The sequence below is a fragment of the Paracoccus niistensis genome, assembly GCF_042432925.1.
In the GTDB taxonomy this organism is placed as follows: domain Bacteria; phylum Pseudomonadota; class Alphaproteobacteria; order Rhodobacterales; family Rhodobacteraceae; genus Paracoccus; species Paracoccus niistensis.
In genome coordinates this window covers 277,317-333,054 of record NZ_JBHLWE010000029.1, presented here as the reverse complement: position 1 = coordinate 333,054, position 55,738 = coordinate 277,317, and the positions used below count along the sequence as shown (strand labels likewise).

At 68.2% G+C, this 55,738-nt stretch carries 53 protein-coding genes and 1 tRNA gene (2 of these 54 only partly in view); 26 read left to right on the top strand and 28 right to left on the bottom strand.

Annotated features, from left to right (window positions below):
* The 3 genes from smc to ACFFII_RS10130 all read left to right on the top strand — a co-directional run.
* Nucleotides 1-473, top strand: the 3' end of a protein-coding gene (smc, locus tag ACFFII_RS10140; protein ID WP_377698755.1) for a chromosome segregation protein SMC. Its footprint begins 2,977 nt before the window's first position; only the last 473 of its 3,450 coding nucleotides appear in the window; the start codon falls outside the window, past its left edge; the stop codon is at nt 471-473.
* Between the two features lie 127 nt (nt 474-600).
* Nucleotides 601-1,059, top strand: a complete 459-nt coding sequence (locus tag ACFFII_RS10135; protein ID WP_377698754.1) for a RidA family protein — start codon at nt 601-603, stop codon at nt 1,057-1,059.
* Nucleotides 1,060-1,147: 88 nt separating this feature from the next.
* Complete coding sequence (locus ACFFII_RS10130) at nt 1,148-1,909, top strand: glycerophosphodiester phosphodiesterase family protein (protein WP_377698753.1); 762 nt, start codon at nt 1,148-1,150, stop codon at nt 1,907-1,909.
* 22 nt (nt 1,910-1,931) lie between these two features.
* On the opposite strand, the gene ACFFII_RS10125 is transcribed toward ACFFII_RS10130, so the two are convergent.
* The 14 genes from ACFFII_RS10125 to ACFFII_RS10060 form a co-directional block, all read right to left on the bottom strand.
* A complete protein-coding gene (locus tag ACFFII_RS10125) occupies nt 1,932-2,396 on the bottom strand; it encodes a PTS sugar transporter subunit IIA (protein ID WP_377698752.1) in 465 nt (154 codons plus the stop codon).
* An 86-nt stretch (nt 2,397-2,482) separates the two neighbouring features.
* Nucleotides 2,483-3,064 carry a ribosome hibernation-promoting factor, HPF/YfiA family gene (gene hpf / locus ACFFII_RS10120; protein WP_090751449.1) on the bottom strand — a complete coding sequence of 194 codons (582 nt, stop codon included), beginning with the start codon at nt 3,062-3,064 and terminating at the stop codon, nt 2,483-2,485.
* Nucleotides 3,065-3,196: 132 nt separating this feature from the next.
* Nucleotides 3,197-3,964 (bottom strand): LPS export ABC transporter ATP-binding protein, encoded by a 768-nt coding sequence (gene lptB / locus ACFFII_RS10115; protein ID WP_377698751.1) that lies wholly within the window; start codon nt 3,962-3,964, stop codon nt 3,197-3,199.
* A complete protein-coding gene (lptA, locus tag ACFFII_RS10110; RefSeq protein WP_377698750.1) occupies nt 3,964-4,449 on the bottom strand; it encodes a lipopolysaccharide transport periplasmic protein LptA in 486 nt (161 codons plus the stop codon). The genes lptB and lptA overlap by 1 nt, the downstream gene beginning before the upstream one ends.
* A 35-nt stretch (nt 4,450-4,484) precedes the next feature.
* Nucleotides 4,485-5,054, bottom strand: coding sequence for a hypothetical protein (locus ACFFII_RS10105; protein WP_377698749.1), 570 nt, complete (start codon nt 5,052-5,054; stop codon nt 4,485-4,487).
* A gap of 1 nt (nt 5,055) precedes the next feature.
* Entirely contained in the window at nt 5,056-6,012 is a 957-nt protein-coding gene (locus ACFFII_RS10100; protein ID WP_377698748.1) for a KpsF/GutQ family sugar-phosphate isomerase, read from the bottom strand.
* 9 nt (nt 6,013-6,021) lie between these two features.
* Nucleotides 6,022-6,636, bottom strand: a complete 615-nt coding sequence (locus ACFFII_RS10095; RefSeq protein ID WP_377698747.1) for a ribonuclease D — start codon at nt 6,634-6,636, stop codon at nt 6,022-6,024.
* A gap of 70 nt (nt 6,637-6,706) precedes the next feature.
* Complete coding sequence (locus ACFFII_RS10090) at nt 6,707-7,630, bottom strand: SDR family oxidoreductase (protein ID WP_377698746.1); 924 nt, start codon at nt 7,628-7,630, stop codon at nt 6,707-6,709.
* Between the two features lie 109 nt (nt 7,631-7,739).
* Nucleotides 7,740-8,816, bottom strand: a complete 1,077-nt coding sequence (locus ACFFII_RS10085) for an AI-2E family transporter (RefSeq protein ID WP_377698745.1) — start codon at nt 8,814-8,816, stop codon at nt 7,740-7,742.
* 250 nt (nt 8,817-9,066) lie between these two features.
* Nucleotides 9,067-13,605, bottom strand: a complete 4,539-nt coding sequence (gene gltB, locus ACFFII_RS10080) for a glutamate synthase large subunit (RefSeq protein ID WP_377698744.1) — start codon at nt 13,603-13,605, stop codon at nt 9,067-9,069.
* A 50-nt stretch (nt 13,606-13,655) separates the two neighbouring features.
* Nucleotides 13,656-14,345, bottom strand: coding sequence for a hypothetical protein (locus ACFFII_RS10075; protein WP_377698743.1), 690 nt, complete (start codon nt 14,343-14,345; stop codon nt 13,656-13,658).
* Between the two features lie 80 nt (nt 14,346-14,425).
* Nucleotides 14,426-16,000 (bottom strand): NAD(P)-dependent oxidoreductase, encoded by a 1,575-nt coding sequence (locus tag ACFFII_RS10070; protein WP_377698742.1) that lies wholly within the window; start codon nt 15,998-16,000, stop codon nt 14,426-14,428.
* 145 nt (nt 16,001-16,145) lie between these two features.
* The gene (locus tag ACFFII_RS10065) at nt 16,146-16,949 is read right to left on the bottom strand and encodes an undecaprenyl-diphosphate phosphatase (RefSeq protein WP_377698741.1); all 804 of its coding nucleotides are present in this window, start codon (nt 16,947-16,949) and stop codon (nt 16,146-16,148) included.
* A complete protein-coding gene (locus ACFFII_RS10060; protein WP_377698740.1) occupies nt 16,949-17,935 on the bottom strand; it encodes a complex I NDUFA9 subunit family protein in 987 nt (328 codons plus the stop codon). The genes ACFFII_RS10065 and ACFFII_RS10060 overlap by 1 nt, the downstream gene beginning before the upstream one ends.
* A 173-nt stretch (nt 17,936-18,108) precedes the next feature.
* On the opposite strand from ACFFII_RS10060, the gene ACFFII_RS10055 reads away from it, so the two are divergent.
* The 6 genes from ACFFII_RS10055 (at nt 18,109) to ACFFII_RS10030 (ending at nt 22,398) form a co-directional block, all read left to right on the top strand.
* Nucleotides 18,109-18,193, top strand: a tRNA-Leu gene (locus ACFFII_RS10055).
* Between the two features lie 114 nt (nt 18,194-18,307).
* Complete coding sequence (locus tag ACFFII_RS10050) at nt 18,308-18,880, top strand: DUF1269 domain-containing protein (protein WP_377698739.1); 573 nt, start codon at nt 18,308-18,310, stop codon at nt 18,878-18,880.
* Nucleotides 18,881-18,928: 48 nt separating this feature from the next.
* The gene (gene mtgA, locus ACFFII_RS10045; protein WP_377698738.1) at nt 18,929-19,651 is read left to right on the top strand and encodes a monofunctional biosynthetic peptidoglycan transglycosylase; all 723 of its coding nucleotides are present in this window, start codon (nt 18,929-18,931) and stop codon (nt 19,649-19,651) included.
* A gap of 83 nt (nt 19,652-19,734) precedes the next feature.
* The gene (gene fzlA, locus ACFFII_RS10040; RefSeq protein WP_377698737.1) at nt 19,735-20,415 is read left to right on the top strand and encodes an FtsZ-binding protein FzlA; all 681 of its coding nucleotides are present in this window, start codon (nt 19,735-19,737) and stop codon (nt 20,413-20,415) included.
* 49 nt (nt 20,416-20,464) lie between these two features.
* A complete protein-coding gene (queG, locus tag ACFFII_RS10035; protein WP_377698808.1) occupies nt 20,465-21,487 on the top strand; it encodes a tRNA epoxyqueuosine(34) reductase QueG in 1,023 nt (340 codons plus the stop codon).
* Nucleotides 21,484-22,398, top strand: a complete 915-nt coding sequence (locus tag ACFFII_RS10030; RefSeq protein ID WP_377698736.1) for a DMT family transporter — start codon at nt 21,484-21,486, stop codon at nt 22,396-22,398. The genes queG and ACFFII_RS10030 overlap by 4 nt, the downstream gene beginning before the upstream one ends.
* Here the strand turns inward: ACFFII_RS10030 and ACFFII_RS10025 are convergent.
* From ACFFII_RS10025 to cysQ, 8 genes are all read right to left on the bottom strand, one after another.
* The gene (locus ACFFII_RS10025; RefSeq protein ID WP_377698735.1) at nt 22,395-23,780 is read right to left on the bottom strand and encodes a hypothetical protein; all 1,386 of its coding nucleotides are present in this window, start codon (nt 23,778-23,780) and stop codon (nt 22,395-22,397) included. The two genes, ACFFII_RS10030 and ACFFII_RS10025, sit on opposite strands and share 4 nt — an antisense overlap.
* A gap of 79 nt (nt 23,781-23,859) precedes the next feature.
* Nucleotides 23,860-25,653: a DUF5927 domain-containing protein gene (locus ACFFII_RS10020; protein ID WP_377698734.1), complete on the bottom strand. Its 1,794-nt coding sequence runs from the start codon at nt 25,651-25,653 to the stop codon at nt 23,860-23,862.
* Entirely contained in the window at nt 25,650-26,645 is a 996-nt protein-coding gene (locus ACFFII_RS10015; protein WP_377698733.1) for a glycosyltransferase family 2 protein, read from the bottom strand. The genes ACFFII_RS10020 and ACFFII_RS10015 overlap by 4 nt, the downstream gene beginning before the upstream one ends.
* Nucleotides 26,646-26,820: 175 nt before the next feature.
* Complete coding sequence (locus ACFFII_RS10010) at nt 26,821-27,861, bottom strand: glycosyltransferase family 2 protein (RefSeq protein WP_377698732.1); 1,041 nt, start codon at nt 27,859-27,861, stop codon at nt 26,821-26,823.
* 2 nt (nt 27,862-27,863) lie between these two features.
* On the bottom strand, nt 27,864-28,865 hold the full coding sequence (gene galE / locus ACFFII_RS10005; protein WP_377698731.1) for a UDP-glucose 4-epimerase GalE: 1,002 nt from the start codon (nt 28,863-28,865) through the stop codon (nt 27,864-27,866).
* Between the two features lie 2 nt (nt 28,866-28,867).
* A complete protein-coding gene (locus ACFFII_RS10000) occupies nt 28,868-29,758 on the bottom strand; it encodes a UTP--glucose-1-phosphate uridylyltransferase (protein WP_090751491.1) in 891 nt (296 codons plus the stop codon).
* A gap of 144 nt (nt 29,759-29,902) precedes the next feature.
* A complete protein-coding gene (locus tag ACFFII_RS09995) occupies nt 29,903-30,703 on the bottom strand; it encodes a 3-deoxy-manno-octulosonate cytidylyltransferase (RefSeq protein ID WP_377698730.1) in 801 nt (266 codons plus the stop codon).
* 3 nt (nt 30,704-30,706) lie between these two features.
* Nucleotides 30,707-31,507, bottom strand: a complete 801-nt coding sequence (cysQ, locus tag ACFFII_RS09990) for a 3'(2'),5'-bisphosphate nucleotidase CysQ (RefSeq protein WP_377698729.1) — start codon at nt 31,505-31,507, stop codon at nt 30,707-30,709.
* Nucleotides 31,508-31,653: 146 nt separating this feature from the next.
* On the opposite strand from cysQ, the gene ACFFII_RS09985 reads away from it, so the two are divergent.
* The 5 genes from ACFFII_RS09985 (at nt 31,654) to ACFFII_RS09965 (ending at nt 38,044) form a co-directional block, all read left to right on the top strand.
* Entirely contained in the window at nt 31,654-32,475 is an 822-nt protein-coding gene (locus tag ACFFII_RS09985; RefSeq protein WP_377698728.1) for an ABC transporter permease, read from the top strand.
* 431 nt (nt 32,476-32,906) lie between these two features.
* Complete coding sequence (dnaK, locus tag ACFFII_RS09980) at nt 32,907-34,820, top strand: molecular chaperone DnaK (RefSeq protein ID WP_377698727.1); 1,914 nt, start codon at nt 32,907-32,909, stop codon at nt 34,818-34,820.
* A 96-nt stretch (nt 34,821-34,916) separates the two neighbouring features.
* Nucleotides 34,917-36,062 carry a molecular chaperone DnaJ gene (dnaJ, locus tag ACFFII_RS09975; RefSeq protein WP_090751501.1) on the top strand — a complete coding sequence of 382 codons (1,146 nt, stop codon included), beginning with the start codon at nt 34,917-34,919 and terminating at the stop codon, nt 36,060-36,062.
* Nucleotides 36,063-36,116: 54 nt separating this feature from the next.
* Nucleotides 36,117-36,908 carry a RadC family protein gene (radC, locus tag ACFFII_RS09970; RefSeq protein ID WP_377698726.1) on the top strand — a complete coding sequence of 264 codons (792 nt, stop codon included), beginning with the start codon at nt 36,117-36,119 and terminating at the stop codon, nt 36,906-36,908.
* Nucleotides 36,909-37,030: 122 nt separating this feature from the next.
* The gene (locus ACFFII_RS09965) at nt 37,031-38,044 is read left to right on the top strand and encodes an NAD(P)H-dependent flavin oxidoreductase (protein ID WP_377698725.1); all 1,014 of its coding nucleotides are present in this window, start codon (nt 37,031-37,033) and stop codon (nt 38,042-38,044) included.
* Nucleotides 38,045-38,150: 106 nt separating this feature from the next.
* Here the strand turns inward: ACFFII_RS09965 and serB are convergent, their stop codons facing one another.
* Complete coding sequence (serB, locus tag ACFFII_RS09960) at nt 38,151-39,041, bottom strand: phosphoserine phosphatase SerB (RefSeq protein ID WP_377698724.1); 891 nt, start codon at nt 39,039-39,041, stop codon at nt 38,151-38,153.
* Between the two features lie 149 nt (nt 39,042-39,190).
* Here serB and ACFFII_RS09955 point away from each other — a divergent pair, with 149 nt between their 5' ends.
* The 5 genes from ACFFII_RS09955 (at nt 39,191) to ACFFII_RS09935 (ending at nt 44,087) form a co-directional block, all read left to right on the top strand.
* Complete coding sequence (locus ACFFII_RS09955) at nt 39,191-40,339, top strand: phosphoserine transaminase (RefSeq protein ID WP_377698723.1); 1,149 nt, start codon at nt 39,191-39,193, stop codon at nt 40,337-40,339.
* Nucleotides 40,340-40,504: 165 nt separating this feature from the next.
* Nucleotides 40,505-42,097, top strand: a complete 1,593-nt coding sequence (gene serA, locus ACFFII_RS09950; protein ID WP_377698722.1) for a phosphoglycerate dehydrogenase — start codon at nt 40,505-40,507, stop codon at nt 42,095-42,097.
* 52 nt (nt 42,098-42,149) lie between these two features.
* Nucleotides 42,150-42,899, top strand: a complete 750-nt coding sequence (locus ACFFII_RS09945) for a metallophosphoesterase family protein (protein WP_377698721.1) — start codon at nt 42,150-42,152, stop codon at nt 42,897-42,899.
* A gap of 110 nt (nt 42,900-43,009) precedes the next feature.
* Complete coding sequence (gene hspQ, locus ACFFII_RS09940) at nt 43,010-43,330, top strand: heat shock protein HspQ (RefSeq protein WP_090751517.1); 321 nt, start codon at nt 43,010-43,012, stop codon at nt 43,328-43,330.
* Between the two features lie 7 nt (nt 43,331-43,337).
* The gene (locus tag ACFFII_RS09935; protein WP_377698720.1) at nt 43,338-44,087 is read left to right on the top strand and encodes a TSUP family transporter; all 750 of its coding nucleotides are present in this window, start codon (nt 43,338-43,340) and stop codon (nt 44,085-44,087) included.
* A 10-nt stretch (nt 44,088-44,097) separates the two neighbouring features.
* Here ACFFII_RS09935 and ACFFII_RS09930 read toward each other — a convergent pair whose 3' ends face one another.
* The gene (locus tag ACFFII_RS09930; protein ID WP_377698807.1) at nt 44,098-45,090 is read right to left on the bottom strand and encodes an asparaginase; all 993 of its coding nucleotides are present in this window, start codon (nt 45,088-45,090) and stop codon (nt 44,098-44,100) included.
* A 140-nt stretch (nt 45,091-45,230) separates the two neighbouring features.
* Between ACFFII_RS09930 and ACFFII_RS09925 the strand changes: the two genes are divergently transcribed.
* Nucleotides 45,231-45,752, top strand: coding sequence for an invasion associated locus B family protein (locus ACFFII_RS09925; RefSeq protein WP_090751523.1), 522 nt, complete (start codon nt 45,231-45,233; stop codon nt 45,750-45,752).
* Between the two features lie 95 nt (nt 45,753-45,847).
* Entirely contained in the window at nt 45,848-47,062 is a 1,215-nt protein-coding gene (gene rlmN, locus ACFFII_RS09920) for a dual-specificity RNA methyltransferase RlmN (RefSeq protein ID WP_377698719.1), read from the top strand.
* Here the strand turns inward: rlmN and ACFFII_RS09915 are convergent.
* A complete protein-coding gene (locus ACFFII_RS09915; RefSeq protein ID WP_377698718.1) occupies nt 47,035-48,159 on the bottom strand; it encodes an NAD(P)/FAD-dependent oxidoreductase in 1,125 nt (374 codons plus the stop codon). The genes rlmN and ACFFII_RS09915 overlap by 28 nt on opposite strands.
* 67 nt (nt 48,160-48,226) lie before the next feature.
* Nucleotides 48,227-48,802, bottom strand: a complete 576-nt coding sequence (gene infC, locus ACFFII_RS09910) for a translation initiation factor IF-3 (protein ID WP_245688618.1) — start codon at nt 48,800-48,802, stop codon at nt 48,227-48,229.
* A 161-nt stretch (nt 48,803-48,963) separates the two neighbouring features.
* Between infC and ACFFII_RS09905 the strand changes: the two genes are divergently transcribed.
* Both ACFFII_RS09905 and ACFFII_RS09900 read left to right on the top strand, forming a co-directional pair.
* Nucleotides 48,964-49,614: a hypothetical protein gene (locus ACFFII_RS09905; RefSeq protein WP_377698717.1), complete on the top strand. Its 651-nt coding sequence runs from the start codon at nt 48,964-48,966 to the stop codon at nt 49,612-49,614.
* 131 nt (nt 49,615-49,745) lie between these two features.
* The gene (locus ACFFII_RS09900; protein ID WP_377698806.1) at nt 49,746-50,606 is read left to right on the top strand and encodes a glycosyltransferase family protein; all 861 of its coding nucleotides are present in this window, start codon (nt 49,746-49,748) and stop codon (nt 50,604-50,606) included.
* Between the two features lie 92 nt (nt 50,607-50,698).
* Here ACFFII_RS09900 and gdhA read toward each other — a convergent pair whose 3' ends face one another.
* A complete protein-coding gene (gene gdhA, locus ACFFII_RS09895) occupies nt 50,699-52,054 on the bottom strand; it encodes an NADP-specific glutamate dehydrogenase (RefSeq protein ID WP_377698716.1) in 1,356 nt (451 codons plus the stop codon).
* Nucleotides 52,055-52,304: 250 nt separating this feature from the next.
* Here gdhA and fabA point away from each other — a divergent pair, with 250 nt between their 5' ends.
* Genes fabA through ACFFII_RS09880 form a run of 3 tightly spaced genes read left to right on the top strand, consistent with a single transcriptional unit; the run spans nt 52,305 to nt 54,874 of the window.
* Nucleotides 52,305-52,814: a bifunctional 3-hydroxydecanoyl-ACP dehydratase/trans-2-decenoyl-ACP isomerase gene (gene fabA, locus ACFFII_RS09890; protein WP_377698715.1), complete on the top strand. Its 510-nt coding sequence runs from the start codon at nt 52,305-52,307 to the stop codon at nt 52,812-52,814.
* 17 nt (nt 52,815-52,831) lie between these two features.
* Nucleotides 52,832-54,061 carry a beta-ketoacyl-ACP synthase I gene (fabB, locus tag ACFFII_RS09885; protein ID WP_377698714.1) on the top strand — a complete coding sequence of 410 codons (1,230 nt, stop codon included), beginning with the start codon at nt 52,832-52,834 and terminating at the stop codon, nt 54,059-54,061.
* A 24-nt stretch (nt 54,062-54,085) separates the two neighbouring features.
* Nucleotides 54,086-54,874 carry an enoyl-ACP reductase FabI gene (locus tag ACFFII_RS09880; protein ID WP_377698713.1) on the top strand — a complete coding sequence of 263 codons (789 nt, stop codon included), beginning with the start codon at nt 54,086-54,088 and terminating at the stop codon, nt 54,872-54,874.
* 21 nt (nt 54,875-54,895) lie between these two features.
* On the opposite strand, the gene ACFFII_RS09875 is transcribed toward ACFFII_RS09880, so the two are convergent.
* A protein-coding gene (locus tag ACFFII_RS09875; protein WP_377698712.1) for an alpha-D-ribose 1-methylphosphonate 5-triphosphate diphosphatase crosses the window boundary here: on the bottom strand, nt 54,896-55,738 show its 3' portion. The gene runs 297 nt beyond the window's last position; 843 of the gene's 1,140 nt are visible here — the last part of the coding sequence; its start codon lies beyond the right edge, outside the window; the stop codon is at nt 54,896-54,898.

The window sequence follows — 55,738 nt, the reverse complement described above, 5'->3', positions numbered from 1 at the left end:
GGCTGCTGGCCGCATTCGACACGGTGAACGCCAGCTTCGGCACGCTGTTCGCGCATCTCTTCGGCGGGGGCGAGGCGCGGCTGGTGCTGGTCGAATCGGACGACCCGCTGGAGGCCGGGGTCGAGATCCTCGCCCAGCCGCCGGGGAAGAAGCTGTCCACGCTCAGCCTTCTGTCGGGGGGCGAGCAGACGCTGACGGCCCTGGCGCTGATCTTTGCGGTCTTTCTGGCCACGCCCGCCCCCATCTGCGTGCTGGACGAGGTGGACGCCCCCCTGGACGACGCCAACGTTGCCCGCTTCTGCGATCTTCTGGACGAGATGACGCGGCGCACCGACACGCGCTTCCTGATCATCACCCACCACGCGGTGACCATGTCGCGCATGGACCGGCTGTTCGGGGTGACGATGGTCGAACAGGGCGTGAGCCAACTGGTCAGCGTGGACCTCAGGCGCGCCGAGGCGATGGTGGCGTGACGGACAATGGGGGCGCTGCCCCGCCTTCGGCTCCCCCGGGATATTTGGGTCCGGCCCGAGGGGCGCGGGGTGGCAAACCGGGCGGGGCGCGGCTAGCGTGGCGCCCGACCACATACCGGAGGAAGCCATGTCCCACGCTGCCCGCCTGCGCGAGCTGAACATCACCCTGCCCGACGCGCCGCTGCCGGCCGCGAACTATGTTCCCGCCGTCCAGGCCGGCGACATGCTGTTCGTGTCGGGACAGATCGCTGCCGGGCCCGAGGGGCTGATCCGGGGCCGGCTGGGCGAGGACATGGACGTGGCCCAGGGCGCGGCCGCCGCGCGGGCCTGCGGCCTGGCGCTGATCGCGCAGGCGCAGGCGGCGCTGGGCTCGCTGGACCGCGTGGTGCGGGTCGTCAAGCTGACGGGCTTCGTGAACTCGACCCCCGGCTTCACCGACCAGCCCGAGGTCATCAACGGCTGCTCGGATCTGATGGTCGAGGTCTTCGGCGATGCCGGCCGCCATGCCCGCGCCGCCGTCAGCGCCCCCGCCCTGCCGCGCGGCGTCGCCGTCGAGATCGAGGCGATTTTCCAGGTGGCCGGCTGAGGGCACCTGCCGGTCTTCTTCTCACAAATATCCCGGCCCGAGCGGGGCAGTGCCCCGGCCCGGCGGTTCCACCATCCGGACATCTGTCATGCTGCATCCTGATTTCCTGACCCGTCCCCTAGCGCATCGCGGCCTGCACGGGCCGGGCGTGCCCGAGAACTCGATGGCGGCCTTCCGCGCCGCCGTCGCGCAGGGCTACGGGATCGAGCTGGACATCCAGCCTGCCGCCGACAGCACGCCCCTGGTGTTTCACGACCATGATCTGCGACGGCTTGCCGGGCGCGAGGCCATGATCTCGGCCTTGTCGCCATCCGACGCCGCGTCGACCCGTCTGCTCGGCACCGACGAGAAGATTCCCACGCTGGAGGCGGTTCTGGACATGGTCGCAGGCCGGGTGCCGGTGCTGATCGAGATCAAGGACCAGGACGGCAGCCTCGGTCCCCGAATGGGCGGACTGCCGGGCCGGGTGGCCGAGGTCGTCGCGCCCCGGCAGGCGGATGGGCATCCGCTCGCCGTGATGTCCTTCAATCCCCATGCCGCGGCCGAGGTGCGCGCGGTTGCCCCCGGCATCACGGTGGGACTGACCAGCTGCCGCTTCGACCGCGACAACTGGCCCAGCGTCCCCGAGGCGCGCCGGGTGGCCCTGTCACGGCTTGAGGATTTCGAGAAGGTCGGCGCGGATTTCATCTCGCACGATCACCGGGACCTCGGAAACCCGGCAGTGGCCGGGCTGGCTGCGCAGGGCGTGCCGGTCCTCTGCTGGACGATCCGCTCGCCCGCCGAGGAAACCGCCGCCCGCCGCATCGCCCGCAACATCACCTTCGAGGGCTACCTGCCCCCGAGGACCTGAGCGCCGGGCGTGCCGCGAAGGATCAGACCGCCGCCGTGTCCTGCGCCGCCGCCAGCACCGCGTGCAGCGCCACCGGGTCGTCGTTGGCCCGCAGCTTTGTGCGCATGTCGCCGTCCCGCAGGGTGCGGCTGACGAGGGCAAGGGCCTTGAGATGCTCGACCCCAGGGCTGTCGGGGGCCAGCAGGGCGAAGACCAGGTCCACCGGCTGGCGGTCCACCGCGTCGAAGTCCATCGGCTTTTCCAGCCGCAGGAACAGGCCCGCCACGCGGTCCAGCCCCGGAATGCGGGCATGGGGCAATGCCACGCCGTGGCCCACGCCCGTCGCGCCGAGGCTTTCGCGTTCCTGCAGCGCGTCCAGCGTCGTGGCCGCGTTCAGGCCATAGGCCTGCGCGGCCATCTCGGCCAGGTCGTGGAAAAGCCGCTTCTTGGAACTGACCTGCGCCTGCGAGCGGACCGCCGCAGGGGAAAGAATATCGCTGATGCGCATGTTCTGCTGTCCTGCCCGTCCTTGACCCGCGGCGTGAAAACCGGACAGGCCGAAACCTGCCCGGCTATCGTGCTAACGCTGCGGCGTCAGCTCAGGTTGCGGGGGTCGATCCAGCCGACATTTCCGTCCTCGCGGCGGTGAACCACGTTGACGCCCCCATGTTTCTCGTTGCGGAACACCAGCATCGGCGCGCCCGCAAGCTCCATCTGCATGACCGCGTCGCCCACCGACAGGGTCGGCACCCGGGTCTCCATCTCGGCGACAATGATGGGCTGCAGGCCGGCTTCGTCCCGGTCTTCCCACTCATCCTCGTCGGCGGCCAGCACATAGCTGGCTGCGGCGCCGTATTCAACAGGCTCGGTGCGGTCCTTGTGATGGTCCTTCAGGCGGCGCTTGTAGCGGCGCAGCTGCTTGTCCATCTTCTCGCGGCATTTCTCGAAGGCCGCATAGATGTTGTCGGGGTCCTGCCCCTTCGCCTGAACCGTCAGCCCGGTGGACAGGTGCACCACCGCGTCGCAGGTCAGGTGATGGGCATCACGCGAAAAGATCACCGTGGAGTCGGTCGGCCGCTGGGCGTATTTCTCGAAGGTCGCGTCCAGCTCGTTCTCGACATGGGTGGACAGCGCCTCGCCGATGTCGATCTGCCGTCCACTGATCTGATAGCGCATGATTCTTTCCTTTCCGAAAGCCGCCCTGACCACCGCGCCCAGCCGGCACGGGATCGGGCCGGGAAGAGAGCCTGAAGCGGCCCCCTGTTCTTCATTTGGGAACAGCCTGCCTCCCGTGTCAATCAGCGGGGCTCAGCCCATCGAGAAGCTTTCGCCCAGGTAGACCTCGCGCACGCGCGGGTCCTGGACGATCTCGCCGGTGGTGCCCGACATCAGCACACGGCCATCATGCAGAATATAGGCGCGGTCCACGATCCCGAGCGTTTCGCGCACATTGTGGTCGGTGATCAGCACGCCGATGCCGCGCGACTTGAGGTCATGGACAAGGCCCCGGATCTCGCCCACGGCGATCGGATCGACCCCCGCGAAGGGTTCGTCCAGCAGAAGAAAGGCCGGGTCCGAGGCCAGGCAGCGCGCGATTTCGACCCGCCGCCGCTCGCCCCCCGAAAGCGCCAGCGCCGGGGCATGGCGCAGGTGGCCGATGGAGAAGTCGCCCAGCAGCTCCTCCAGCCGCTCGCGGCTCTGGTGGCGCTCGCGGCCCGCGACCTCGAGGACGGCCATGATGTTCTGTTCCACCGTCAGCCCGCGGAAGATCGACATCTCCTGCGGCAGGTAGCCGATGCCCATCTGGGCGCGGCGGAACATGGGCAAGGCGCTGACGTCCCGCCCGTCGATGACGATGCGGCCCGCGTCGGGAATGACCAGCCCCGCAATGCAGTAGAAGCAGGTGGTCTTGCCCGAGCCGTTCGGCCCCAGCAGCGCCACGACCTCGCCCCGCGCCAGCCGCAGCGAGACGTCGCGGATCACGGGGCGGTTGCGATAGGACTTGCGCAGCCCCTCGACCACCAGCCCTTCCCGCGCGGCCGCCCGGGGCCGCGCCGCCTCGCGCGTCTCGGCCATCAGTTGGCGCCCGGCTGCAGGACGGTGCGGACGCCCCCCTGGACCGAGGCGGTGCCGTCCGTCAGGTTCACCTCGATCCGGTCGCCCGCCAGCACGCTGCCCTCGCGGGTGACGATGGCATCGCCCGTCAGCACGACCGTGCCCTTTTCCACGTCATAAACGGCCTCGGCCGCCTCGGCCGCGTCGGGGCCGCTGACCAGCGTGACGCCGCCCGTGGCGTTCAGCGAACGGATGCTCTGCGTGCCGCCCTCGGCATAGACGACGGTCACGCTGTCGGCCGACAGCCGCATCTCGCCCTGACCGATCAGGACATTTCCGGTGAAGACCGCCTCGCCCGTGTCCTGGTTCACGCGCAGCGATTCGGCCGTGACCTCGACCGAGGCCGCCGTGTCGGCCTGGATGCCGCCGAAGGCCACGGTCTGGGCCGTTGCGGGCAGCGCCAGGCCCAAGGCCAGAAGGCCGGGCAGGATCGGAAATCGCGGCATGGTCAGGCTCCTCTTCCCTTGGGAAACGGCGGCGCTCAGGGGCGGTATAGCAGCCGCACGCCTCCGTTCAATTCAAGAACCTTGCCCCCGCCCTCTCCGGGGCCGAGGCGCATGGCGCCCGCCTGAAGCTCGCCGAAAGGCGCGGTGACGGCGACGGATCGCGGCGCGGTGGCGACGCCGGCCCTGATCCCGGCCTGCAACTCGGGGGCGGACAGCTCCCATCCCGTGGACAGGGTCATGCGCACGCCGCCGTCTAGGGTCAGGCCGTCGCCCTCCAGCTGCGCGCCGGGGGCCGTGACCAGCATCAGCAGCCCGTCGCGGAAGCGCCAGTCCAGCGTCACGTCTCGCGCGGTGCCGCTGTCGCCCCCGCCCGGAACCGCGCGCGCCGCCCGCAGCGTGACCTGCGCGCCATCCGCGGTGACGGTGGTGAACTCGGGCGTGCCGATGCCGGGGCTGCGCGACAGTTCCTCGATCGCGCCGCGGGCATAGGGGATCGCGGCCTGCGGATCGGGCTTGCGCGCAAGCAGGAACAGGACCGACAGCAGCGCCAGCGCCGCCAGCGGCAGGATCACCCGCAGCAGGCGGACAATGCTCGTGCGCAGCACCTCACACCATCCCGGCCCGCAGGCAGTCGTGGATGTGCAGGATGCCGCGCGGCCTGTCGTCCTGGACGGCGAACAGGCTGGTGATCTTGCGGTCCTGCATCTGCGCCAGCGCGGCCTCGGCCAAGGCATCGGGCGAGATGGTGCGGGGGTTTTTCGTCATCACCTCGCCCGCGCTGTGGTCCAGCAGGCCTTCCATGTGCCGCCGCAGGTCGCCGTCGGTGATGATGCCGACCAAGCGGCCGTTCCCATCCGTGACGCCGGTCACGCCGAAGCCCTTGCGGCTGATCGTCAGCAGCGCCTCGGCCATGGGCGCGTCCACGTCCACCAGCGGCATGTCGTCGTGCATCAGGTCGCCCACGCGGGCCAGCCGCGCGCCCAGCTTGCCGCCCGGATGGAAGGTGCGGAAATGCTCGGGCGTGAAGCGGCGGTGTTCCATCAGCGCGACGGCCAGTGCGTCGCCCAGCGCCAGCGTCATGGTGGTCGAGGTCGTGGGCACGATCCCCGTCCCGCAGGCCTCGGCCGCCTGCGGCAGCAGCAGCGCCACGTCAGACTGGCGCAGCAGGGTCGAGCCCTCGCGCCCCGCCACCCCGATCAGCGGGATGGAAAAGCGCCGGGTATGGGCGACGATGTCCGCGATCTCGGGCGTCTCGCCGCTGTTGGACAAGACCAGCGCCACATCGCCCCGCGTCACCATGCCAAGGTCGCCGTGGCTGGCCTCGGCCGGATGGACGAACTGCGCGGGCGTGCCGGTCGAGGCCAGCGTCGCCGCGATCTTGCGCCCGACATGGCCCGACTTGCCCATACCGGACACAATGACACGGCCCTTGGCTTCAAGGATCAGCCTGACCGCCGCATCGAAAGGCTGGGCCAGGGGGCCGGCCAGCGCGGCCTCGATTTCAGACAACCCTTGTGCCTCGCAGCGGATCACGCGGCGGGCGGTATTGACATATTCGCTCATGAGCCGGACTTAGTGGTGGAAGATGTCGTTGTCATCGCCCCAGCCCATCAGGTCCAGGGTCGCCCGCGCAGGCAGGAAGTCGAAGCAGGCCTGCGCCAGCGCCGTCCGCCCCTCGCGCTCCAGCCGCTTTTCCAGTTCGGCCTTCAGCGCATGGAGGTGCAGCACGTCGGATGCGGCGTATTCCAATTGCGCGGGGGTCAGCTCCGCCGCGCCCCAATCGCTGGTCTGCTGCTGCTTGGACACGTCCACGCCCACAAGGTCGTTCAACAGGTATTTCAGCCCGTGCCGGTCGGTGAAGGTCCGCACCATCTTGGATGCGATCTTGGTGCACCAGACCGGCCGCGTGACGACGCCAAAGGCGTTTTCCAGCGCCGCGATGTCGAAGCGGCCGAAGTGGAACAGCTTCAGCGTGCCCTCGTCGGCCAGCATCCGGGTCAGGTTCGGCGCCTCGCGCTGGCCGCGGGCGATCTGGACCAAGTGGGCGTCGCCGTCGCCCGCGCTCATCTGCACCAGGCACAGCCGGTCGCGGCGGGGGTCGAGGCCCATGGTCTCGGTATCGATGGCCACGACCGGGCCGAGATCCAGCCCGTCCGGAAGGTCGTGGCGGTGAAGATGGATGGTCATGCGCGGATCCCTTCGGCTTTGGGGCGGATGTGCCCGCCCCAAAGGGTCGCGTCAATGAAAAGGCACCGCCTCAGCCGGTGCCCTGCCCGCCGGTCGCGGCATAAACCTCGCCGGTGATGTAGCTCGCCTCGTCGCTGGCCAGCAGCACAAAGATCGGGGCGATCTCGACCGGCTGGCCCGCCCGGCCCAGCACGGTGTCGGCGCCGAACTTGGGCAGGTCCTCCTTGGGCTGGCCGCCCGAGACCTGCAGCGGCGTCCAGAACGGTCCCGGCGCCACCGCGTTCACCCGGATGCCCTTGGACGCGACCTGCTTGGCCAGCGCCTGGGCAAAGACCTTCCCGGCGCCCTTGGTCATCGCATAGTCCAGCATGTCGGGCGAGGGCGAATAGGCGTTGATCGAGGAGGTCACGATGATGGAGGCGCCCTTCTTCAGATGCGGCAGCGCCTGCTGCGCCATCCAGAAGGGGGCATAGATATTGGTCTTCATCGTGGCGTCGAACTGCTCGGTCGTGATGTCGGCGATCGACTTCTGCGCCTGCTGCATCCCGGCGTTCAGGACCAGCACCTCAAGCCCGCCCAGCGCCTTGACGGCGTCGTCCACGACCTGGCGCGCGGCCTTCTCGTCCTTGAGATCAGCAGGCAGCGCCACGGCGCGGCGGCCCTCGGCCTCGATCAGCCTGATCACCGTCTCGGCGTCGCTTTCCTCGCGCGGGTGATAGCAGATCGCCACGTCCGCGCCCTCGCGCGCATAGGCGATGGCGGTGGCGCGGCCGAGGCCGCTGTCGCCGCCCGTGATCAGCGCGCGCTTGCCTGCCAGCCGCCCGTTGCCCTTGTAGCTGGTTTCGCCGTGATCGGGCTGGGGCTCCATCTTCTCGGCCAGCCCCGGCCAGGGCTGCTGGTCGTCGGAATAAGGGTTCAGCGGCAGGTCGGGGTTCTCGATCGAGCCCGCGCGGTGCGGCGGGATGACGGGATCGTTTTCTTCCTTCGAGGACATGGATTCGGCCTTTCACTTGTCGGAAGCTGCCGGGGGCAACGCCGCGCGTCCTGCCCCGTTCCACCCCGGCCCTCCGATATGGACCAACAAAAGCGAAATGCGCCGCCCTTCAGTCCACGCGCGGCCGGTCCGCCGCCCGCGTGCGGCGGCGGCGGATGCTGGCGCGGTATTCCGCGTCGAAATAGCGCACGACGACCCCGATCGCCGCCCCCAGCGGCACCGCCAGCAGCAGGCCCGCAAAGCCGAAGAGCGTCCCCCCCACCGCCAGCGACAGCAGCAGGAAGACCGGGTGCAGCTTGACGGAATCCCCCACGATGCGGGGGGTGACGAAGTTCCCCTCGGCCACCTGTCCGAAGACGAAGACAAAGGCCACCAGCGCCACCATCCACCAGTCGCCCCAGAACTGGACCAGTGCCACTCCCGTCGCCAGGATGAAGCCGGAAAACGACCCCAGGTAGGGGATGAAGTTCAAGAGGCCCGAGGCGATGCCGATCAGCAGGCCATAGTTCAGCCCCAGCGCCATCAGGACCGTGGAATAGAAGGTCGCGAGCAGCGCCCCCACGATCACCTGCCCGCGCACGAAGCCCGTCATCACGTCATCGATGTCGCGGGCCAGCCTGCGGAACAGCGGCGCCTGCTCGGGCGGCAGGCGCTTGTTCACGCCCTGGAGGATCCGGTCCCAGTCATACAGCATGTAGATCGAGACGGTCGCCGTCGCGATGAAGATGAAGATCGTGCCCACCGCGCTGATCACGGTGCTGACCGTGCCGCCCAGCAGCAGCAGCGCCGTCAGGCGGATGCGCTCGAACAGGTCGGTGATGAACTGGCGCAGGAAGCCGCCGTCCTCCATCAGCTCGGGGAAATGCACGGTCAGGAAGTCGAAGCCCGAGCGCACCGCACGCGGCAGCGCCTCGACCGCCTGCCGGACCTGCGCGATCAGCGTGGGCAGCACCCACAGCGCGACCGCGATCATGGCCGACAGGCCGACCAGCGCAATGATCGCCACCGCCCAGGCGCGGCCGATGCCCAGCCGCTCCAGCCGGTCGGCCAAAGGGTCCAGGAAATAGGCCAGCGCCGTGCCTAGGACAAAGGGCGAAAGCACATGGCCGACCTCGCGCACCAACAGGACGAACAGCACGAGCCCCGCCAGCATCCAGATCGTCCGCGGCCGAAGCATCACCAGCATGTCGCGCCCACCGTCCCTGTTTTGACCGCGACTATTGGCGACAAAGCCTGCCTGCGCAACGCCGCTGCGCGCACGACCCCGGCACCCCCCCTTGATGCGGAAAGGGGCGCCCCCGCGCCCCCTTCCTAGTTCTTCTTCGTCCAAATAGCCCGGGCTGCCGAGCGCTCGGGAAACAGTCCGGTGGACTGTTTCCAGCGAGGCAGGGGCCGGGAGGCCCGAGCGGGGCAGAGCCCCGGTCCGGCGTTCCCGCTCACTCGGCCGGGATCGCCGCCAGGTCCCCCGTCTCGGCCAGCGGGTGCTTCAGGTGCGGAAGCATCTCGCGCGGGCAGAGCTGCAGGAAGTTCGCCTGCTCGCGCTCCCAGTCGGCCAGAATGTCCCGGGCGCGGCGGCTGCCGGTCTCGGCGGCATGGCGCTCGATCAGCCCGCGCAGCTCGGCCTCCCAATGGGCGACCGTGACCGGGCAGGTCACCAGCGTCTCGGCGTTGACATAGCGGTGCGCCACGCCCTCGGGGTCGTACAGGTAGGCCATGCCCCCCGTCATGCCCGCGCCGAAGTTCGCGCCGATGGACCCGAGGATCACCGCGACGCCGCCGGTCATGTATTCGCAACCGTTGGTGCCGCAGCCCTCGATCACCACCCTAGCGCCCGAGTTCCGCACCGCGAAGCGCTCACCCGCCCGCCCGGCGGCGAACAGCCAGCCGTCGGTCGCGCCATACAGCACGGTGTTGCCGATGATGACGTTGTCGGCGGCCTCGAGCGGGCTGCCCATGGCGGGCTTGACCACGATGATGCCGCCCGACAGGCCCTTGCCCACATAGTCGTTGGCGTCGCCCGAGACCTCGATCTTCAGCCCCGGCGCCGCAAAGGCCCCCAGGGACTGCCCGGCGGACCCTGTCAGCCGCACCGTCAGGTGGTCGGGCTGCAGCTTGTTGCGCATCCCGTAGCGCTGCACGATCAGCGAGGACGTCCGCGTGCCGACCGTCCGCTGGGTGTTGCGCACCGCGTAGGACAGCTGCATCTTCTCGCCGTCCTCGAAGAAGCGGGCGGCGTCGCGCTGGATTTCCGCATCCAGCGTGTCCATCACCGCGTTCCGGGGCTTCGAGCGGTCATAGACGATCTTCTCGGACCCATCGACGGTGATCAGCAGCGGGTTCAGGTCGAGGTCATCCAGGAAGGCCGAGCCGCGCGACACCTGCGTCAGCAGGTCCGCCCGCCCGATCACCTCGTCCAAGCTGCGCGCGCCGATGGACGCAAGGATCTCGCGCACCTCCTGCGCGTAGAAGGTGATGAGGTTCACGACCTTGTCCGCGCTGCCGGTGAACATCGCCCGCAGGCGCTCGTCCTGGGTGCAGACGCCGACCGGGCAGGTGTTCGACTGGCACTGGCGCACCATGATGCAGCCCATGGCGATCAGCGCGGCGGTGCCGATGCCGTATTCCTCGGCCCCCATCATCGCGGCCATCACCACGTCGCGGCCCGTCCGCAGGCCGCCATCGGTCCGCAGCGTGACGCGGTCGCGCAAGCGGTTCATGGCGAGAACCTGGTGCGCCTCGGTCAGCCCCATCTCCCACGGAAGCCCCGCGAACTTGATGGACGTGGCCGGGGATGCCCCCGTACCACCGTTGTGGCCCGAGATCAGGATGATGTCGGCCTTGGCCTTCGCCACCCCCGCCGCGATGGTGCCGACGCCGCCGCCCGCGACCAGCTTGACGGTGATCTTGGCGCGCGGGTTGATCTGCTTGAGATCATAGATCAGTTGCGCCAGGTCCTCGATCGAGTAGATGTCGTGGTGCGGCGGGGGCGAGATCAGCGTCACGCCCTTGGTCGAATGCCGCAGCCGCGCGATCAGCTCGGTCACCTTCATGCCCGGCAACTGCCCGCCCTCGCCGGGCTTGGCCCCTTGAGCCACCTTGATCTCCAGCTCCTCGCAGGCGTTCAGGTATTCGGCCGTGACGCCGAAGCGGCCCGAGGCCACCTGCTTGATCTTGGCGCAGGGGTTGTCGCCATTCGGCAGCGGGTGGCTGTGCGCCGGGTCCTCGCCGCCCTCGCCCGAATCGGACTTGGCCCCGATCCGGTTCATGGCGATGTTCAGCGTCATGTGAGCCTCGGGGGACAGCGCCCCGAGGCTCATCCCCGGCGTCACGAAGCGCTTGCGGATCGAGGTGATCGACTCGACCTCCTCGATCGGCACGGGCTTGCCCAGCGGCTTGATGTCCAGCAGGTCGCGGATGTGGATCGGCGGGTTCGCCCTCATCTGCGCCGAGAACTGCTTCCAGATTTCATAGGACGCCTTCTCGCAGGCCAGCTGCAGCAGCCGCATGGTGCTGGCTTCCCAGGCGTGCTTCTCGCCCGTCCGCCGCGCCTTGTAGAAGCCGCCGACCGGCAGCAGGTCCGCCGCGGGGGCGTGCCAGCCCTTGGCGTGGATCTCCTCCAGCTTCTGCTGCAGCCCGTGCAGGCCGATGCCGGAAATCCGGCTCTGCATTCCGGGGAAGTATTCCGCCACCATCGCGCGGCTGAGGCCCACGGCCTCGAAGTTCAGCCCGCCCCGATAGGACGACAGGACCGAGATCCCCATCTTCGCCATGATCTTCAGCAGGCCCGCGTCGATGGCGTCGCGGTAGTTGCGCATGACCTCGATCAGGTCGCCCTTGATCAGCCCCCGCTCGATCCGTTCCGCGATGGTGTCCTGCGCCAGATAGGGGTTCACCGTGGTCGCCCCGCAGCCGATCAGCACCGCGAAGTAATGCGGGTCGATGCACTCGGCCGAGCGTACGTTCAGCGAGCAGAAGGTCCGCAGGCCCTTGCGCGTCAGCCAGGAATGCACCGCGCTGGTCGCCAGGATCATCGGCAGCCCGATCCGGTCCGGCCCCTGGTGCTCGTCCGTCAGAACCAACTGCCCCGCGCCAGACCGGACGGCATCCTCGGCCTCGCCCCGGATGCGCGCCAGCGCCTCGGCCATCGCGTGCGGCCCCGCGCCGTCGTCGAAGGTGCAGTCGATGGTGGTGACCGCCTCGCCGAACATGGCGATCACCTCGGCCAGTTCGCCATTCGCGAGGAAGGGCGTTTCCAGCAGCGTGATCTCGGTGTGCTTGGAGGATTCATCCAGCACGTTCTTCAGGTTGCCGAAGCGGGTCTTGAGGCTCATCACCCGCGTCTCGCGCAGGCTGTCGATCGGCGGGTTCGTCACCTGACTGAAGTTCTGCCGGAAGAAGTGCGACAGCGGCCGATACTGCGCCGACAGCACCGCGGGCGGCGTGTCGTCGCCCATCGAGGCCAGCGCCTCCTTGCCGTCCTCGGCCATGGGCGCCAGCACCGCCTCGATCTCCTCGACGGTGTAGCCCGCGGCGATCTGGCGGCGGCGCAGTTCCTCGCCGGTGTAGGTGACGGGCTCGGGCAGGTTCTCCAGCATCGTGCCGGGCTGGACGACCTTTTCCACCCAGTCGCCGAAGGGCTGGCTGGCGGCCAGCTTATCCTTCAGCTCGACATCGTGATAAAGCCGGCCCTCGACGATATCGACGGCGATCATCTGCCCCGGCCCCAGCGCGCCCTTTTCGCGCACGGAAGCCTCATCCACCGGCACCATGCCGACCTCGGAGCCCGCGATCAGCAGGTTGTCGCCCGTCACCACATAGCGCATCGGCCGCAGACCGTTGCGGTCCAGGCCCCCGCAGACCCAGCGCCCGTCGGTCATGGCCAGCGCCGCCGGGCCGTCCCAGGGCTCCATGATGGAATTGCAATAGGCATACATGTCCGCCCAGGGCTTGGGCAGGTCGGTCGTGGCCTTCGACCAGGCCTCGGGCACCATGATCGTCTTGACCATGGGCGCCGAGCGACCCGAGCGCACCATCACCTCGAACACCGCGTCCAGCGCCGCCGAATCCGAGGATCCCCCCGGCACGATCGGCTTGATGTCCTCGGCCATGTCCCCGAAGGTCGAGGACGCCATGCGGATCTCGTGGCTTTTCAGCCAGTTGAGGTTGCCCTTCAGCGTGTTGATCTCGCCGTTGTGCGCCAGCATCCGGAAGGGCTGGGCCAGCCACCACTGCGGAAAGGTGTTGGTGGAATAGCGCTGGTGATAGATGGCGAAGGCGGATTCGAACCGCTCGTCCTGCAGGTCGGGATAGAAGACGGCGACCTGCTCGGCCAGCATCATCCCCTTGTAGATGATCGACCGGCAGGACAGCGTGCAGATGTACATCCCCGCGACCTGGGCCGCGACCGCCGCGCGCTCGATCCGGCGGCGGATGATGTAAAGCTCGCGCTCGAAGGCTTCCTCGTCGATGTCCTTCTCGCAGCGGATCAGGATCTGCTCGATCTCGGGGCGCGTGGCGTTGGCCTTTTCGCCCAGGACCGCCGTGTTCACCGGGACATGCCGCCAGCCGTAGATGTAATGGCCCATCCGCAGGACCTCGGTTTCCACGATGGTCCGGCAGCGTTCCTGCGCGCCGAAGTCGGTGCGCGGCAGGAAGACCTGCCCCACGGCGATCATCTTGGACGCGTCGGGTTCATGCCCGGTGCTGCGCACCTGGTCGTGGAAGAAGGGGACCGGGATCTGCACATGGATGCCCGCGCCGTCGCCGGTCTTGCCGTCCGCGTCCACCGCGCCCCGGTGCCAGACCGCCTTCAGCGCGTCGATGCCGTTTTCCACGACCTTGCGGCTGGGGGTGCCGTCGATGCTGACGACCAGCCCCACCCCGCAGGAGGAATGCTCGTCCTCGTCACGGTAAAGCGAGTTTTCCGCCATCCAGGCGCGGCGGGATTCTTCCTGGGCTTGCCAGTCCTGGGTCATGGTCGGGCTCCTTGGCGGCGCGACGCGGGCGGCGTCGGATGGAATGGGGATCAGGCGGGAATGCGGAAGGTCAGGCCGACCATCTGCATGTTGCAGTCATAGTCGGGCGTGGTGGAGCCGAAGCCCGGCTCGCCGGGGCGGATGAAGCGCATGGGCGAATCGTCGGTTTCCTGCGTCTCGCCCGTCCAGTCGGTCGAGGTCTCGACGCCGCCGAAGAAGCGTCCGAGGCTGCGGCTGACGAATTGCGTGCCGCTGCGCTCGATCAGCAGCTCGCCCGTTTCGGCGAAGGTCCGCAGGGTGAAGCGGGTGGTGTCCAGCGTCTCGCCGTCGATCTCGACCGTGCCGGTCATGTCGTCGCGGCCGATGTGGCGCAGCCGCTCGCCCGTGTCGGACTGCGTCCAGAAGTCGAAGTCGTCGCTGCCGGTCTTCAGCAGCGTGGACAGGCTTGCATGGTCGCGCGCCTCAGGGTCCAGCCGGTCGGTGATCCCGCTGACAAGATCGGTGCTTTCCATCCAGCGCGTCTCGGCGTCGATCCGCGACTGGCTGACCAGCCCGTCCTGCGTGAAATAGGCAACCCACTGGTCGCCCGGCGCATCCGCCTCGCAGCGGTAATGCTGGGCCACGGTGCAGGACCGCTGCTGGACCGTCATCTCAAGCCGGCAGCCCTGCGGCGCTTTCCATTCGGCGGCCACGGCGGGGGCCGCGCCCAGCGCCAGGATAAGGCAAATTCCCTGACCCATGCGCCGCACCGCAGCATTTTCTGCCGCGGTGGCGGTATGCATCCGCTGTGCATCCCCTGTGCATGGCTTGTGCATCACTCTCACTCCGCCGCGATGCTGGTTTCGACGGCCAGTTCGGCGGCAATGGACTCGGCCGCCTCGCGCCCGTCGCGGATCGCCCAGACGACGAGGCTCGCGCCCCGCACGATGTCGCCCACGGCCCAGACGCCGGGCAGGCTGGTGCGGTGCGTCCGGTAATCGGCGCGGATCGTGCCCCAGCGCGTGACCTCCAGCCCCTCGACGCCCCAGAGGCGGGGGATGTCCTCGGGCTCGAAGCCCAGCGCCTTGATGACAAGGTCGGCCGGCTCGTCGTAATCGGCGCCCTCGATGGCTTCCGGCGACTGCCGGCCGGTGACATCGGGCGCGCCCAGCCGCATCCGCGTCACGCGTAGGCCTGCAACGCCCGCAGGCCCGGTCGAGAGGTCGGTTTCCGTGACGACGTGCCGGGGCGACAGCTTGGGATTGTCGCCGATCCCGTCGCCGTCCACGTCGCCGCCTGCATTGTCCACCAGCGCCTCGGTTTCCGCCGCGGCGATCCCTGTGGCATGGCCCGCGAAGGCCGAGGGGGCGGACAGCCAGACGAACTCGACGCCCTCTTCCTCGGCGTTCTGAACTTCGCGCTGGCTTCCGGGCATGTTGGCCCGGTCGCGGCGGTAAAGGCATTTCACGCTGGTGGCGCCCTGCCGGATCGCGGTGCGCACGCAGTCCATGGCCGTGTCGCCGCCGCCGATGACGACGACGCGCTTGCCTTCGGCGTTCAGCTCTCCGTCCGTGAAGTCCGGCACGTCGTCGCCCAGGTCGATGCGGTTCGAGGCGGTCAGATAGTCCAGCGCCGCGACCACGCCGCGTTCGGGCGCGTTGTCGATCCCGAGGTCGCGGGTCTTGTAGACGCCGGTCGCGATCAGCACCGCGTCATGCTTGCCGCGGATCGCGTCAAAGCTGATCGTGCGGCCCACGTCGGCGTTCAGGACGAACTCGACGCCTGCGTCTTCCAGCCAGCGGGTGCGGCGCTCGACCACCGGCTTTTCCAGCTTGAAGCCGGGGATGCCGTAGATCATCAGCCCCCCCGCGCGGTCGTGGCGGTCGTAGATCGTGACCTGGAAGCCCTGCCGCCGCAGGCGTTCCGCCGCCGACAGGCCCGCAGGCCCCGCGCCGATGATGCCGACGCTTTCCGGGCGCTCGGCCAGGGGGCGGATCGGCTCGACCCAGCCCTGCTCCCATGCGGTGTCGTTGATATATTTCTCGATGGCGCCAATGGTGACGGTGCCATGGCCCGACTGCTCGATGACGCAGTTGCCCTCGCACAGGCGGTCCTGCGGGCAGATGCGGCCGCAGATCTCGGGCAGCGCGCTGGTTTCCTGGCTCCGCAGGTAGGCCTCGTGCAAACGCCCCTCGGCCGTCAGGCGCAACCAGTCGGGAATGTTGTTATGAAGGGGGCAGTGCGACTGGCAGTAGGGGACGCCGCATTGCGAACAGCGACTCGCCTGCTCCTTCGCCTTGGCATCCGCGAACTCGCGGTAGATTTCGTGGAAGTCGGTGTTGCGTTCGTCCGCCGCACGCTTCTCGGGCATCTCCCGATCGACGGTCACGAATTTCAGCATTGTCTGCGTGGCCATGCGCTGCGTCCCTCGAATCAATCGAGAACCGCTTTAAAACAGGGCTTGTCAGCCAAAAAGTCAGCAATACTGACCTATATATAATTTTACTCCGGGATGCTTGATAAATCAGAAGATTTTCTGCGCTTATTTAGGTCAGGTTTGCTTACCCAACCACGCTAAGCCCCAGCAGCGCCACGATTCCCACGATGATCCGCCACCAAGCGAACAGCCCGTAGCCCCGGCGCGAGACATAGTTCAGCAGCCACTTCACCACGAAGACCGCCGCCGCGAAGGCGCAGGTGAAACCCACAGCGACATTCACCCAGGCGGCCGCGTCCAGCACCGCGCCGGTCTTGTAGAGATCGTAGGTGAAGGCGCCGGCCATGGTCGGCATGGACAGGAAAAAGCTGAACTCGGCCGCGGCCCGCTTGCTGGCGCCCATCAGCAGCGCACCCACGATGGTCGCACCCGAGCGCGAGACCCCCGGCACCATGGCAAGGCACTGGATCGCCCCGATTCCCGCAGCCACGCGCAGGGGCAGGTCCTCGACCTCGGCATAGCGGGGGCGGGTCGCGATCCGGTCCACGAACAGCAGGACGATCCCGCCCAGGATCAGCATGACGGCGATCAGCGCGGGCGTCTCGAACAGCACGGTCTTTATGATGTCATGCGCCAGCACGCCCACCACCGCCGCCGGCAGGAAGGCCAGACCCACCGCCATGATGAAGCGCCGGGCCTTCGGATCATGCGGCGCACTGGAAAAGATGCGCCAAAGCCGCCCGGCATAGATGCCGAGGATGGCCAGGATCGCGCCCAGCTGGATCAGCACCTCGAAGGCACGGCCGGGGCTGTCGAAACCGAGGAAATGCCCCGCCAGCAGCAGGTGCCCGGTCGAGGAGACGGGGATGAATTCGGTCAGTCCCTCGAGCAGCCCGAGGAACGCCGCGACAATGGTGTCCTGCTGCATCAGTCGGCGCGCAGGTTCTTCGCCGAGTCCTTGATGGCGGTGTATTGCCCCGAGGGCCGGAAGCGCCACAGGTATTGCGGCACCACGGCCGCCGCCGCCGCAGGCTGGATGCCGAGGTCGGCAAAGGTCCTGACCCCCTGCCCCACCCGGTTCGGGTGTCGCAGCAGCCGCGCCTGGTCGCGGGTCATCACGCGGTTGACCAGCAGCCCGCCGCTGAGCGTCTGAAGCGCGTCAAAGGACACGCCCAGCAGGCTGGCCATGAAGCCGGGCAGGCCCAGGATCCACCGGCGGCGATGGGCGACCTGGGCCACCAGCCGCGCGATTTCACGCATGGTCATGACGTCGGGACCGCCGAGTTCATAGATGCCGGGCTCGGCCTCGCCCGTCGCGCCCATCATGGCGGCGCGGGCAACGTCCTCGACGAAGACGGGCTGCAGTTCTGCATTGGCGCCGGGCAGCGGCACGACCGGCCCCAGCCGCATCATGCCGCCGAGCTTGTTGAAGAAATGATCGTCCGGCCCGAAGATCACGGACGGACGCAGGATCACCGCGTCGGGGCGGTGCTGCAGGATCGCCTGCTCGCCCAGGCCCTTGGTCCGGGCATACTGGCTGTCTGAATCGGGATCGGCGCCGATGGCCGACAGGTGGACCAGCCGCCCGACTCCAAGCTCGGCCGAGATGCGGGCGATGCGGCCCGCGGCCTCGTGGTGGATGGCCTCGAAGGTGTTCTTCTTCTGGCCGACCAGGATGCCGACGCAGTTGATGACCGCATCCGCGTCCATCATCGCGGCCCGCACGGACAGGTCGTCGCGCACGTTGCAGGACACCGGCTGGACCTGGCCCACGTCGCCATACATCCGCACGGCGCCCGCCAGATGCGGACGGCGGACGGCCACGCGGACACGCCAGCCCTCGGCCGCCATGATCCGCGCGATCTGCCGCCCGACAAATCCCGAGCCGCCATAGATCGTGACCAGCCTTGCCATGCCTCGCCTCCAGCCGTCGGACGCTGCAGCGCGCCCCTTTCCGCAATAGCGAACCGGCCCCGCATCATCAAGCGCGGGGCCGGAACGCGCCCCGGCAGGGGCGGGCGATTTTTCTTCGAAAGGGGCGTTGACAGTCCCTGCGGCTCCCTCTACATCCCCGCCTCACGACACCGGCCCAGGTGGCGGAATTGGTAGACGCGCACGGTTCAGGTCCGTGTGCCGCAAGGCGTGGAGGTTCGAGTCCTCTTCTGGGCACCAACGTCGCAAGGCCCCCGCAGCACCCGCTGCGGGGGCTTTGCGTTTCGGGGCTGCGTGAACCCGCGCGGGGCTTTGGACGTTGTCGGGCCGACACCGAACGCGAAAGGTCCGGCCATGTCCCAACTGATCGTCATCGGCTTCGATGCCGAAGCCGACGCCTTTGCCCTGCGGCAGGAGCTTGGCGCGGCACAGAAGGAATACCTGCTGCGGCTCGAGGATGCCGTGGTGGTCACCCGCCCGACCGAGGGCGAGTACCAGTTGCACCAGGCACTGAACCTGACCGGCGCGGGGGCGCTGACGGGCACCTTCTGGGGCGGGCTGATCGGGTTGCTGTTCCTGAACCCGCTGGCGGGGGCGGCGATCGGGGCGGCCTCGGGCGCCTTGGCGGGGAACGCCACCGATTACGGCATCAACGACGACTTCATCCGCCAGATCGGCAAGACCGTGCCGGTCGGCAGCGGCGCGGTGTTCATCTTGGCCCGCGACTTCAACCTCGACAAGCTGATGCCCCGTCTTGAAAAATACGAGGGGCGCGCGCGGGTCATCCAGACCTCGCTGTCGAACGCCGACGAGGCGCGGCTGCGCGATGCGCTGGCCGGAACCGGCGGGCGGATGCTGCAAGTCGGGGAAGCCCTGATCTCGGACGCGACGGCAGCGCATCCGCCGGGCGTGCCCGAGCGTTCCTGAGGCCAGCGTTTCCTTGACGCAGGCGCGCCGGGCGTGACACGACGGGCCATGTCCCGCCCGGATGCCTTTGCCGATGCCCTTCCGGCCCTGCCGTCACGCACAGGGTCCAGGCGCGCGCGGCTGTGGCGGATGCTGAAACCCCTGCGATGGCTGGCCCGGCGCTTTCTGGCGCTGATGCTGGCGGCGGTGATCCTCTTCGGCTGGATCCTCAATCCGCCCACCACCTGGACCATCGTGTCCGAGGGCGTCAGCACCCCCCGCAAGTGGACCCGGGCCGCCGACATCGCCCCCGTGATGCTGCGCTCCGTCGTCGCAGCCGAGGACGCCAATTTCTGCCGCCACTGGGGCTTCGACATGGCCGAGATCCGCCGCGTGATCGCGCGGGGCGAAAGCCGGGGCGCATCCACCCTGACGCAGCAGACAGCCAAGAACGTCTATCTGTGGCAGGGGCGCAGCTGGCCCCGCAAGGCGCTGGAGACGATCTACACCCCCATGATCGAGGCGGTCTGGAGCAAGCGGCGCATCCTGGAGGTCTATCTGAACGTGGCCGAGTTCGGCCCCGGCGTCTTCGGCATCCACGCGGCCGCCGCCCATCACTTCGGCACCACGCCCGACAAGCTGAGCGCGCGGCAGGCGGCGGCGCTGGCGGCGGTCCTGCCCGCACCCAAGACGCGGGCGGCGCAGACCCGCTCGGCCCGGGCGCGCGCCATCGCCGACGGAGCCGCCACGATCCAGCGTGATGGACGGGCGGCCTGCTTCCAGGACGGGTGACGGTGGGGCCCTGCGGTTGAACAACCGGCCCCGGAGGCGTATCACCCCTTGGTCCCCTTCCTCGGAACGCCGAAATTCCCCCCATGAACACGCATTCGACCCCGCGTCTTTACCACGTTGCCCTGTCGCCCTTCTGCCGCAAGGTGCGGCTGGTGCTGGCCGAGAAGCGCATCGATGTCGAACTGGTCGAGGAGCGCTGGTGGGAGCCGGGGTCCGAGATCCTGCGCCGCAACCCGGCAGGCAAGATCCCCGTGCTGCGGCTGGACGGGCGGCTTTGGGCGGAAAGCCAGGCGATTGTCGAATACCTGGACGAGGCCTATCCGAATCCGCCCCTGATGCCGCTGACCCCGGCCGAGCGGCACGAGGTGCGCCGCCTCTGCGCCTGGTTCGACGACAAGTTCAACACCGAGGTGACGCGGCCCATCCTGTCCGAACGGGTCTGGAAGAAGGTGATGAACGCGGGCTACCCGGATTCGCGGCTGGTCAAGTCGGGGCTGCGCGCGGTCAAGGACCACATGGACTACCTCGGGCACCTGCTGGAACATCGCAAATGGCTGGCGGGCAACATGCTGACGCTGGCGGACTTCACGGCGGCGGCGCATCTGTCCTGCCTCGACTACATCTCGGACGTGGACTGGGACCGTTCGGCCGCGCTGCGGGACTGGTATGCGACGATCAAGTCGCGCCCGGCCTTCCGCAACCTGCTGGTCGACCAGGTGCCCGGCTTCGCACCGGCGCCGCATTATGCCCAGCTTGATTTCTGAAGACAGGGGGGCCTTGCCCCCCGCCGGCGGGGCCGGCTCCCCCCAGGATATTTGGGCGAAGAAGAAGGAACTGGTCGCGCGCGCATTGGCCGAGGGGTTTTCGGCGGCGCGGGTGACGACGCCCGATGCGATCCCGCAGGCGGCCGGACGGCTGGCGGACTATGTCGCCAAGGGCCGGCACGGGCAAATGGGCTGGATGGCCGAGCGTATGAACTGGCGCGGCGCGCCCGACGCCCTGTGGCCCGAGGCGCGGTCGGTTCTGATGCTGGCCGAGGCCTATACGCCCCCCCATGATCCCCGCGAGGACCTGGCCCGGCCCGATCGCGGCGCGGTCAGCGTCTATGCCCAGGGCAAGGATTACCATGACATCGTCAAGGCGCGGCTGAAGCGGCTTGGCCGCTGGATGATCGAGCGCTGGGGCGGCGAGATCAAGGTCTTCGTGGACACGGCGCCCGTGATGGAGAAGCCGCTGGCGCAGGTAGCGGGCCTCGGCTGGCAAGGCAAGCACACGAACCTGCTGAGCCGGAGCTTGGGCAACTGGTTCTTCCTGGGCGCGATCTTCACCACCCTGCCCCTGCCCCCCGATGCGCCCGAGGCCGAGCATTGCGGGTCCTGCCGCGCCTGTCTGGACGCCTGCCCCACGGGCGCCTTCCCCGCGCCCTTCCAGCTGGATGCGCGGCGCTGCATTTCCTACCTGACCATCGAGCACAAGGGACCGGTGGACCCCGAGCTGCGGCCGATGCTGGGCAACCGCATCTATGGCTGCGACGATTGCCTCGCCGCCTGTCCCTGGAACAAGTTCGCCGTCCAGGCGAACGAGTTGCGCTATCACGGGCCGCATCGCGCGCCTGCGCTGGAAGAACTGGCCAGCCTCGACGACGCGGGCTTCCGGGCGCGCTTCTCGGGCAGCCCGATCAAGCGGATCGGGCGCGACCGGATGGTGCGCAATGCGCTTTACGCCATCGGCAACAGCGGGCGGGCCCGGCTGCGTCCCGTGGCGCAGGGGCTGGTGGACGACCCCGATCCGGCGGTCGCGGATGCGGCGCGCTGGGCGGTGGGGCGGCTGGCTTGAGAAACCCCACCACCGGCATCCTGCTGAAGCTGGGCAGCGTCTTTCTGTTCACCGTCATGGGCGCCATCCTCAAGGCCACCGCCGAGGAGGTGCCGGCGGGCGAGCAGGTGTTCTTCCGCTCGCTTTTCGCCATTCCCGTGATCCTGGTCTGGCTGCTGCTGCGGCGGGAGCTGGCGACCGGGCTGCGGACCGCCAATCCGATGAGCCATGCCTATCGCGGAATCGTCGGCACGATCTCGATGGGCTGCGGCTTCGCCGGGCTGGGGCTGCTTCCCTTCCCCGAGGCGACCGCGCTCAACTATGCGATGCCGCTGATGACGGTGATCTTTGCCGCCATGTTCCTGAACGAGCGTGTCGGCGTCTTCAGGCTGAGCATGGTGGGCCTTGGATTCGCGGGCGTGCTGATCGTGCTGTCGCAGCGGCTGTCGGTCGGCATGAACGGTGTCTCGGCCGCGCAGACGCTGGGCGCGATGCTGACGCTGACCGGCGCAGCCTTTGGTGCACTGGCGCAGATCTTCATCAGCCGGATGGTGGCGACCGAGCGGACCTCGGCCGTGGTCTTCTGGTTCTCGGTCACGGCCACGGTGCTGTCGCTGGTCACGCTGCCCTTCGGCTGGGTGATCCCCCAGGCCGGGACGGCCGCCCTGCTGATCGGCGCGGGGCTGATCGGCGGCGTAGCGCAGATCATGCTGACCTCGTCCTACCGCTTTGCCGACGCCTCGCTGGTGGCGCCCTTCGACTATGCCTCGATGCTGATGGCGATCGCGGTGGGTTGGTTCGTCTTCGGCGAGCCGACCTCGGCCCGGATGCTGGCGGGCGCGGCGGTCATCATCGCGGCAGGGGTGGCCATCATCCTGCGCGAGCGGCACCTTGGCATCCGCCGCGGGCAGCGGGCGGCGACCCCGCGCTAGGGCCTGTCAGGAAAGCCGAACGCCACATAATCGCGCAGGTAAGCGGCCTTGGCGGCCTTGCGCAGCGCGGGATCGTCCAGCGCCGCAGGCGGCGGTTCGGGCTCGGGGCCGTCGCGGTCGAGCCCGGCCGCGCGGGCGAGGAAGCCCAGGTCCTCGGCCATCCGGTCCTCGCGCGCAATCAGGTCAGGGGCCGCTATCCGGGCGAACCCGGCCAGCACCTCGGACTGGGACGCCCAGCCGGGATGAGTGGCAAGCCCGGTCTGGCCAATGAGGTTGCGGCGCAGGAAGTCGAGAAAACCGGCAAACAGCGGCAGCTTGTCCGCATCGGTCAGGGCGTGCAGGTCTTCGTCGGCGGGCAGGTCGATGCGGTGAACCTCGCGCAATACCCGCCGCAGGTCGGGGTTGCGGGCGGCCAGCAGGACGTGGAACGCCTCCCAGGCGCGGGGCAGCGGGTGGCGCAGCACGGTGAAGGCGCGGTGGCCGGGATGGGCGCGCTTCCATTGGCGCAGGGCGTTCTGGGTCAGGTCGCCCTCGACCGGACCCAGGGCGGACAGCCAGGCTTCGATCCGGTCCGAAGGGCCGCCGCGCACCGGCATGAACAGCAGCCCCCGCCCTGCCTCGGCCGTCAGGAACGAGGGCACGGCGGGCCCGCGCTTCGGCTCGAAGCCGGGGATGCGGTGCAACTGGAAGGGGTCGGTGGCGACCAGTTCGGCCTGCATGGCGGCGAAGTTCGTGACCTTCTCGGCCATCTCGCGCGGGTTCTGGGGCACCTGGTCCTGCGCGGGCTCGACGCGGTCCAGGTCGGTGCGGCCCAGCCAGTGCAGAAGGCCCGTCATCACGTCCGCGTCGCGCAGGTCGTCGTAGTTCAGCCAGAAGGCCGTCTGGCCGCGCTGCTGCAACCCGTGGTGGATGCGGTCAAGAAAGGCCTGCGTCGCGCCCAGGCTTTCGCGGAAGCTGGAGGCGTCGAACTCGACCGCCGCCGGGATCGGGGTCTCGGTCGCGTTCAGCTTCCACTGGTTGGTGGCATAGGCGAGTTGCGTCGAAACCCAGCTGTCGATCGGGTTCCGCGTCAGAACGATCTTGGCGCAGGCGGGATCGTCCATGATCGCGTCGAAGACGCGCGGGTCATGGTCGTGGAAATAGCGGAAGCCGGCGAGGTGGTCGGGCTTGTCGAACAGTGCGCGCAGCAGCCGGTGCGGGTCGGCCTCGCGCTCGGCCATGGTGACCCCCCGCAACTCGTCCTTGTCGGGCCAGCCCATCATGTAGGGGTTGAAGGCTTCGCCGAAGCAGGTGACCCGCCTGACCCCGTTCAGCGTCGCTTCCAGCAGGTTCGAGCCGGTGCGCATCCCGGCGAAGATCACGAAGCTGCGAAAGGCGGTCATCGGCTGGTCCTGCGTGTCGTGGCCCAAGGCGGCCGGGCGCAACCTTGGCGGTTGCGCGGGCGGCGTCAACCGGCAGCCGTCAGCCCGTCCGCTGCCGCGGAAGCGCTATTTCCTGGGACGGCGCCTCGGCCTCTGCCGGGCTGTCCGCCACCTCGGGAACGGGAAGTGGCGCCGCCAGCGCCCGCAGCACGCGCGGGTCGCCCATCTTGCGCGGCCTCAGGCCCGCGTTCCGCAGTGCCCGGACCAGCCGCAGGACGCCGGTGATGTCCTGCAGGGGCGGCGCGGGAAGGCTGGCGGCCCCCCCTTCCGGCAGCAGGGTCATGCAGATCTCCGACCAGACCTCGTCGGGCTGGGCCAGCGCCTCGGCCAAGGCCCAGCGGCGCACCCGCGCCTTGACCCAGACCGAATCGAGGGTGTCGAGGAACCGGACCTCGGCCCGCTGCAGCTTGGCCGCGATGCGCCGCACGTCGTCGAACGGCATGTCGGAATGGATCAGCGGCAGGATCCAGGCGCCCGTGACGACCAGAAGCTGCGCGTTCGGATCGGTCGCCATGAACCAGTTGAGATATTGCCGGTCCCGCGGCGAATAAAGAAAGGCGGGCATCGGGTCCGAGGACCGGATCAGCGAGGCGAGGAAACCCTGCGGATCGAGGTTGCGCAGCCCCACATGGGCCGACAGCGCCCCCGGTCCGATGAGGCCGCCATCCGCGAACTCGACCTCCTGCCGGCCGAAGACATGGCCGTGGATCGTTCGGCCCGTGGCCTGGGCCGCAGCCTCGCGCAGGCCCAGGAACAGGTCGCCCGCGCCGTAAAGGACGGCATAGGGCTGGGCCGTCTTGCCGTTCTCGGCGTCCTTCCGGGGAAAGCGGCTTTGCATGTAAAGCCCCGGCCGGCCCAGCCTGCGACGCGCCGCCGCCCGGTCCAGCAGCGCCTCGATCCGCTCGGTGTCGGGCTCCTCGTCGGCGTCCGCAGGATCGGTGCGCCGGGGGAAAGCATCGTAAAGCGCCGAGGCGCCGGGCCAGATCTTGCGCGCGACAAAGATGCGCGAGGTTCCCAGCAGCGCCAGGTGATCGTCGTAGAAGACGTAAGGCTTGCCTTGGGCGTCGAACTTGGCGAGCGTCAGCGACCGGCTTTCGACATGCACCGAATGGCGGCGGACCAGGGTCTGGAAGTAGCTTTCGTCGGGAATCCAGACGCGGCGGAAATAACGGTCGAACTCGGCCCGGCGAGAATCGTTCAGGACCGCTTCCAGCGTCCCGCGCGTGAGGCACCACCATTGCGAGCCGATGTGCGGCTTGACGCCCTGGGGGATGGGACGCGCCACGCCCAGCCGCCGCTGCAACCGCACATAGCGGTCGAAGAGCTTGCGGTGGCGGCGGAAGGAAAACGGGAAATGCAGCGTGAAGCGTTCCTCGTTCAACCCGCCAACGGTCCAGCCCACGTCGCGCACGCTGACGCTTTCGATGAAATCGGACTCGGGATAGCTGGCGAGGAAGCGCCGCAACTCGTCCACCGGGCGCAGGGGCAGGCAGGCCCCCGAGGCGAGAAAGACATGGGTGACGTCGGGATGCGCCTGCAGCAGCTGCGCCGCCGCGTCCAGCGTGGCCGCCACCAGGCTGAAGGTGCCCCAGGTACAGGACCGGCGCGGGGCGTAGATGGTGCCCGTCCCCTCGAGCGCGTCCTTCAGCCCCTCGACGGCCGCCTCGGGGGCCTTGGCATCGACATGCATGATGACGCGCGCGCCGCCATCCGACCAGATGCGGGCCATCCGCGCGGCCAGGCCGAGGTTCTCGTGGCACAGCATGATGACGCCCAGCCGGACGCCTGCGCCTTCCTTGCCGCCGCGGATGAAGGGGATCGGCGCCGCGTTCATGCCCAGTTGCCCCTCGAGATCAGGCCCAGGTCCTCGAGCTGGCGCCAGTCGCGGTAATCGCGCGACTGCTCGCACCAGAAATCGGCCCGTTGCTGAAGCCCCTGCTGGTAGGCGTGGTATTCGCGGCTGTTGGCGTAATGCTGGCGGCGGTCCAGTTCCTCGGCAGACTTGTCGGCGAAGGTGGACAGGAACTTGGCATGCAGCAGCGCCCCCGAGGCCATCTCTCCCCCGTCCTCGTCATAGACGACGTTCAGCGAGCGCGGCAGCAGCATATGGGTCGAGCTGACATAGGCATAGCTGCGCTTCCATCTGACCAGCGGGATCTTGTTCAGCGCCGGCGCATTCTCGGCGTCTTCGGCGAACAGGGCACGGGCGCGCGGGCCGCCCTGGATCCAGAGGTTGCGGTAAAGCGCGTTCTTGCGGATCGAATAGTTGGCCGGATCGAACCACGAGGCGATCTCGAACGGGTCCTGTCCTTCCGCATAGGGCTGCGCCGTGACGGGCCCCTTGGGATACATGTCCAGCAGCATCGCCGAAAAGGACCGCATGCCGGACGACGCCAGCCAGTCCGTCAGGGCCCTCAGCGGGCGGGTGTTGATATGGGGATAGACCAGGAATTCGTCGGGATCGACGGTCAGGCACCAGTGGCCGTCGCCATGCCGGCGCAGCAGCGCGTTGATCCAGTCCATCCCGAAGCGCGAGCCCTTGTAGCTGGCCGTCGTGGTCCAAAGCGACAGGTCGGGCTGGTCCGCCAGGTATTCGCGGCTGCCGTCATTGCTGCCATTGTCCACGATCAGGAAATGCCCGACCCCGATCCGGCGATAATAGTCCAGGAAATAGGGCAGCCGAACCCGTTCATTCCGCAGCGTGACAAAGGCCAGGATATCGCCCGGAGCGATCTGCGCCGTGCGGTCCCTGACCGAATCGAGATGGCGCCCGCGGCGAATCGCTCGGGCAAGAAGATACTGGCGACGTGCCCTCAGTCGGAACATCGTCACCAGACGCTGTTTGAACTTGCGCACACCAAACGCTCTTGAAAGTCACGCGAAACACAGGGCCGTGACGCAGAGTCAGCAAAAAAAAGGCCAAGGCAACCTGCAGACCAGCATAGGCCAAGCAGATGATCACGTCACGCGGTGCTTTGTTACACCTTTCAGCATCGACATGCTAGCGCGGTCCGTTCCAGCCGCCCGCAGACATCAATCCCGCCTCGACAAGGCTTTCCCAGCCCCCAAGCCGCCGCGCCTGCGGTGCCCAGAGATCGGGGTTGTCGATCAGGGCGGCGTAATAGTCCTGGAAGGCCGAGGGATCGTGAAAATGCTGGCGCCGCTCGCGTTCGATCCGCGACTTCTCGACGATCGAGGGCAGGAACTTGGTATGCAGCAGCGCGCCGGAGAGGCGGGGGTCGCCGGGGCCATCCCAGGCGTCGTTCAGCCGCGCGGGCAGGGCCGAATGGGTCGAATTGACGTAAGCGAAACCCCGTCGCCAGCGGACCAGCGGCAGCTTGTTCAGCGTCGGCGCACGGCGCGGGTGGTTTCCGAAGAAAACGCGGTCGCGCACGCCCCCCTGAACCCAGCGGTTCCGCAATGGCGGCTGGATCGCCGTGCGATAGTTGTCCGCATCGAACCACTCCAGCCGGGCAAGCGCTGCGGCATCGTCCAGCGGCTGCGGCGGGCACAGGGGGCCCTTGGGATAAAGCTCGACCATCAGCGCGCCCAAGGCGGTGACGCGGCGGCGGTCGAGTTCGGCGATCAGATCGCGCAGCGTGGCGCGGTCGTGATGGGGAAAGACGAACAGTTCGTCGGCGTCCAGCGTCAGGCACCAGTGCCCCGCGCCATGACGGTTCAGCAGCCAGTTCGTCCAGTCACGGCCGAAGCGCGAGCCGCGATAGCTGGCGCGCGTCGTCCACAGCGTCACGTCGGGCTGGCGGGCCAGCATCTCGGCGCTGCCGTCGTCGCTGCCGTTGTCCACGATCAGGAAGCGACCCACGCCCAGCCGGCGGTGATGGTCCAGCCAGTGCGGCAGGCGCTCCGATTCGTTGCGCACGACGGCAAACGCCAGCACAGCACCTTGCCCGAGCGTCGGCCTGCCCTTGGTCACAAGGGTCAGGTCATGGCGACTGCGGAAGGCGCGCCACAGCAGGCGGCGGCGTTTCCAGTCAAGCGTCAGGCGCTGTCGCAGAGTCGGGACGGGCGCAGTCTCCGCCACCGTCAGCCGGCGTAATGCCCGGTCTGGTGCCATCGCCAGGCGTCCGAGATCATCGTCGGCAAGTTCGAGCGATGCGGCTGCCAGCCCAGCACCCGACCCGCCTTCTCACTGCCCGAGACCAGCTTCACGGCGTCGCCACCACGCCGCGGCCCTTCGACCATCGGCACGGCGCGGTTGGTGACATGGCGCGAATGATCCAGCACCTCGCGGACCGAGAAGCCGTTGCCGGTGCCGAGGCAGAAGACCTCGATTCCGCCCTCGGGCAGTTCGCCCGAGCTTCGCAGCCAGTTCAGGCCCAGGACATGGGCATCCACCAGGTCCATCACGTGGACATAGTCGCGGATGCAGGTGCCGTCCGGGGTCGGGTAATCGGTGCCGTGGATCGTCAGCGCGTCGCGCTTGCCGTCGATGGCATCCAGGATCAGCGGGATCAGATGCGTCTCGGGCTGGTGGAACTCGCCCACCTGCGCCTCGGGGTCGGCGCCCGCAACGTTGAAGTAACGGAAGATGACCGACCGCAGCCCATGCGCGTCGCCGAAGTCGCGCAGCATGTCCTCGATCGCGCGCTTGGAGGCGCCATAGGAGTTCAGCGGTGCCTGGGCGCTGGCCTCGTCCAGCACCACGCCGTCCTGGTCGCCATAGGTGGCGCAGGTCGAGCTGAAGACGAAGTCGCGGACACCTGCCGCCACCGTCGCCTCGATCAGGTTCAGCGAGGCGCAGACATTGCCGCGCCAGTACTTGCCCGGCTCGCGCATCGCCTCGCCCACCTGGCTGAGGGCGGCGAAATGCATCACAGCGACGGGCTTGTGGATGGCGAAGACCTCGTCCAGCCGGGCGCGGTCCATCAGGTCGCCCTGTTCGAAGGGGCCGAACTTCACCGCCTCGCGCCAGCCGGTGCAGAGGTTGTCATAGGTCACGGGCACATAGCCCGCAGCCGCCAGCGCCTTGCAGGCGTGCGAGCCGATATAGCCCGCGCCGCCCGTCACCAGAACCGTGTCGGCCATTCTTATTCCGCGGCTTTCCGCATCGCCATGACGTCGTGCAGGTATTCCGCGAACTCGTCCTTGAGCTCGTCGCGCGCCAGGCCGAAGGCCACCGTCGCCTGCAGGAAGCCCGCCTTGGACCCGCAGTCGTAACGCTGGCCGCGGAAGCGCAGGCCATAGACGTCGCGGCCTTCCTCGATCTCGTCGGCAATGGCGTCGGTCAGCTGGATCTCGCCGCCCGCGCCCTGCTTGAGCTTGTTGAGGTTCTCCATCACCGTCGGCGCAAGGATGTAGCGGCCGATCACGGCCAGGTTGGAGGGCGGGTTCTCCTTGGGCTTTTCCACCATGCCCTTGGCGCGGACGATGGCGCCCATATCCTCGGCCACGTCAAGGACGCCGTAGGATTTCGTTTTCTCCAGCGGCACTTCCATGGTCGCGACCATGCTGCCGCCGGTTTCGGCATGAGCCTCGATCATCTGCTGCAGGCAGGGCGGTTCGCCCATGACCACGTCGTCGGTCAGCACGACCGCGAAGGGCTCGTCATGGATCAGGCGGCGGGCGCACCAGACGGCATGGCCCAGGCCCATGGCCTTGTGCTGGCGGATATAGGCGATCGCGCCGGATTCCATGTTGGTCTGGCGCAGCAGTTCCAGAAGATCATCCTTGCCGGCCTTGCGAAGGGTGTTTTCCAGCTCGTGCGCGTGGTCGAAATAATCCTCGAGCGCGCCCTTGCCGCGCGAGGTGACGAAGATGAACTCCTTGATGCCCGCGGCCCGCGCCTCGTCGATCGCGTACTGGATCAGGGGACGGTCCACGAGGGTCATGATTTCCTTCGGGATCGACTTGGTCGCCGGAAGGAAGCGTGTGCCCAGGCCCGCGACGGGGAAAATGGCCTTTGTAACCTTGCGATTCATCCTGCGCTCCGTCTGCGAACCGGGTTTATTGGACTTATCCTATGGCTGCCGCACTGCGGCAAGATAGCTTGCGGGCAAAATCCACCGAACTGCGGCGAATGCCGCGGATTTTTGCCTAAAAGAACAGCACGGGGCCGGGACGCGTCACGCCATGCCCATGCGCCGCATCATTTCCTCGATCCGGGGAACATCCTCGGGGTTGTTCAGTTCCCAGAACTCGCGGCCCTGCGCCTGCACCTCGACGCAGAGGACCGGGTAGCCGTTTTCCAGGAAGCGCAGCTGCTCGAGCCCTTCCAGCCGCTCCAGCCGCCCCTCGGGCCAGCCGGCATAGGCCGCCAGGGCCGCCGGGCGATAGGCATAGACGCCGACGTGGTGGAACACCGGGCTTGCCGCGCCGGGCGCAACCTCGTGGGGCACAAAGGGGATGACCTCCTTCGAGAAGTAAAGCGCCCGGCCGCCCGTCCCGAAGACGGCGGTGGTGCCGCCGACCCGCCCCGCCGCACGGTCGGCCAGAAGATCGGCGCGCATCGCGCCCGAGCAGTTCAGCACCGGCGTCGCCACCTGGGCCTCGGGCGCGGCACGCAGGCCCGCGACCAGCTCCTCGACGAACCAGGCCGGCGTCAGCGGCGCATCCCCCTGAAGGTTCACGATCATCTCGGGTGTCTCGGGCAGGCCCGCCAGCACCTCGGCGCAGCGTTCCGTCCCGTTGCGGCAGGCGGAGGAGGTCATGGCGACCTCGGCCCCGAAGCCCGCCGCATGATCGGCGATGCGGCTGTCGTCGGTGGCGACGATCACGCGCGCCGCGCCCCGGACGGCCATCGCGGCCTCCCAGCTGCGGCGGATCAGGGTCCTGGGCTGACCGTCCGCACCCCGCAGCTCGACCAGCGGCTTGCCGGGATAGCGGGTCGAGGCGAAGCGGGCGGGGATAACGATGACGACGGACAAGGCTCAGCCCTTCGGGTGCAGCAGGACGCCCGGCGCATAGGCGATGAAGAAGGGGTTCTCGAAGCCCGGCTTGCCGTAGGTGAGCGGTGTGTGGTCGTCGAAGCGCACGACCTCTCCCCCTGCCCCGCGCAGCACCGCGTCGCCCGCCGCCGTATCCCATTCCATCGTGCGGCCGAGACGCGGGTAAAGGTCGGCCTCGCCCGTCGCCACAAGGCAGAACTTGAGCGAGGAGCCCGCCGAGGTCATGTCGCGCACGCCGTATTGGGCGATGTAGTCGTCGGTCGCCTGGTCGCGGTGGGATTTCGAAGCCACCACCATCAGCGCCCGGTTGTCGGGGGTGGCGTTGACGCCGATGGGGCGGATCGCGCCGGGCTGGGGCCCGAAGGGACCGGTCTCCTCGACCGAGCCGCCGTCGGCCGCCGTGTAGAACAGCCGTCCCTTGGCGGGGGCGTAGACCACGCCGCGCACCGGCACGCCGTCCTGCACATAGGCGATGTTGACGGTGAAATCGCCGCGACGCTGCACGAACTCCTTGGTGCCGTCCAAGGGATCGACGATCAGGAAGCTCGACAGCCTCTGGCCGTGGGTGTCGGCCTGTTCCTCGGTCACCAGCGGGATGTCGGGGAAGGCCGCGCGCAGGCCTTCGGCGATCAGCGTGTCGGCGGCCTCGTCGGCCTCGGTCACGGGCGAGGCGTCGGTCTTGGACCGGACCTCGAAATCGGGGCCTTCGTAGATTTCCATGATCCGGGCGCCCGCGGCCAGCGCAAGGCGGCGCATCTCGAACGTCAATCGGTCGAATTGCATGGATGTTTCCTCGTCGGACGCCGGGATCGGCGGGCTTGCACATTGAACGATGCCTTCCGGCGACTTATGATCGGCTCACGGACGATGAGCAAGCGACCCGCGCCCGGGTCCGGCGAGCGACCGCGCAGGCCAAGGGGGGCTTTCCCATGTTCACGCAGCGCAGAACCCGCAGCATGGGCGGGGCCGTCTTCACCACGGCGGCGCTGATCTATCACCAGACGGTCCAGAACCTGCGAAAGACCCACCGGAACGCGGTCGTGGGGCTGGTGCTGACGATGCTGCAGGCCTCGGTCATGATCGGGGCCTTCTTCCTGATGTATGTCATCCTCGGGGTCCGCTCGGCGCCGCTGCGGGGCGACTTCATGCTGTTCATCATGAGCGGGATCTTCCTGTTCATGGCTTTCAACCAGTGCCTCGGCCAGGTCTCGTCGGCCGGCAAGGCCACCAGCGCCATGCTGAAGCACGGGCCGATGAACACCGCCATCTCGATGTGCGGGGCGGCGCTTGCCGCGCTTTACAACAACATGCTGACGGCCCTGGTGCTTCTCGGGCTTTATCACACGCTGTGGCAGCCCATCGATATCGAGAACTGGAAGGCCTCGCTGGGGATGCTGATCTTCGCCTGGTTCACGGGGGGAACGGTCGGGCTGCTTCTGCTGTCCATCACCACCTGGCTGCCCGAGATCGGGCCGATGCTGTCACGCATCATCCGGCGGGTGAACATGATCGCATCCGGCAAGATGTTCGTGGCCAACATGATGCCAACCTATCTGCTGAAGATGTTCGACTGGAACCCGCTGTTCCACCTGATCGACCAGAACCGGGGCTTCGTGTTCATCAACTACACGCCCCACAACTCGAATCTGGCCTATCCCTTCTACTTCACGCTGACGATGCTGATGATCGGGCTGATGGCCGAGTTTGTGACCCGCAACGCCATTTCGCTCAGCTGGAACGCGGCACGCTAGACCGGCGCGGCCACCCGCAGCGTCGGGTTGACGCGCCCGGCACCCTTGACGTCGAGCGGCCGGGCCGGATGCGTCGATGCCATGGTGCCTCGGCCGCGCCCGCCCTATCACTCCCAGAGCGCCCGTAGCAAGGCGCGGGCGTTCGGTCACCCTGCCCTACAAAAGGATGCCGCGGTGGAGCAACCTTTTGTCGCCCGAGCCGACCAAGACGACGGGCCGGTGGAACCTGCTGCCCCAAGGGGCCGCAAACTCTGGCTAATCACCGCGAAAATCCTCTGGCGGCGGCGCTTGCACGCCTTGATTGCCGTCTTATATAGCCATCGAACCACCCAGGGCCCAGGCCCGGGGGCAGAATTCAACCACGGGATAGGGACGCGGGGGCCGCGTACGGACCCGCTTCCCGCACCATCGCCGCAAGAAAGGTTTTACGTATGGCCAAAGTCATCGGGATCGACCTCGGGACCACCAACAGCTGCGTCGCCATCATGGATGGCAGCCAGCCCCGCGTGATCGAGAACGCCGAGGGCGCGCGCACGACCCCCTCGATCGTTGCCTTTACCGAAAGCGAAAGGCTCGTCGGTCAGCCGGCCAAGCGCCAGGCCGTCACCAACCCCGAGAACACCATCTTCGCCGTCAAGCGCCTGATCGGCCGCCGCGTGGGCGATGCGGAAGTCGAGAAGGACAAGAACCTCGTCCCCTACAAGATCGTGGACGGCGGGAACGGCGATGCCTGGGTGCAGGTCCGGGGCGACAAGTACTCCCCCTCGCAGATCAGCGCGATGATCCTTCAGAAGATGAAGGAAACCGCCGAATCCTATCTGGGCGAGAAGGTCGAGCAGGCGGTCATCACCGTTCCGGCCTATTTCAACGACGCCCAGCGCCAGGCGACCAAGGACGCGGGCAAGATCGCGGGCCTTGAAGTCCTGCGCATCATCAACGAGCCGACGGCGGCCGCGCTGGCCTATGGCCTCGACAAGAAGGACAGCAAGACGATCGCGGTCTATGACCTCGGCGGCGGCACCTTCGACATCACCATTCTGGAAATCGACGACGGTCTGTTCGAGGTGAAATCGACCAACGGGGACACGTTCCTCGGTGGCGAGGACTTCGACATGCGGATCGTCAACTACCTGGCCGACGAGTTCAAGAAGGAACACGGCGTCGACCTGACCAAGGACAAGATGGCGCTGCAGCGCCTGAAGGAAGCCGCCGAGAAGGCCAAGATCGAGCTGTCGTCCTCGAGCCAGACCGAGATCAACCAGCCGTTCATCTCGATGGACAAGAACTCGGGCACGCCGCTGCACATGGTCGTCAAGCTGACCCGCGCCAAGCTGGAATCGCTGGTGGGCGACCTGATCAAGGCGACGCTGAAGCCCTGCCAGGCCGCGCTGAAGGACGCGGGACTGGCCAAGGGCGACATCGACGAGGTGGTCTTGGTCGGCGGCATGACCCGCATGCCCAAGGTGATCGAGGAAGTGACCAACTTCTTCGGGAAAGAGCCCCACAAGGGCGTGAACCCCGACGAGGTTGTGGCGCTGGGCGCAGCCATCCAGGCCGGCGTTCTGCAGGGTGACGTCAAGGACGTGGTCCTGCTGGACGTGACGCCCCTGTCGCTGGGCATCGAGACGCTGGGCGGCGTCTTCACCCGCCTGATCGACCGCAACACCACGATCCCGACCAAGAAGTCGCAGACCTTCTCGACGGCCGAGGACAACCAGAATGCGGTGACGATCCGGGTCTTCCAGGGCGAGCGCGAAATGGCTGCGGACAACAAGCTGCTGGGCCAGTTCAACCTCGAGGACATTCCCCCGGCGCCCCGCGGGATGCCGCAGATCGAGGTGACCTTCGACATCGACGCCAACGGCATCGTGTCGGTCAGCGCCAAGGACAAGGGCACCGGCAAGTCGCAGAACATCACGATCCAGGCTTCGGGCGGCCTGTCGGACGCCGACATCGAGAAGATGGTTAAGGACGCCGAGGCGAACGCCGAAGCCGACAAGTCCCGCCGCGAGCTGGTCGAGACGAAGAACCAGGCCGAAAGCCTGCTGCACTCGACCCGCAAGTCGCTGGACGAGCATGGCGACAAGGTGGACAGCTCGACCGTCGAGGCGATCGAACTGGCCGTAGGCGCGCTGGAAGACGCGCTCAAGTCCGAGGACGTGGGCAAGATCAAGGGCGGCATCCAGAACCTGATGGACGCCTCGATGAAGCTGGGCGAAGCCATCTACAAGGCCAGCCAGTCCTCGGACGAGGGCCAGGGCCGGGACGCCGACGCGCCGCGCGACATCGACGACGACATTGTTGACGCCGACTTCGAGGATCTCGGCGAAGACAAGCGCAAGTAAGCGCGGTGAAGCAAGCGACCGGCCCGCGCCACCCCGCGGGCCGGTCTTTTCGTGAAGGGCCGGCGCTCGCCACGGCCCAGGGGCGTACGGACGATCATGGCAAAGCGCGACTATTACGAGATTCTGGGCATCACTCGCGGGGCGTCGGCCGACGAGATCAAGCGGGCCTATCGCAACAAGGCCAAGTCGCTGCATCCCGATCTCAATCCCGACTGCAAGGTTTCCGAATCCGAGTTCAAGGAAGTCAACGAGGCTTACGATTGCCTTAAGGACCCGCAGCGCAAGGCGGCCTATGACCGCTTCGGCCATGCGGCCTTCGACGGAGGCGGATTCGGGGGCGGACGCGCGCCGCAGGGCGATTTCGGCGCGGCCTTCGCCGATGTCTTCGAGGATCTCTTCGGCGAGTTCGTAGGCGCGCGGGCGGGCGGGCGGCCCCGCGCCACGCGCGGGCAGGACCTGCGCTATGACCTGCGCGTGTCGCTGGAGGAAGCCTATCGCGGGATCGAGAAGACCATCACGGTTCCCGGTGCCGTCGCCTGTTCCTCGTGCAACGGCACGGGCGCCGAGGGCGCGGCGGAACCCACCCCCTGCCCCACCTGCTCGGGCATGGGCAAGGTCCGTGCAAGCCAGGGCTTCTTCACCGTCGAACGCACCTGCCCGACCTGCAGCGGCAACGGCCAGATCGTGAAGAACCCCTGCAAGTCCTGCGCGGGCGCGGGACGCGTGGCGCAGGACCGCAGTCTTTCGGTCGTGATCCCGGCGGGCGTCGAATCCGGCACCCGCATCCGCCTGGCCGGCGAGGGCGAAGCGGGCGTGCGCGGCGGCCCGGCTGGCGACCTCTACATCTTTGTCGAGGTCCGCGAGCACCCGATCTTCATCCGCGACGGCCGGACGCTTGCCTGCCAGGTGCCGGTGGGCATGGCGACTGCCGCTCTGGGGGGCGAGGTCGAGGTGCCGACGATCGACGGCGGCCGTTCGCGCGTCAAGGTTCCGGCCGGCAGCCAGACGGGCCGGCAGATGCGCCTGCGCGGCAAGGGGATGCCGCCCCTGCGCCATGGCGCAGGGCTGAACGGCGATCCGGGCGACATGGTGATCGAACTGGTTGTGGAAACCCCGGTGAACCTGACCACGCGGCAGAAGGAGCTGCTGCGCGAGTTCGAGGCGATCGCGGCCGACAACCACCCCCAGACGGCAAGCTTCTTTTCCAAGATCAAGAACTTCTGGGAAGGCCTGGGGGCCTGACGCGGCGGGACGCGCATTAACCGCGTGTTAACTGCGCTGGGGCAGGCTGAAGGCATGACCGCGAATCGTGCATTCCAGGAAGCCTCGCCCTCGCTGTTCGGCTTTGTCCCGGCCGAGGATGACTGCGTCCCTGTCCCGCCGCAGGCTGCGCCTTCGGGCAAGACCGCGCGGCTGCCCAGCTATATCGCCGACCACCGCGCCCGGCTGCGCGACCGCTTCATGCAGGGCGGCGCGGGGGCGATGCCGGATTACGAGCTGCTGGAGCTGATCCTGTTCCGCGCCGTGCCGCGCCAGGACATGAAGCCCATCGCACGCCGGCTTCTGGACCGCTTCGGCGACTTCAACCGCGTGCTGTCGGCCGACCCGACGCAACTGGCGCAGGTGGAAGGCGTCGGCCCGGCGGTCGTGACCGAGCTGAAGATCGTCGAGGCGGCGGCCCAGCGGCTCGCCCGGTCCAGGGTGATCAACCGCCCCGTCCTGACCAGCTGGGACGCGCTGCTGGATTACTGCCACACCACCATGGCCCATGGCGCGGTCGAGCAGTTCCGCGTCCTTTACCTCGACCGCAAGAACGTGCTGATCGCCGACGACGAGCAGGCGCGCGGCACGGTGGACCATGTCCCCGTCTATCCGCGCGAGATCGTGCGCCGCGCGCTGGACCTGAACGCCAGCGCCATGATCCTGGTCCACAACCACCCTTCGGGCGATCCCACGCCCAGCGCCGCCGACATCGACATGACCCGGCAGATCGTGGCGGCGGCAGGAACGATGGGGATCACCGTCCACGACCACCTGATCATCGGGAAAAGCCGCGAACTCAGCTTCCGCAGTTCAGGGCTGCTGTAGTCCCGGCATCCCGGCAACCTTCCGGGCGGGTTGCCCGCCATCGGACGATCCCGGCGGCAGCCCGTGGCTGGACACCTCTGCCCGCACCCGCATGATGTCGCCAGCGGCAGAAGGAAGAAGACATGGAGATCCTGACAAGGCTGGGAATGCGGGTCCCGGTGATCCAGGCGCCGATGGCGGGCGTCTCGACCCCTGCCTTGGCAGCGGCGGTCAGCACTGCAGGCGGCCTGGGCAGCCTCGGCCTTGCCGCGATGACGGGCGCCGAGGCGGCCGAGGCCATTGCCGAAACGCGCCACCTGACGGGCCGCCCCTTTGGCGTGAACCTGTTCTGCCATCAGCCGCAGCCCCGCGACCCCGAAGCGGAGGCGCGGTGGCTGGACCGGCTCGCGCCTTATTTCGCCAAGGTCCGGGCAGAGCCGCCGAGGTCCCTCACCCCGCGCTACCCGAGCGTCCTGGAAAGCGACGAACTGTTGGCCGTCGTCCTTGCCGCCCCTCCGGCACTTGTCACCTTCCACTTCGGCCTGCCGCGCCCCGACCAGATCGCCGCCCTGCGCGAAGGGGGTTGCCTCTTGGGCGCAACCGCCACCAGCGAGTCCGAGGCCCATCGCATCCGCGACGCGGGCCTTGACCTGATCGTGGCGCAGGGCTGGCAGGCCGGAGGCCATCGCGGGATCTTCGACCCGGCTGGCCCGGACGAACGAATGGAAACACTGGATCTTGTCCGGCGCGTCGCACGTTTGGGACTGCCGGTCGCGGCGGCAGGCGAGATCATGGACCGCACCGACAGCCGCCGCGCCATTGAGGCGGGAGCGGTCGCGGCTCAATGCGGCACGGCCTTCCTTCTGGCCCCCGAGGCCGCGACCTCGCCCGCCCACCGGCAGGCACTCGGCCGAGGCGAGACGCGGATGACCAAGGCGATCTCGGGCCGCCCGGCGCGCTGCTGCGCCAATGACTTCACCGCCATCCCGGACAAGGAGGCACCGGGCTATCCCGTCACCTATGCGGCAGGAAAGGCGCTGGATGCGGCCGCACGGGCGCATGGCATTACGAGCTATGGCGCGCATTGGGCCGGCACCGGCTGCGCCCGCGCCGTGGCACGACCGGCAGCGGACACCGTCGCAGCGCTGGCGCCCTAGCGCGGGCGCCTGCCCCCTGTCAGAGCGGCATCATCCGGGACGCGGGATGCCTTGACTGCATCGTGCGCGGCTGACGTCGCCCTTTTGCGGGATCGTCGGGCTGCGCTCAGGCGCCCTGCCCTGCCACGAACTCGTCCCGGCCGTAGCCCTGCAGATACAGCAGCGCCGTCAGGTCGCCGTGGTTGATGCGGATGGGGGCTTGGGCGGCAACGACCGGCTTGGCATGCAGCGCGACGCCCGTTCCGGCCAGCTGCAGCATCCCGAGGTCGTTGGCCCCGTCTCCGACCGCGATCGCGTCCGCTGGCGTCAGGCCGCGGGCGGCGGTGATCTCGTGCAGAGCCTCGACCTTGGCCTCGCGCCCAAGGATCGGCAGGCCGACGCGGCCGCTGAGCCTTCCCCCTCCGTCCGACAGAAGCACGTTGGCGCGCTGTTCGTCAAAGCCGAGGCGATCGGCGACCGGTCCGGTGAAATCCGTGAAGCCACCTGAAACCAGCGCCGTCCAGGCGCCGTTCGCCTTCATCGTCGCGACCAGCGTAGGTCCTCCGGCAGCGAGGGTGATGCGGGTTTCCAGCACTTGCGCGATCACTGTGTCGGGCAGGCCTTCCAGCAGCGCCACGCGGGCGATCAGCGCCTCGTGGAAGTCCAGCTCTCCGTTCATGGCGCGGGCCGTGATCGCGGCCACGCGCGGGCCGACGCCCGCCATGTCGGCCAGTTCGTCGATGCATTCCTGGCCGATCATGGTCGAATCCATGTCCGCCAGCAGCACCGGCTTGCGCCGCCCCGCCGTGGGCTGCACCGCAAGATCGAGGCCGCGCCCGTCAAGCTGTGCCCAGACCTCGTCGAAATCGGCGGGTGGCGATTCTATGGCGAACTCGGCCGCCGTGCCGCGGTCGAGCCAGATCGCCCGGCCGCCGTCCCACCGGCGCTGCAGCGTGGTGATGATGTCGTCGTCGAGATCGGCGCGCGTGGGCGAGGCGAGGATGCTGACGGTATACATGGAGGCCTTTCCGCTGTCGGCCCTCGCCTTAAGGAGAAATTTCACGATCCGCCAGCGTCACGGGTCTTGCGTGAAGGGAGACGCAGGGCGTATGTCCCGCAGTGGGACACCCCTCCCCAACGAGGGGCTTTTTAGCTGGAAGGCTAACCATGTTCGACACCACGACCCCGGCCGCGCGGCCGGCCAATCCGCGCTTTTCGTCCGGCCCCTGCGCCAAGATCCCCGGCTACAACCTGGACCTGCTGCGCGACGCACCCCTGGGCCGCTCGCATCGCGCTGCCATCGGCAAGAACAAGCTGGCGCAGGCGATCGACCTCACCCGCGAGGTGCTGGAGGTTCCGGCCGACTATCGCATCGGCATCGTCCCCGGCTCGGATACCGGCGCGGTCGAGATGGCGATGTGGACCATGCTGGGTGCGCGTCCTGTCGAGATGCTGGCCTGGGAAAGCTTCGGCGAGGGCTGGGTGACGGATGCGGTCAAGCAGCTGAAGCTGGATGCCACCGTCCGCAAGGCCGACTACGGCAAGATCGTGAACTTCGCGGAGGTCCATTTCGACAAGGATGTCGTCTTCACCTGGAACGGCACGACCTCGGGCGTGCGGGTGCCGAGCGGGGACGCGATCCCGGCGGATCGGCAGGGGCTGACCATCTGCGACGCGACCAGCGCGGCTTTCGCCATGGACCTGCCCTGGGACAAGCTGGATGTGGTGACCTTCTCCTGGCAGAAGGTGCTGGGCGGGGAAGGGGCGCATGGCGTCCTGATCCTGTCGCCCCGCGCCGTCGAGCGGCTGGAAAGCTATACCCCCGACCGCCCGCTGCCCAAGATCTTCCGCCTGACCAAGGGCGGGAAGCTGATCGAGGGCATCTTCAAGGGCGAGACGATCAACACGCCCTCGATGCTGTGCGTCGAGGACTACATCGTCGCGCTGAACTGGGCCAAGTCCGTGGGCGGTCTGCGCGGCCTGATCGCGCGGGCCGACGCCAATGCGCAGGTCGTGGCGGATTTCGTAGCCGAGCGCGACTGGATCGCAAACCTGGCCGAGGATCCGGCGACAGCCTCGACCACCTCGGTCTGCCTGCGCTTCACCGATCCCCGGATCAAGGACACGGCGGCTTTCGCGAAGGCGGTGGCCAAGCGGCTGGAGAAGGAAGGCGCGGGCTTCGACCTTGGCGCCTATCGGGACGCGCCGGCGGGCCTGCGGATCTGGTGCGGCTCGACCGTCGAGACGGCGGACGTGCAGGCGCTGATGCCCTGGATCGAATGGGCGTTTCAGGCGGAACTGTCCGCGCAGATGTGATCTGTCGGAGCGGGGGCCAGCCCCCGGTCGGGCCTGCCGGCCCCTGCCTCGCTGAAAAAGGTCCACCGGACCTTTTTCCGGGCGCTCGTCAGCCCCGAGGATATTTCCACGAAGAAGAACAAGGCAGGAGAGCGCCGCTGCGCCCTGCCGTTCAGGAGCAAGCACATGGCACCCAAGGTTCTGGTTTCCGACAAGCTTTCCGAAACCGCCGTTCAGATCTTCCGCGACCGTGGGGTCGAGGTCGACTATCTGCCCGAGGTCGGCAAGGACAAGGAGAAGCTGGCCGAGATCATCGGCGATTATGACGGGCTGGCGATCCGCTCGGCCACCAAGGTCACCGAGAAGCTGCTGGAAAAGGCCACGAAGCTGAAGGTCATCGGCCGCGCCGGCATCGGCGTGGACAACGTAGAGATCCCGGCCGCCTCGAAGAAGGGCGTGATCGTGATGAACACGCCCTTCGGCAACAGCGTCACCACCGCCGAGCACGCCATCGCGCTGATGTTCGCGGTCGCCCGCCAACTGCCCGAGGCGAGCGTCTCGACCCACGCCGGCAAGTGGGAAAAGAACCGCTTCATGGGTGTCGAGCTGTTCAACAAGACGCTGGGCGTGATCGGCGCGGGCAACATCGGCGGCATCGTGATCGACCGCGCCCGGGGCCTGCACATGAAGGTGCTGGCCTATGACCCCTTCCTGTCCGAAGAACGCGCGACCGAGCTGGGCGCGACCAAGGTCGAACTGGACGAACTGCTGGCCAAGGCCGATTTCATCACCCTGCACGTGCCGCTGACCGAGAAGACGCGGAACATCCTGTCGGCCGAGAACCTCGCCAAGACCAAGAAGGGCGTGCGCATCGTCAACGCCGCGCGCGGCGGGCTGATCGACGAGGCGGCGCTGGCCGAGATGCTCAAATCGGGCCATGTCGCAGGCGCGGCTCTGGACGTCTTCGCCACCGAGCCCGCCACGGAAAGCCCTCTGTTCGGGCTGCCGAACGTGGTGGTGACGCCGCACCTCGGCGCCTCGACCACCGAGGCGCAGGAGAACGTGGCCCTGCAGGTGGCCGAGCAGATGGCCGACTACCTGCTGACGGGCGCCGTGCAGAACGCGCTGAACATGCCCTCGGTCACCGCCGAGGAGGCGGCGGTCATGGGGCCGTGGATCAAGCTGGCAGGTCACCTCGGCGCCTTCGTCGGCCAGATGACGGACGAGCCGATCACGGCGGTCAACATCCTGTACGACGGCGTGGCCTCGGGGATGAACCTGAACGCGCTGAACGCCGCCGTGATCGCGGGCGTGATGAAGGCTGCGAACCCGGACGTGAACATGGTCTCGGCCCCCGTCATCGCGAAGGAGCGCGGCATCCACATCGCCACGACGACACAGGACAAGTCGGGCGTCTATGACGGCTACATCAAGGTCACGATGGTCTCGGGCGATCGCGAGCGGTCGATCGCGGGCACCGTCTTCAGCGACGGCAAGCCGCGCTTCATCCAGATCCGCGGCATCAACGTGGACGCCGAGATCGGCGAGCACATGATGTATACCCGCAACAAGGACGTGCCGGGCGTGATCGGGACGCTGGGGATGACGCTGGGGGGCCTGGGCGTCAACATGGCGAACTTCACGCTGGGCCGGGCGGCGAACGGGGGCGATGCCATCGCCATCACCTACCTGGACGAGCCCCTGCGCGACGACGTGCGCCAGGCGCTGCTGGCGACCGGCAAGTTCATCCAGGTCCGCCCGCTGCGCTTCGAGGTGTGACGGAACCCCCTCCCCGGCCGGTCCGTTGGCCGGGGAACCTGAAGGGGGCAGCATGCGCATCTATGCCATCGGCGACATCCACGGCCAGCCGGAACGGCTGCGCGAGGCGCATGCGCGCATCCTGCGTGATGGTGGCGAGGAGGCGCGGGTGGTCCATGTGGGCGACCTGATCGATCGCGGGCCGGACTCGCGCGGGGTGGTCGAATTGCTGATGGAGGGCCAGGCGCGCGGCCGGGACTGGATCGTGCTCAAGGGCAATCACGACCGCGCGCTGCCGAACTTCCTGCGCGATCCCCGCTGGATCGACCCCCGCGCGGCCGAGCGCAAGGACTGGATTGCCCGCGATGTCGGGGCCGAGGTGACGCTGGCTTCCTATGGAGTCCCGGACGCTGCCCGCCGTCCGCTGGATGAGGTCCATGCCGAGGCGGTGGCGAAGGTGCCCCAGGACCACGCGCACTGGCTCTCGGGCCTGCCCGCCTGGTATCTGAGCCCGCTGGCCCTGTTCGTCCATGCGGGCCTGCGTTCCGGCGTGGACCTCTGCGCGCAGATCGAGGATGACCTGCTGTGGATCAGGAAGCCCTTCCATGACGATCGCCGCGATCATGGGGCGCTGGTGGTCCACGGCCACACCCCGGTCCGGCAGCCGACCCATTATGGCAACCGCGTCAATATCGACAGTGGCGCAGGCCACGATGGCCCCCTGACCGCGATCCGACTGGACGCGCAGGGCGTCTGGGTGCTCGGGGATGGACCACCACGCCCGCTGCGGCCGTCACCCTCCCGGGTGCGGAATGCTACGTGAGGTTTTGTGCGGTTTCTGGGACATTTGATGCATCCGTGACCGCCCGCCGATTTACTCGGACGCCTCAACGCGTTAAGACTTGTTCCGGATACCCATAGCCGGAAGACCCGATGCGCACGGCGAAATACAACATCGGCCAGGTGGTTCGCCACCGCGAACACCCGTTTCGCGGGGTGGTGTTCGATGTGGACCCGCAATTCTCCAACACCGAGGAATGGTACCAGTCCATCCCCGAGGATTGCCGTCCGTCCAAGGACCAGCCCTACTATCACCTTTATGCCGAAACCGAGGCAACCTATTACGTCGCCTATGTGTCGGAACAGAACCTCGTCCCCGACGCCTCGGGCGAGCCGCTGGAGCATCCCGACCTGGGCATCCGCTTCGGCGAGTTCCAGAACGGCCGCTATCCGCTGCAATACGGGTTGAACTGAACCCGGGATGGAGCCTTCGCTGATCGCGGCCCTGGTGGCGGCGGCCGCCGCGGCCGGGTTCGTCGATGCCATTGCGGGCGGCGGCGGGCTGATCACCGTTCCGGCGCTGATGCTGGCGGGCCTGTCGCCGGATCAGGCGCTGGCCACCAACAAGGTGCAGGGCAGCTTCGGCGCGGCCACGGCCGCCTTCAGCTATGGGCGCAGCGGGCTTGTCGATCTGCGCCGCCAGTTGCCGACGGCGGCCCTGGCCTTTGCGGCGGGCGGCGCGGGCGCGGGCCTGGTCACGGCCCTGCCGACCGATGTGCTGCGCGTCGCCCTGCCCGTCCTGCTGATCGGCATCGCGCTGTTCTTTGCCTTCAAGCCCGGCCTGAACGATCTGGACCGCGCGGCGCGGCTGCGGCCGGCGCTGTTCGCCCTGACGGCGGTGCCTGTCATCGGCTTCTACGACGGGCTGATCGGGCCGGGGGCCGGAGCCTTCTACATGCTGGCCTTCGTGACGCTGGCGGGCTTCGGCATCCTGAAGGCCACGGCGCATACGAAGCTGCTGAACTTCGCTTCGAACATCGGCGGGTTGACAGTCTTTGCGCTGACCGGCCATCCGCTGTGGATCGCAGGGCTTGCCATGGGCGCGGGCCAGGTGCTGGGCGCGGCGCTGGGTTCGCGGCTGGCGATGCGCGTCGGCGCGCGGGTCATCAAGCCGCTGCTGGTCGTCAGCTCGACCGTGCTGGCGCTGCGGCTCTTGTGGCAGATGATCTGAGGCCGGGCCTTCAGATCTTCAGGAAGCCTTCCGCCAGCCGCCGCTCGGCTACCTCGATCCCGCGCCAGTTCTGCAACGGGCCGGTCAGGTACTTGCCGACGACCGGATGGTTCGCCTCGAGAAATCCGTAATGGACCAGGAGCGCCGTGATCGCGGCCTCGGAGGCGCGGGTGGCGCCGTCCGCGATCTTCAGCGCGATGCCCATGCCGCGCTCGGGCGCGATGGCGATGAAGACCGCCTCGGCCCCCGTCTTGACGGCGACGCGGCCCTTCATGGCGCGCATCAGGTCCGTGCAGGCCCGTCCCTCGCCCGCGACCAGTTCAGGGTGCAGCATCATCGCCTGCACCAGTCGTTGCATGGCCTGGCCGCGCGCGCCCTCTCCGCCGCAGGCGAAGGCCGACATGGCGCGGGCCAGACCCGCGACCGAGGTGGCGAAGTTCGGGGCCGAGCAGCCGTCGATGCCCATGCCCGCGACCGGTTCGCCCGTGACCTCTTCGGATGCGGCGAGGATCGCCTGCTGCAGGGGATGGTCGGGCAGGTGATACTCGGGGTCGGCCCCATGGTGCCGGTTCCAGGTCAGGAAGCCCGCGTGCTTGCCCGAGCAGTTGTTGTGGATCTGGCAGGGCGCCTCGTCCGAGCAGGTGAGCCGCCGGCTTTCGGCCGCGTCCCATGGCAGATGCGTCCCGCAGCGCAGGTCGGACTCGCCCAACCCCAGGGCGCCCAGCCAGGCGCCCACGCGGTCCACGTGGAGGCGCGCACCGCTGTGCGAGGCGCAGGACAGCGCCAGCTGTTCCGTTCCCAGCCATGCCGCATCGGCAGCCCCGCTTTCCATTAGCGGCAGGGCCTGGATCATCTTGCAGGACGACCGGGGGAAGATCACCGCCTGCGGATCGCCCCAGGCGGCGACCATGCCGCCCCGGTCCCAGACCACGGCGTGGCCCCGGTGGATGCTTTCGGGCAGACCGCCCCGCCACAATTCGAACAGGTCGGCCGCCGCCATCATCCAGCCCTTTGACAAATGCGCGATTTCCTGCCCGCAGGGGTTTTGCGGGCCGATGGTTTGCGGTTATTAGTCGCCATCAGGTCGCAAGACCACCGATTTGTGACAACCCGGCCCAACCGGGGCAGCAAGAGGGCACGAGCATGACGAAATCCATCTTCCACCTCGGCCTGGTGGCCGCGGCGCTGACGGCCCTTGCCGCCCCCGCGTTCGCCGCCGAGCCGAAGGTTCTGGGCAGCCAGGGCGACTGGACCGCCTTCGGGGGCGACGACCCCAAGGAATGCTGGGCCGTGTCCCCGCCCAAGTCCATCCGCAACACCGACGCCGAGGGCAACCCGCGCGAGGTGACGCGCAGCGACATCCGGCTGTATATCGCCTATCGCCCCGGCCAGAACGGCGAAGTGTCGTTCCAGGGCGGCTATCCCTTCGCCCCTGATTCCACCGTGGACGTGACCGTCGGCAGCCAGACCTTCAAGCTGTTCACCGAGGGCGAGAACGCCTGGACCGGCTCGCCCGACGAGGATTCGAAGCTGATCAGCGCCCTGCGCGCGGGCTCGGAAGCCGTCGTCAAGGGCCGCTCGACCCGCGGCACCCGGACGACCGACACCTTCTCGCTGTCGGGCATCACCGCCATGACCAACGCGGCGCGCGACGCCTGCCGCTGATCGCGGCTGCGGCGTTTTCGTCCCTTGCGCCAACGCCGGGGCCGCCCCATCTGGGTGCGGCCCCCTTCCTTTTTCCCGCCGCTGGATTTCCGCCGATGACGACGCACGCCGCCCCGACCCTTGAGACGCCGCCCGCCCCGGCTGCGCCGATCGTGCAGGATGTGCGGACGATCCCGCGCAAGCTGGACGCGGGCGCCCGCACGAACATCGTCGGCCTGACGCGCGAGCAGTTGCGCGACGCCCTGATTGCCGCCGGCACGCCCGAGCGGCAGGCGCGGATGCGCGTGGGCCAGATCTGGCAATGGGTCTATCACTGGGGCCTGCGCGACTTCGCGCAGATGACCAACCTCGCCAAGGATTACCGCGCCTTCCTGGCCGACCGCTTCGAGATCGCCCTGCCCGAGGTCGTCACGCGCCAGATCAGCGACGACGGCACCCGCAAATACCTTTTGCGGATCGCGGGCGGGCACGAGGTCGAGACGGTCTACATTCCCGAGGAAGGCCGGGGGACGCTCTGCGTCTCCAGCCAGGTCGGCTGCACCCTGACCTGCACCTTCTGCTACACCGGCACGCAGAAGCTGGTCCGCAACCTGACGGCGGGCGAAATCGTGGGCCAGTTGATGGTCGTTCGCGACGACCTGGGCGAATGGCCCGAGCCCGGCGCGCCCAAGGACGAGACGCGGCTGGTGTCGAACCTTGTCCTGATGGGCATGGGCGAGCCGCTTTACAATTTCGACAACGTGCGCGACGCGATGAAGGTCGTGATGGACAACGAGGGGCTGAGCCTCTCGCGCCGCCGCATCACGCTGTCCACCTCGGGCGTCGTGCCGGAAATCGCCCGAACGGCCGAGGAGATCGGCTGCCAGCTGGCGGTCAGCTTCCATGCCACCACCAACGAGGTGCGCGACAAGCTGGTGCCCATCAACAAGCGCTGGAACATCGACGAATTGCTGGGCGCGCTGCGGGAATACCCCCGCCTGTCGAACAGCGAGCGGATCACCTTCGAATACGTGATGCTCGACGGCGTGAACGACACTGATGATGACGCGCGCCGCCTGATCCGCCTGATCCGGGGCATCCCTGCCAAGATCAACCTGATCCCCTTCAACGAATGGCCGGGCGCGCCCTACAGGCGGTCGTCCTGGGACCGGATCGAGGCCTTCGCCGAAATCATCTACAAGGCAGGTTACGCCAGCCCCATCCGCACCCCGCGGGGCGAGGACATCATGGCCGCCTGCGGTCAGCTGAAATCGGCCACCGAACGCGGCCGCAAGTCGGCGGCTCAGGTCGCGGCCGAGGCGGGGATCTGACCCAGCCGGACCGCGACCTCCTCGGCGATCGCCAGCGATGAGGTCAGGCCGGGGCTTTCGATGCCGAACAGGTTGACGAGGCCGAGGATGCCATGCGTTTCCGGCCCGTCGATGCGGAAGTCGGCGGCAGGCTCGCCCGGCCCGCTGATCTTGGGGCGGATGCCGCAATAGGTGGGAGCCAGCGCGCCTTCCGGCAGGCCGGGCCAGTAGCGGCGGATCTCGGCCTCGAAATGCGCCTGCCGGTCGGGGTTCACACGATAGTCGATGCCGTCGATCCACTCGACATCCGGGCCGAAGCGCATGGAGCCGCCAAGGTCCAGCGTCAGGTGGACCCCCAGCCCGCCCGGCTCGGGGACCGGATAGATGAGGCGCGAAAAGGCGGGCCTGCCCGGCGCAGCGTAATAGCTGCCGCGCGCATAGCGCGTGACGGGCACATGGACGGGGTCCAGCCCCTGCACCGCCTGCGCCACCTGCGAAGCCCAGAGCCCCGCGGCGTTCACCACCTTGCCCGCTGCCAACCGGAAGCGCTCGCCATCCGTTTCCGTGTCCACGACGAAGCCGTCGGCGGTGGGTTCGATGGCGGTGACCTGCGTGCCAAGGGCCAACGAGGCGCCAGCCGCTTCCGCATCCGCCAGCAGCGCCTCCATCAGCGCATGGCTGTCCACGATGCCCGTTTCCGGCGACAGAAGCGCACCGTGGCAGAAGAGCGCGGGTTCCAACTCCATCGCCTGCGCCCTGGTCAGCATGGTCAGTGTCACGCCGTTCGCCGCCGCGTGGCCTGCGATGGTTTCCAGCACCGCCAGTTGCTCGGGCGAGGTCGCCACGATCAGCTTGCCGCAGCGCCGGTGGGGCACGCCGCGCCGGGCGGCATAGTCGTAGAGCATCGCCCGGCCCGCAGTGCAGAGCCGCGCCTTGAGGCTGCCGGGGGCATAATAGATACCCGCGTGGATCACCTCGGAATTGCGGGAACTCGTCTCGGTGCCAATCGCATCGGCCTTCTCGACGACCACTACCTCGACCCCGCGCAGGGCCAAGGTGCGGGCCACGGCCAGTCCCACGACGCCCGCGCCCACGACGATGCAGCCGACCCGATCCATGCCCGAACTCCACCCAAGAAAAAGGCCCGCCCCGAAGGGCGGGCCGTTCATCCATATGACCGGCGCCTCAGCGGGGCGCGATCATCATCACCATCTGCCGGCCTTCCAGCTTGGGCATCGATTCGACCTTGCCCGCCTCGCCCACGTCGTCGCGGACGCGGTTCAGAAGCTCCATCCCCAGGTTCTGGTGGGCCATCTCGCGGCCGCGGAAGCGCAGGGTGATCTTCACCTTGTCGCCGTCCTCCAGGAAGCGCATCACCGACCGCATCTTGACGTCGTAGTCATGGTCATCGGTTCCCGGACGGAACTTGATTTCCTTGATCTCGATCGTCTTCTGCTTCTTGCGGGCCTCGGCCTCGCGCTTCTGCTGTTCATACTTGAACTTGCCGAGGTCCATGATCTTGCAGACCGGCGGCACGGCGTTGGGCGAGATCTCGACCAGATCCAATCCGGCTTCCTGGGCGAGGGCGATGCCCCGGGCAGGAGTAACCACCCCGATGTTTTCCCCGTCGGCGCCGATCAGGCGGATTTCCGGAACCCTGATCCGATCGTTCGTGCGGGGGCCGGTGTCGCGGGTGGGCGGAGCATTGTGCGGTCTGCGGGCTATGGGCGTAGTCCTTGCATGGTTGAAAGAATCGATCACGAGATAATCAAGCGCGCCCCGCGATTCAACAGGCAAGGCGGGCGCTTGGGGCAGCCCGCGCGGGTTTTCCGGCGCGTCGCGCTGTGCGATAGAAGGATTGTCCCCTGTGGCGGCGGCGGATGCGGCGCCACAGGCGGGCGATGGATCATGGGGTTTCGCTGATGACGCGCCTTGGGGCTGTGATTCTCGTTCTGGTCATCCTGCTGGCCGGTGTCTTCGCCTGGCAATGGCAGTCGCGCCAGCCGGCCGAGCCGGTCGCGACCGCCCCTGCCCCCCTGCCGGGCGATCCGGCCGCAGAGGCGGGCGACAGCGCCGCATCGGCCGCAGGCAGCGCCGCCGATGCCGCCGCCGACGCTGCGGACATGGCCGCGGATGCCGCAGCGACCGCGACGCAGGCGGCCGAGGGCACGGCCGCCGTGCCGCTGGACGAGGCCGCCCGCGCGGCGCAGGAAGCCGCCGAGGCCGCCATTCAGGCAGCTGCCGATGCCGCAGACGCGGCGGCGCAGGCGCAGGCCGAAGCCCGGACAGGCGACGCCACAGACGCCGCCGCCGCGACCCAGGCCGCAGGCTCCGCCGCGCGTGAGGCCGGGACTGCCGCAGGAACCGCCACCACCGCCGCGCGCACCGCCGCCGAGATCGACCGGCTGCTGACCCCCGAGGGCTTCAACGCGGGGGAGGTCGCCGCCCTGATCGATTCGAGCAACCTCGAGGCCGCGCAGAAGCAGTCGCTGAAGACCATCGTGACGGCGGCCTCGAGCAGCCCGGCCATGCTGCGATCCGCGCTGGAACAGGTGCGGGCGGTGCTGCGGTGAACGAGGCCAGCCCCCTTGTCCGGCCCGACCCGGCCGACCCGCAGGGCCTGAACGAACCCTCGCGCCCGGCCGTGCCCCCGCTGCCCGCAGCCGCCGAGGGCCAGCCGGCCGCGCCTTTCCGCCCCGTTCCGCTGGACGCCTTCCTGGCAAGCCCCGGCGATCACCTGCGCCGCGGTCCCATCGCCATCATCCTGATCGAGGACATGGTCGAGGTCGCCGCGACCCTGTCCCATCACATCGAGGCGGGCTTCAAGAAGATCCTCGCCCTGTCGCCCGAGCCGCTGCCCCCTGCCGACCTGCCCGACGACCCCAAGGGCCGGGTGCTGAACCTTCTGTTCGACACCCGCGTCTCGGGGGCCCATGTCCGCGCCGTCAATGCCGTGATCGAGGCAGCCCCCGCCGATACCTGGCTTTACTACGGCTACAACGCCGAGTTCCTGTTCTATCCCTTTTCGGAAAGCCGCGGCGTGGGCGAGATGCTGGCCTTCCACGCCGAGGAGCGGCGGCGGGGGATGCTGACCTATGTGATCGACCTTTACGCCCCGGACCTGGCGCGCCATCCCGATGCGGTCAGCATGGACGAGGCCATGTTCGACGGGACGGGCTATTACGCCCTGGGCCGTTCCGATCGCAGCAGCGGCATCCGCGAGCGGCAGCTGGATTTCTTCGGGGGCCTGCGCTGGCGCTTCGAGGAGCACCTGCCCCCCGACCGCCGCCGCATCGACCGCATTTCGCTGTTCCGCACCGAAAAGGGCCTTCGGCTGCTGCCCGACCACCGGCTGTCGATCGAGGAATACAACACCTATTCCTGCCCCTGGCACAACAACCTGACGGCAGCGGTGGCGTCCTTCCGGGTGGCGAAAGCCCTGGTGCGCAACCCCGGCTCGCGCGAGCAGATCAGGGGCTTTACCTGGCGCAACTCGGAACCCTTCCGTTGGTCCTCGCACCAGCTGATGGAGCGCGGGCTGATGGAGCCGGGACAATGGTTCTGACGCGGGGCCAAGGGCCGCGCAGAAAAAAGGGGGCCTTCCGGCCCCCTTCGCGTCTCTGAAGCCAGGGCGCGCAATCCGCGCCCCGGCCTGCGTCAGATGACGCCCAGCGCGCGCATCGCCTCGGCCACGCGGACGAAGCCCGCGATGTTGGCGCCCAGGACATAGTCGCCCGGTGCGCCATATTCCTCGGCGGTCTCGGCGCAGACGTTGTGAATATCGGTCATGATGCCGTCCAGGCGCTCGACCGTTTCCTCGAAGGTCCAGCTGTCGCGCGAAGCGTTCTGCTGCATCTCCAGCGCCGAGGTGGCGACCCCGCCCGCGTTCGCGGCCTTGCCGGGCGCGTACAGCACCTCGCCGTAGCGGAAGGCTTCCACCGCGTCGGGGGTGCAGGGCATGTTGGCGCCCTCGGCCACCACGCGGACGCCGTTCTTGATCAGCGTCTTGGCGTGACGGCCGGTCAGTTCGTTCTGCGTCGCGCAGGGCAGCGCGATGGCGCAGGGCATGTCCCAGATAGAACCCTTGCCGGCCTCGATGAAATAGGTGCCGGTGCCCTTGATGCGGGCATATTCCGAGATGCGGCCGCGGCGCTTTTCCTTGATCTCGCGCACGAGGTCGAGGTCCAGCCCGTTTTCGTCCACGACATAGCCGCCCGAATCCGAGCAGGCGACGACCTTGGCGCCGTATTCCTGCAGCTTCTCAATGGCGAAGGTGGCGACGTTGCCCGACCCCGAGACGATCGCCGTGCGGCCCTCGAAATCCTCGCCCACGGCCTTGAGCATCGAGCGCACGAAGAAGACGGTGCCGTAGCCGGTGGCCTCGGGGCGCGCGCGCGAGCCGCCGTAGGACAGGCCCTTGCCGGTCAGCACGCCCGCCTCGTAGCGGTTGGTCAGCCGCTTGTACTGGCCGAACATGTAGCCGATCTCGCGCCCGCCCACGCCGATGTCACCGGCCGGCACGTCGGTGTATTCGCCCAGGTGCCGATGCAGTTCCAGCATGAAGGACTGGCAGAAGCGCATGATCTCGCGGTCGCTGCGGCCCTTGGGATCGAAGTCCGAGCCGCCCTTGCCGCCGCCGATGGGCATGGTGGTCAGCGCGTTCTTGAAGGTCTGCTCGAAGCCCAGGAACTTAATGATGCCCACGTTCACCGAGGGGTGGAAGCGGATGCCGCCCTTGTAGGGGCCCAGCGCCGAGTTGAACTGGACCCGGAAGCCGCGGTTGATCTGGACGCGGTTGTGGTCGTCGATCCACGGCACGCGGAAGATGATCTGGCGCTCGGGTTCGCAGATGCGTTCGATCAGGCCCTCTTCCAGGTATTCGGGGTGCTTGGCGACGACGCGGCCAAGGCTTTCCATGACCTCGATCACGGCCTGGTGGAACTCGGGCTCGCCCGCGTTGCGCTCCTTCACCGTGGTGAGGATGTGTTGAAGCTTGTCGTCGATGCGTACCATGTCCGTCCCGCCGCTGTGGGTCTCCGGCGCGCGGCATAATCCCAGACTTGGGCAGGCTACAACTGCCTTGCACAATTTTTGTGCGGAAATACGGTGAAATCTTAGGCGCCCCGCCACCTTCCGCCAGGTTGCGCGCAATATTCCGTGGGCCGGGCAGAGGCGCCCTCGCCTGCTTGCGCGGTTTGCCGCCCGGATGATAGACGCGGGAAAAGCCGGCACGGGCCGGCGTGGACAGACAGGACCAAACCGCATGGCGATGGAACAGACCCGCTTCGACCGCGACGACCTTCTGGCCTGCGCGCGCGGCGAGTTGTTCGGGCCCGGCAATGCCCAGCTTCCCGAGCCGCCGATGCTGATGATGGACCGCATCACCGACATCAGCGAGGACCGGGGCGCGCATGGCAAGGGCCATGTGGTGGCCGAGTTCGACATCACCCCCGACCTGTGGTTCTTCGCCTGCCATTTTCCCGGAAATCCGATCATGCCGGGCTGCCTCGGTCTTGACGGTCTGTGGCAGCTGACCGGCTTCAACCTGGGCTGGCGCGGCTGGACGGGGCGCGGCTATGCGCTGGGCGTGGGCGAGGTCAAGCTGACCGGAATGGTCCGGCCCAACCGCAAGCTGCTGACCTACAAGGTCGATTTCACCAAGGCCGTGCAGACCCGCCGGCTGACCATGGGCGTGGCCGACGGCATCGTGGAAGCCGATGGCGAGGTCATCTACCAGGTCAAGGACATGAAGGTCGCTCTTTCCGAGAGCTGAACAAGAAGGGCTGCATCATGCGCCGTGTCGTCATCACCGGGCTGGGGATCGTCTCGCCCATCGGCAACAACGCCGCCGAAGTCACCGAAAGCCTGCGCACGGGCCGTTCCGGCATCGTCTTTTCGCCCGAATACGCCGAGCGCGGCTTCCGCAGCCAGGTCGAGGGGCGTCCGACCATCGACATCGCCGCCCATGTGGACAAGCGCGACCTGCGCTTCATGGGCGAGGGCGCGGCCTGGAACTTCATCGCCATGCAGCAGGCCGTCGCGGATTCGGGACTGGAGCCCGGCGACGTGTCGAACCCGCGCACGGGTCTCGTGATGGGCTCGGGCGGGCCGTCCACGTCCAACTTCTTCAATGCCCACCAGATCGTGGTCGAGAAGGGCGCCCCCAAGCGCATGGGGCCCTTCATGGTCACGCGCTGCATGTCCTCGACGAACTCGGCCACGCTGGCGACGCCGTTTTCCATCAAGGGCGTGAACTACTCGATCACGTCGGCCTGCTCGACCTCGGCCCATTGCATCGGCAACGGGACCGAGCTGATCCAGATGGGCAAGCAGGACATCGTCTTCGCGGGCGGCGGCGAGGAACTGGACTGGACGCTTTCGTGCCTGTTCGACGCGATGGGCGCGATGTCGTCGAAATACAACGACGCGCCCGCGACCGCCTCGCGCCCCTTCGATGTGACCCGCGACGGCTTCGTGATCGGCGGCGGTGGCGGCGTGGTGGTGCTGGAGGAGCTTGAGCACGCGAAGGCCCGCGGCGCCAAGATCTATGCTGAGGTGATGGGCTATGGCGCGACCTCGGACGGCTACGACATGGTCGCCCCCTCGGGCGAGGGCGGCGAGCGGTCGATGAAGCTCGCGCTCGGCACGCTGCCGGAAGGCCGCAGGATCAGCTACGTGAACGCGCATGGCACCTCGACCCCGGCGGGCGACGTCACCGAGATCAAGGCCTTGCGCCGCGTCTTCGGCGAGGGTGCGGTGCCGCCCGTGTCCTCGACCAAATCGCTGACCGGGCACAGCCTCGGCGCAACGGGCGTGCACGAGGCGATCTATTCGCTGCTGATGATGCAGCATGGCTTCATCGCCGCCTCGGCCAACGTCACGGAACTCGACCCCGAGATCCGGCCGGAAGAGATTGCCACCAGCCGCATCGACAACGTCGATTTCGACAGCGTGCTGTCCAACAGCTTCGGCTTTGGCGGCACCAATGCGACGCTGGTGATGTCGAAGTTCCGCGACTGACATTCATAACAAGGATCTTTGTCCATGCCGGGATTGCTCGAGGGGAAACGCGGCCTTGTGATGGGGGTCGCCAATGACCGCTCGATCGCCTGGGGCATCGCAAAGGCGCTGGCCGCGCAGGGGGCCGAACTGGCCTTCACCTACCAGGGCGAGGCCTTCGGCAAGCGGGTGCAGCCCTTGGCGGAGTCGGTCGAGTCGGACGTCCTGCTGGACGTGGACGTGACCGACGATGCTTCGCTGGATACGGCCTTCGCGGCCCTGGGCGAGCGCTGGGGGCGGCTGGACATCCTGGTTCATGCCATCGCCTTTTCCAACAAGGACGAGCTGACCGGCCGCTTTGTCGACACGAGCCGGGCGAACTTCAAGCAGTCGCTGGACATTTCCTGCTATTCGCTGATCGAGGTCGCCCGCCGCTCGCTGCCGCTGATGACCGACGGCGGCACGATCCTGACCCTGACCTATGGCGGGTCGAACCGGGTGACGCCCTTCTACAACGTCATGGGCGTGGCCAAGGCGGCGCTGGAATCGGCGGTGCGCTATCTGGCGAACGACCTCGGGCCGCAGGGCATCCGCGTGAACGCGATCAGCCCCGGCCCAATGAAGACGCTGGCCGGGGCAGCCATTGGCGGCGCCCGCAAGACCTATCGCCACACCGAGGCGAACGCCCCCCTGCGCGCCAACGCCACGCTCGAGGCAATCGGCGGGACGGCGGTGTGGCTCGCCTCGGACTGGGGCGCCTGCACGACCGGAGAGGTCGTGACCGTGGACGGCGGCTATCACGTCCTGGGAATGCCGCAGCCCGAGAACATCTGAGCGCGGGGCGCGCGGCGGGGATCAGACGCGCCGCCCCTCGACCCAGGCGCCGCGCACGGCCGCCGCCTGGCCGATGCGCGCCACGCGGATCACGTCGGCCCGGGCACCAAGGCTCAGGCGCCCGCGGTCGTCCAGCCCCGTCGCCTGGGAAGGCGCGGCTGTCACGCAGGCGATCCCCCGCGCCATGTCGCCCCACAGGTCGCCCAGCATCAGCGCGCCCGACAGCAGCGACGAGGGCACATAGTCCGAGGACAGGATATCCAGCAGGTCCGCCCGCGCCAGTTCCTCGGCCGCGACGTTCCCGCTGTGCGAGCCGCCCCGGATCAGGTTTGGCGCCCCCATCATCACGCGGATGCCATGGTCATGACAGGCCCGCGCCGCCTCGGCCGTGGTGGGGAACTCGGCGAAATGGACACCGTGGTGCGCACTGACGGCCACCTGACCCTCCGTGGTGTCGTCGTGGCTTGCCAGCACCGCGCCATAGCGCCCGGCCTCGGCCACGGCGGTCGCTTCGTGCAGGTCGCCCACGCGGGCGCGGAGCGCGCGCTGTTCGGCGACATGCTGGCGGAAGACCTCGTCTGTCAGCCCATAGCGGGACAGCGCGAATTCGCGCAGCTTGCTCACGTCGCGGAACTGCCGCTCGCCCGGCGTGTGGTCCATCAGGCTGACAATGCCGACGCTGTCGTCGGGGCCGAACTTGGCCATTTCTTCGACCAGCGTTTCGGAACAGATCTCGGCCCGCAGGTGCAGGAAATGGCTGATCCGCAGCGCCCCCTGCCCGCGCAGTTCCAGGATCTCGTCGGCCAGCGCACGGGCGTATTCGCCGTAGTTCGCGTCCTCGTTCGAGACGACCGAGCCCACGCG

Bases quoted from the DNA above. Each gene is read 5' to 3' on its own strand.
- ACFFII_RS10135 (WP_377698754.1), top strand. From the start codon at position 601: ATGTCCCACGCTGCCCGCCTGCGCGAGCTGAACATCACCCTGCCCGAC.
- ACFFII_RS10130 (WP_377698753.1), top strand. From the start codon at position 1,148: ATGCTGCATCCTGATTTCCTGACCCGTCCCCTAGCGCATCGCGGCCTG.
- ACFFII_RS10125 (WP_377698752.1), bottom strand. From the start codon at position 2,396: ATGCGCATCAGCGATATTCTTTCCCCTGCGGCGGTCCGCTCGCAGGCG.
- hpf (WP_090751449.1), bottom strand. From the start codon at position 3,064: ATGCGCTATCAGATCAGTGGACGGCAGATCGACATCGGCGAGGCGCTG.
- lptB (WP_377698751.1), bottom strand. From the start codon at position 3,964: ATGGCCGAGACGCGCGAGGCGGCGCGGCCCCGGGCGGCCGCGCGGGAA.
- lptA (WP_377698750.1), bottom strand. From the start codon at position 4,449: ATGCCGCGATTTCCGATCCTGCCCGGCCTTCTGGCCTTGGGCCTGGCG.
- ACFFII_RS10100 (WP_377698748.1), bottom strand. From the start codon at position 6,012: ATGAGCGAATATGTCAATACCGCCCGCCGCGTGATCCGCTGCGAGGCA.
- ACFFII_RS10095 (WP_377698747.1), bottom strand. From the start codon at position 6,636: ATGACCATCCATCTTCACCGCCACGACCTTCCGGACGGGCTGGATCTC.
- ACFFII_RS10090 (WP_377698746.1), bottom strand. From the start codon at position 7,630: ATGTCCTCGAAGGAAGAAAACGATCCCGTCATCCCGCCGCACCGCGCG.
- ACFFII_RS10085 (WP_377698745.1), bottom strand. From the start codon at position 8,816: ATGCTGGTGATGCTTCGGCCGCGGACGATCTGGATGCTGGCGGGGCTC.
- gltB (WP_377698744.1), bottom strand. From the start codon at position 13,605: ATGACCCAGGACTGGCAAGCCCAGGAAGAATCCCGCCGCGCCTGGATG.
- ACFFII_RS10075 (WP_377698743.1), bottom strand. From the start codon at position 14,345: ATGGGTCAGGGAATTTGCCTTATCCTGGCGCTGGGCGCGGCCCCCGCC.
- ACFFII_RS10070 (WP_377698742.1), bottom strand. From the start codon at position 16,000: ATGGCCACGCAGACAATGCTGAAATTCGTGACCGTCGATCGGGAGATG.
- ACFFII_RS10065 (WP_377698741.1), bottom strand. From the start codon at position 16,949: ATGCAGCAGGACACCATTGTCGCGGCGTTCCTCGGGCTGCTCGAGGGA.
- ACFFII_RS10060 (WP_377698740.1), bottom strand. From the start codon at position 17,935: ATGGCAAGGCTGGTCACGATCTATGGCGGCTCGGGATTTGTCGGGCGG.
- ACFFII_RS10050 (WP_377698739.1), top strand. From the start codon at position 18,308: ATGTCCCAACTGATCGTCATCGGCTTCGATGCCGAAGCCGACGCCTTT.
- mtgA (WP_377698738.1), top strand. From the start codon at position 18,929: ATGTCCCGCCCGGATGCCTTTGCCGATGCCCTTCCGGCCCTGCCGTCA.
- fzlA (WP_377698737.1), top strand. From the start codon at position 19,735: ATGAACACGCATTCGACCCCGCGTCTTTACCACGTTGCCCTGTCGCCC.
- ACFFII_RS10025 (WP_377698735.1), bottom strand. From the start codon at position 23,780: ATGACCGCCTTTCGCAGCTTCGTGATCTTCGCCGGGATGCGCACCGGC.
- ACFFII_RS10020 (WP_377698734.1), bottom strand. From the start codon at position 25,653: ATGAACGCGGCGCCGATCCCCTTCATCCGCGGCGGCAAGGAAGGCGCA.
- ACFFII_RS10015 (WP_377698733.1), bottom strand. From the start codon at position 26,645: ATGTTCCGACTGAGGGCACGTCGCCAGTATCTTCTTGCCCGAGCGATT.
- galE (WP_377698731.1), bottom strand. From the start codon at position 28,865: ATGGCCGACACGGTTCTGGTGACGGGCGGCGCGGGCTATATCGGCTCG.
- ACFFII_RS10000 (WP_090751491.1), bottom strand. From the start codon at position 29,758: ATGAATCGCAAGGTTACAAAGGCCATTTTCCCCGTCGCGGGCCTGGGC.
- cysQ (WP_377698729.1), bottom strand. From the start codon at position 31,507: ATGCAATTCGACCGATTGACGTTCGAGATGCGCCGCCTTGCGCTGGCC.
- ACFFII_RS09985 (WP_377698728.1), top strand. From the start codon at position 31,654: ATGTTCACGCAGCGCAGAACCCGCAGCATGGGCGGGGCCGTCTTCACC.
- dnaK (WP_377698727.1), top strand. From the start codon at position 32,907: ATGGCCAAAGTCATCGGGATCGACCTCGGGACCACCAACAGCTGCGTC.
- dnaJ (WP_090751501.1), top strand. From the start codon at position 34,917: ATGGCAAAGCGCGACTATTACGAGATTCTGGGCATCACTCGCGGGGCG.
- radC (WP_377698726.1), top strand. From the start codon at position 36,117: ATGACCGCGAATCGTGCATTCCAGGAAGCCTCGCCCTCGCTGTTCGGC.
- ACFFII_RS09965 (WP_377698725.1), top strand. From the start codon at position 37,031: ATGGAGATCCTGACAAGGCTGGGAATGCGGGTCCCGGTGATCCAGGCG.
- serB (WP_377698724.1), bottom strand. From the start codon at position 39,041: ATGTATACCGTCAGCATCCTCGCCTCGCCCACGCGCGCCGATCTCGAC.
- ACFFII_RS09955 (WP_377698723.1), top strand. From the start codon at position 39,191: ATGTTCGACACCACGACCCCGGCCGCGCGGCCGGCCAATCCGCGCTTT.
- serA (WP_377698722.1), top strand. From the start codon at position 40,505: ATGGCACCCAAGGTTCTGGTTTCCGACAAGCTTTCCGAAACCGCCGTT.
- ACFFII_RS09945 (WP_377698721.1), top strand. From the start codon at position 42,150: ATGCGCATCTATGCCATCGGCGACATCCACGGCCAGCCGGAACGGCTG.
- hspQ (WP_090751517.1), top strand. From the start codon at position 43,010: ATGCGCACGGCGAAATACAACATCGGCCAGGTGGTTCGCCACCGCGAA.
- ACFFII_RS09935 (WP_377698720.1), top strand. From the start codon at position 43,338: ATGGAGCCTTCGCTGATCGCGGCCCTGGTGGCGGCGGCCGCCGCGGCC.
- ACFFII_RS09930 (WP_377698807.1), bottom strand. From the start codon at position 45,090: ATGATGGCGGCGGCCGACCTGTTCGAATTGTGGCGGGGCGGTCTGCCC.
- ACFFII_RS09925 (WP_090751523.1), top strand. From the start codon at position 45,231: ATGACGAAATCCATCTTCCACCTCGGCCTGGTGGCCGCGGCGCTGACG.
- rlmN (WP_377698719.1), top strand. From the start codon at position 45,848: ATGACGACGCACGCCGCCCCGACCCTTGAGACGCCGCCCGCCCCGGCT.
- ACFFII_RS09915 (WP_377698718.1), bottom strand. From the start codon at position 48,159: ATGGATCGGGTCGGCTGCATCGTCGTGGGCGCGGGCGTCGTGGGACTG.
- ACFFII_RS09905 (WP_377698717.1), top strand. From the start codon at position 48,964: ATGACGCGCCTTGGGGCTGTGATTCTCGTTCTGGTCATCCTGCTGGCC.
- gdhA (WP_377698716.1), bottom strand. From the start codon at position 52,054: ATGGTACGCATCGACGACAAGCTTCAACACATCCTCACCACGGTGAAG.
- fabA (WP_377698715.1), top strand. From the start codon at position 52,305: ATGGCGATGGAACAGACCCGCTTCGACCGCGACGACCTTCTGGCCTGC.
- fabB (WP_377698714.1), top strand. From the start codon at position 52,832: ATGCGCCGTGTCGTCATCACCGGGCTGGGGATCGTCTCGCCCATCGGC.
- ACFFII_RS09880 (WP_377698713.1), top strand. From the start codon at position 54,086: ATGCCGGGATTGCTCGAGGGGAAACGCGGCCTTGTGATGGGGGTCGCC.